We start from the raw sequence: 42,853 nt of genomic DNA, 5'->3' as shown, positions 1-42,853 counted from the left end.
CTCATCAATTATGATGAGCATTTTTTATGATGATTTTTCTCGTTTTTTTCGAAATGGTAACCACCAGTTCCAGTCTCCAAATAACTTCATTAAGCTTGGTACGAGCATAAGACGAATAATTGTTGCATCAAGAAATATTGCTAATGCAACGCCAAGACCCATCTGCTTTACTGGTAAAATATCAGTAAATGCGAATGCACCAGTTACAACAATCATTATTAAAGCAGCTGATGTAATGATTCTACTTGTTGAAACGAGCCCTTCTAACGTTGCTTGATCGTTATCTCCTGTTTCTTCATAGAGCTCATGAATACGTGAAATAAGAAATACTTCATAATCCATACTAAGCCCAAATACGAGGCCAAAAATGAAGATTGGTAAGACAAACAGAACCGGACTTGCTTCTAAACCGAAATGACCACCTTCAAATAACCAAACAACAATTCCAATGGTTGCACTTAAACTAAGTATATTCATAACAATTGCCTTAATTGGAATGAGTATAGATCGGAATGCAAATAATAATATAACAAAGGTCGATCCAAATATAACAGACATACCAATTACAACTTTATCTTTAATTTCATCTTCTAATTCTTGTTGAAACGTCGTCATTCCGCCTAGATAATACGTAACATCCGTTTCTTTATAGTTCTTTTTAAAGTCACGTACCCACTGTTTTGCAGTCTCTGTACGTGGTTTTGTTTTCAAAAAGATTTCTATCGTCGTCTTATTCCCTTGCGTGTATGCTTCAAATACAGGAGTTAGTTTCGCTGATTCTGGCGACTGCAATATTCCAACAACTTGATCTGCTTTCATTCCAGTTAACCCGTCGTATAAACTTCTTACTTCATGTACTTTCTTATCATCTTTTAACTTTTGAACGACTTCTTCTATCTTTTGTAGACTTTCTTTTTCTTTCATATCTTTTTTCGTCTCTACAACTAACGTAACATCAGCGTGTGTTTTGACAGTTTCATTAAATGCTTCTTCATACTTTTCATATGCAATCCTTGTATCACTCTTTTCAGGTAAAGCTTCAACACCAGGGAACTGCAAATTCGCTGTACGTAATGGTAATAAGCAAATAACAATAAATGTTGTAACAACAATAATCATTGCAATTGGATGTTTCATGACAAATTGTGCAAATTTACGCCATGCTTTTGCCGGCGTATGTGCTACTTGATTCTTTTTTAATATTCTTTTACCTATTAACGATAATAGTGCTGGAAGAAGTGTGAGTGAGAATAAAATGCTCATAATGACAACAATCATTCCGCTAATCGCGACAGATTGAATATAATCTATCTTAAAGAAAAACAAACCGGATAACCCAACAAATACGCATAATCCTGAAAATACAATCGCACGTCCTGCCGTTTGATATGTAATTGCTATCGCTTCTTTTACCGTTCGTTTAGCAACTTCCTCTCGAAAACGGTTCACAAATAATAGCGCAAAATCAATAGATAATGCAAGTCCAATCATCGGCGCAACGTTTAACACGAAAATAGATAGTTCTTTATCAACACCGATGAAATACAATATCCCCATCGTACTAATAACACTAAGCGCCCCATTCAAAATCGGTAAAATTGATGCCAAAAGACTACCAAACGAAAATAGTAATACAAGAAACGCAATTGGTAATCCAATCATTTCTGCTACTTTTAAATCATTTTGCGTTCTTTCATTAATCTCTTGATTAATTTTCGGGAATCCTGTAGGTGTTACTTTTAATGCTACATTACTTTCTTTCCCAATCTCATCAGCAAATTGTAATGTCTTTTCCATTCTTTCTTTATTTGTTTTCCCGGAAAATAAAATTGTCGCATAACCGATGTCATCTTGTAGCATTTCTTTATTTTGGATTGGGTGATGGAAAGATTCATAGCTCTCTTTCTCTTGAACATTCTTTACAATTTCATCTATTCGCTTTTTAAATTCCTCATGTGAAGCATCTTTATTTTTCTCAAAAACGAGCAGAAGCGTATCTTGAGACTTCTTAAAATCTTGATCTAAAATTTCTTTTGTTTTTTGATAGTCGCCTTCCGTTTGGAAACCGTCACCACCTAATACTCCCGGTAGCTTTGGAGCAAAAATCCCAAGTGCGATTGCGAGCAACAGTAACGCTACAATTACTGTATAACGAAACTGATACAAAAAGGCTCCTAACTTCCCCCACTTATCAACTTTATGTACGTTTGTCTTCACACATTTTCACCTACTTTAAATAATTCAATTGTCACTTATACTGTATCACATCTTGATATAAACAAAAAACGTCTGGAAAAACTATAATAATAGTTTTTCCAGACATTTTTCTACCTCTCTTTATTAAACCCTAATCTCTCAGTAAGTAAACGATGGTAGTAAATCGCGATAATTAACAAAATACCACCTACGCAGTAACCAGCTAAAATATCAGTTGGGTAATGTACATTTAAAATGACTCTACTTAATCCAATCGATAGAATTACTATACCCATCAAAATCGTTGTGACACATTTCCCAGCTACGCTTTTCAAATTAGCAGCAATGATATAAGTAAGAAATCCAAATGTCATAATCGATAGCATTGCATGTCCACTAGGAAAACTATATCCAAGTGCATCTAGCGCTTCATTTAATGACGGACGTTCTCTCTTTACAATCTCTTTTATCCCTTTATTCACAAGATGTGTTATTAAAATCCCCATTGGATATACAATCATCGCAGCATAATAACGCTTCTTCCAAAAAACAAGCAAGCTTATGACGAGCGTAGCGACTATCCCAATTGCTGATCCCAATTTTGTAAAGTACGAGAAAAATATAAGAGAACTTTCCGTTTGTAGCCCTCTTACTAATCCACGGACATATGTATCCATCACTGTAACGCCACCTGCATGTACGCGCCAAGCAACAATACCAAATACAGCAAATAACAAACCGATACACATTACCTCATACTGATGTAACTTCTTATTCAAACGATTTCCTCCTACTATGAAAAAATGCGATTTCTACTTTAGAAACCGCATTTCCTTACTTATTTACCTTTTGTTTTTAGCTCTGTCCAGTAACGATCATAGTCTTTTAACTTATCGTCTACATCAACAAGCCATTCTGTACGATCTAACTCTTCTTTCGTTAAGAAAATCATGTGATTATCACGGTATTCTTTACTATGAAGAGGATGAGCTTTTTCATTTGGATTACTGTAACCAATTGACTCGTAGTTTTTCACACTTACTTTTTCATCTAGTAAGTAGTTCATAAATTTCTCAGCAAGCTCTTTATGTTTTGCACCTTTTGGAATTGCTAACGTATCAGCCCAAATTGTGCCGCCTTCTTTCGGTACAACATATTCTACATCTTTATTATCTTTTGCGATAAATGCTGCATCTCCAGACCAAACTGTTCCGATCCAAGCATCTTCTGTAATGAATTTTTGTTTAATGTTATCTGTATCAAATGCTAATAAGTTTGGAAGCAGCTTCTTTAAATCATCTGCTGCTGTCTTTAATTGTGCATCGTCTTTCGTACTGTTTGAGAACCCGTGCTTCTTAAGACCCACTCCTAATACCTCACGAGAATCGTTCAGTAACGTTACATGTCCTTTATATTTCTCATTCCATAAGTCCGCCCAGCTTGTAGGTGCTTCTTTCACATACTTTTTATTGTATGCAATCCCTGTTACACCCCAAGTGTACACTAAAGAATATTTATTCTCTGGATCAAACGCAGGTGTTTTGAAATTAGAAACCATATTTTCGATATTCGGGATATTCTTTTTATCTAACGGCGCTAATAAGTCCATTTTCGCCATTGTTTTAACCATGTAATCAGACGGCTGGATTAAGTCGTACTTTGCGCCACCAGCTTGTAATTTCGCAAGCATTTCTTCATTACTTGCGTACTTGTCATAGTTAATTTTCACATTATATTTCTTTTCAAAATCTTTTAGCACTTGCTCATCAAAATTGTCAGCCCAGCTATAAATATTTAATTCTTCTTTCTTTTCACCACAACCAGCAAGCACACCAGCAACAAGGCTAAAACTAATTGCTGCGCCAGCTATTCTTTTCATTAATTTCATCGGTTTATTACCCCCTTGTACTTTCTATATCGTTCGTATTATAAAGGAAGGTGTCCTCCAGAGTTTTCTTCACCATCTGCACCTTTGTTCCGGAAGATTTCAGATAGAACCATTAATCCTACGATAGCAACAATTAAAATTGTAGAAAGAGCATTAATTTCTGGTGATACTCCGCGCTTAACCATACTGTAAATATATAATGGCAATGTTGTTGATCCTGGTCCTGATACGAAGAAACTAATTACAAAATCATCAATTGATAATGTGAATGTTAATAATGCTGCCGAAATAACTCCCGGTGCAATTGCTGGGAACGTTACATAACGAAACGTTTGCCAAGGCGTTGCTCCTAGATCATTTGCAGCTTCTTCTAAGTCACGTCCCATACTTGAAAGACGCGCAGCTAAAATAACAACAACAAACGAAATACTAAATGTAATATGTGCAATAATAATCGTTGTTTGTCCAAGTTCCATTCCTAACTGGCTGAAAAGAATTAGTAAAGATAATCCCATTAAAATATCAGGAATTAAAATTGGTAAATATACAAGGCCATTAATAGCCCCTTCGAAACGATATTTATAACGATGTAAAGCAATTGCAAAGAATACACCAAGTACCGTTGTCACAATCGTTGTTATAACTGCAATCGTAATACTATTTACAAATGCATCAATAACATCTTGTTTTTGAAATAAATCTGTATACCAATGGAATGTAAAACCTTCCCACTCCGCATTAATGCGAGAGTCGTTGAAAGAATAGACCATTAAAACCATCATTGGAAAATACAAGAATAACAAAATTAACCAAGAATAAGAAACTAAAAACTTCTTCATCTTTGCCTATTCCCCTCCGTTCTCATTATATTTATATACTTTCGTTGCACGATAATATAAGTAAATTAACAGAACAGAGAATAGAACAACGATAATCGATAACGCAGATCCAAATGGCCAGTCACGTGCACCTAAGAATTGATTTTGAATAACGTTTCCGATTAATGCTACTTTCGATCCGCCCATCACGTCTGATACAACAAACATTCCGATAGAAGAAACGAATACTAAAATAGAACCAGTCGCAATTCCTGACATAGTCATCGGCACTGTTATATTCCAAAATGCCTTTATTGGTGTTGCTCCTAAATCATAAGCCGCTTCTAGCTTACGCTTATCCAGCTGCTCAATTGCTGCATACACTGGTAAAATCATAAATGGTAATAAAGAATAGACCATTCCGAGTATTACAGAAGGAGTATTATATAATAAATTTAACGGTTCACTAATAATGCCAAGCTTTAATAACAACGTATTCACAAGACCTTGTGAACGTAAAATAACAATCCATGCGTATGAACGAACAAGAAAGTTAATCCAAAACGGGATCGTTGCCAATAATAAAAGAATAGAACGGTATTTGCGATCAACAATTGTAATTGTATACGCAAACGGATAACCAATTAATAAACATATTACTGTTGTAATAACTGCGATCTTAACAGTTTCCCATAACGTTCCTAAGTACAAAGGATCAAACACACGGGATATATTCTCCAGCGTAAATTGCATTTCTACTGTCCCGTAAGCTCCGCGCTGCATGAAGGCGAATCCTAATACGAATACGAGCGGGATTAGGAAGAAAATTAACAGCCACGCGACTGTAGGTAGTGCGAGTAATTTCCCTTTTTTCAATTTAAGGTCACCTCGTCCTCTTGCTCCCAGCCTACATATACATTATCTCCAATGCTCCACTGCGCTGCCTCTTCAGCAGTTTGATATGCCATTAGTAATTCTGATGTTTTCTCATCACGTACATAAAGCTTCTCCATATTTCCGACAAACTCGATATCTTCAATATGTCCAAGATGGTATTCTTTTAAAATTGACTCTTCAACCGAACGTACTTTTACATTTTCAGGGCGAATTGCTACATAGCCTTCCCCGTTTTTCACAATATTATTTTCACCGATGAATGTCGCAACGAACAATGTTTTCGGCTTATTATAAATTTCTTTCGGTGTTCCGATTTGTTCGATATGTCCTTTATTCATAACTACAATACGATCGCTCATGCTCATTGCTTCTTCTTGATCGTGCGTTACGTATATGAACGTAATTCCTAAATTACGTTGTAAGTTTTTCAATTCACGTTGCAAGTCTTTTCGTAACTTAAAGTCAAGCGCTCCAAGTGGCTCATCTAATAGTAATACACGCGGATTATTTACAATCGCTCTTGCAATTGCAACACGCTGCTGTTGTCCACCAGAAAGCTTCGCAGGTTTACGATTACGGAACTCAAGTAACTGCGTTAAACGCATTGCCTCTTCAGCACGCTCTTTCTGCTCTGCTGCTGATACTTTCTGCATTTTCATACCAAAACAAATATTCTTCTCTACTGTCATATGTGGGAATAGTGCGTAATGTTGGAACACTAGGTTCATATGACGCTTATATGGCGGCAAATCGTTAATTCTTTCAGCATCTAATAAAAGATTCCCTTTAGTTGGAGTTTCAAATCCTGCGATCATACGAAGTAAAGTCGTTTTCCCGCAGCCACTCGGTCCTAAAATTGTTAAAAACTCTCCCTCTTTAATATCTAAAGAAAGAGGTGGGATAATCACTTGATTTCCAAAATGTTTTTCAACTGCTTCAACTTTAATAATCTTTTTCATTTTCCCGTCCTATCTACCTTAAATTTTTAATTTTTATATTCATGAATAAATATTTATGTTCTATAGACTATTTTTTGTTTCGATCCAAACAAAAATGATTATTTAACAAGCGTTCGTTTCTATTCTTTATGTAGTATGTTGGATTCATTTTCGCATGATACATAACGTCGAACAGAAAAACCCCTTCCATTGCGAAGGGGCTATTATCATACGGCTACGCCTACTGATAAACACCATCATCATTTTAACAACTTTCGTATGAATTTTAAAGCACTTTTTGTAGAAGAGTAACGAATTTTCATGTCGAATGCTGTAGATTGGGCTAAAATGCTTTTATAATGTGAAAAAGTCCGAAAACTTTCTTTCCCATGATACCCCCCTAATCCACTACTTCCAACACCCCCAAAAGGTAAATATGGCGTGGCAAGATGATAGACAACATCATTAATACAGCCTCCACCATATGAAATATTACTCGTCACTTTCTTTTGTACTTCTTTATCTTCAGAAAATACATATAACGCTAACGGCTTCGGATGTTGCTGGATTGTGCCAATTACATCTTCTATGTTGTCGTACTCTATGATTGGTAAAATCGGACCAAAAATTTCATCTTCCATAACAGTATCTTTCCATGTAATATCCGCTAGTACTGTCGGTTCAATATGTAATGTATCTTTCTTATAGTTTCCACCAATTACGACTTGACCATCTTGTAAGAATCCACATAATCGTTCAAAATGACGCTCACTTACAATACGCACATAATTTTCATTTCGCAAAGGTTCTTTACTATACTGCTCTGTAATTTCATGTCGCAGTGCCTCAATTAGCTTTTCTTTCACGGAAGAATGCACATACATATAATCAGGCGCTACACACGTCTGCCCTGCATTTAAAAACTTACCCCAAACAATTCTTCTTGCTGTCATCTCTATCTTTGCATCTTTATGTACAATACATGGACTTTTCCCGCCAAGTTCTAAAGTGAGCGGTGTCAACTGTTTCGCTGCTGCTTCCATTACAACTTTTCCAACGCCAACACTACCAGTAAAGAAAATATAATCAAACGGTTCCCTCAGCAAAGATGTACTCTCTTCAACGCCACCTTCTACTACCGCTACAAGCTCTTCTGGGAATAATTCATCTAACATTCTCTTAAGCACTTTTGAAACGCTTGGCGTTAACTCTGACGGCTTTAAAACGATTGTATTTCCAGCTGCCAGTGCTCCTACAAGTGGTGCAATTGCTAATTGAAAAGGATAGTTCCACGGTGCAATAATAAGCGTCACACCATACGGTTCTGGCACTACTTTTCCTTTTGATCCAAAATGAGTGAGTGCTGTTCGAACTCGTTTCGGTTTACTCCACGATGACATATGTTTCAATTGAAAGGAAATTTCTTTTAATACATATCCAACTTCCGTTGTAAACGACTCGTGAACTGACTTATTTAAATCTAATTTCAATGCCTGAAATATTTCTTCTTCAAAACGCTGAATGCCTTCATAAAGCTTCTTCAAATTATTCTTTCTCATTTCGATGCTTCTCGTATGCCCTTTTAAAAAATATTCCTTTTGCCTACTTACAATAGAGGAAATACTCATTCACTCACCTTCTCCCACTATTTTTATCCAATTCTTTCATTATTTATATAGACTTCATATATAACAAATTTCTATTCTTAAGGTTACATTATATATGACTTTTTCAGCTATATAAAATTCATTGCTCACAAAAAAACTACCGAAAGAAAATCTCTCGGTAGTTTTACTGTATTAACGATATAAACGAACAGCACCTGCAGAATTATCATCAGCTTGTCCTACTACTTCAAATTTCAAACCAAGCTTCGGTAAAATACGTCCTGCATCTGGAATCTGTTGATTAATATACGTTTTAGAATCATCAAACTTTGGTACGCCTGCTAAACCATCATACGTAAATGTTCCACGCGTTGGAGATACAACTTTCCAAGCTGGCGTTTTGTCGAATGAGAACGCTGCATCAGCGATTTGGAATCGCGTACTACTCTTAACTGTTGGTTTACCATTTAAAGTACCAACAATTGCTTCTGGATGAGAATCAACTACACCAAGGAAACCGTGTCCTGGATGTACACCAACCCAGTTATCTGTATAAGCTGAATCTGCATACCATACAACCATACCAGTGTTAAATACTGGACCGCGAGCAAATTTCAACGCGTTATCTGCCCCAGCATAGTTTCTCCACTCAACATAGTAGTTATGTTTTTTCTTCTCTGTTCCGTTAGATACAACGAAACCATCTAATTTTAATTGTGGTGTACCTTCTGCGTCATCAGAGAATGCTACTTTACCATCTACTGTTAATGAAGCATTATCAAGAGCGAATCCATTTAATGCTAAACCACCATCAGTAATGTAATCAAATGTTAATTTTACTTTCTTGCCTTTGAATTGACTTAAATCATATGATTTGTCAATCCATTTTCCATTTGTCGAATCTGCATTTCCACTATTTGCTTTCTCACCAAGTCTTTCAATTAACGTTTGTTGACCATCTTCCGTTACAGCGTGTACTTCAAGGAAATCATACTCTGCTTCAATTTCATATAATGATTTGAAGTCAAATTTTGCAGTCGTTGCATTTGTTAAATCGAACAGTGGTGTTTCCATCTTCGTATGAAGATCATCACCTTTTGTGCTGTAGTAATACTGTTTTCCAAATGCCGGCTCAATTGTTTTTATATCTTTGTCTGGTAAGTTAACACGAATCATACCCGGACGGTTAGATTTCGTAACACTTTGATCCAAATATGTCGCTAGACCGATACCTTTATTTAATTTCTCGTAATCTACTTCTACGATATTTGCCCAGTTACCACCGATTGTTTTTTGGAAAAACTCTTTATTTTGTGGTGAGAAACTCGTTGGCGTCGTTCCAGCGATTTTACCAGCCCAGCTTCCGCCACTCATAATAGACCAAGCTTCAATCGGCTCACCTTGACCACTATATTGTGTATCGTACTCATCTGGAAGACCTAAATCGTGACCATATTCATGTGCGAATACACCAACCGCTCCATCTTCTGGTTCAATTGTGTAGTCGAATGCTGCCATCTTTCCACCCCAATATGGTACTTTCGCTTGTGTACCTTCAATTGGGAATGGCTTTGGTCCAACTGTCCAACGGTGCGACCAAATTGCATCATCGCCTAATTTACCACCGCCTGCTTCTTGTCCAACACCCGCATGAATAATCATTAAGTGATCGATTAAACCGTCTGGTTGATTTTTATTTCCATCACCATTTACATCGTATTGATCAAATTGGTCGAACTCTGATAAATCAATACCACTATCTACAGCTGCTTTTAATGCATCTTTTACTAAATCACGTGGCCCTTTTGGTCCTTTATTATCATGGCCGCCGCTAGCAGCATCTGCACCGTAATCAGCCGCCTTACCAGGAACTGTTAACCATTTTGTAACTGTTCCGTCCACTGTGTAACTACCACCAGATTGTTCTTCGTAATATTGTTTAAACGTTTCAATTTTACTTCCATCATCTAATGTAAATGGCTCGTTGCCGAATAACATTTTTTCATAATGTTCTTTATTAAAATCGTTAGAATACATATATCCAGGCTCTTTGTCGATATTATTATGTTTAAAGTCAGCGTACTCTACAAGTAAAACGAGTACTTTGTCTTTACGAACTTCACCGTTATAGTCTTTTTGTTTCGCTGGAGAAGTTGGTACTTTACCATTTAGACCGCCTTTAACTGGGCCTGTCGCTGCAGGTGTGCCTGTTGCTGGTTGATTTAATTTTTCTTTCGTGTCTGCTTTCGCATCTTTCACTTTCTTTAAAAAGTCGGATGCATCTTTCGTAAGTTGGTCCCCATTCGCTGCTTCTTTCCCAGGATTTTCACCCTTTTTGTTCTCTACATACTTTTCGACTGCTTTCTTTGTTTCTGTCTCTGAAGCCTTCGAATCAATTACCCCACGTTTTTTTAATGCATCTGCTAAACGTTCTTCCGGAATTAAATGATCATCAACTGGGCTCGTAGCTGTTTTATTCACAGGCGTTTCAGCATATGCAGATTGAGTGCCAACTCCGAATGAAAGGCCTAATACAGCTGTCAATGCGATTGATGACAAAACTTTGAACGGTTTCTTGTTCATCCCTTATTTCCTCCCCTAATAAATAATATGTATTACAAATTGAATTTTATTAAAAATTCAATATTTTTTCAATATTTAGTCATATTATGTAATGTTTTTAATATATTTGTAAAAATTTCATAGTTAGCATACGAATATATCACAATTCAACAATGTTTTCTGAAAATATTGAAAGTTTTTATCGAACAATTTATAATTTCCATAGAGGGAGTTTAATGGGGATTTTATCTTTGTTTCATCTACACAATATTTGATAATTCACTATATAAAACACAAAATCGGATTGCATTATCATGTATTCTGTAGCAGCAATTATGACCGATAATTAGGGAGGAATTACATTTGTACAAAGATAAGACAGACGCACTGGATCAAGAATGGATTGATTTAATACTTGAAGCTCTAGATGCTGGTATCGCCATGCAAGACATCGAGCAATTTTTCCAACGTATGAAGCCATCCAGTCAGGCTCAATAGGTTTGTTCTTTTTAACGAAGTTTATGTTATAATAATGACATCATAAGACAACTACATATTGATAGAAAGGTGCGCAAATATGATTGGAGAACGTATAAAACGCCTTCGTTTACAAAAAGGGATTTCATTAACTGAACTTGCCGAAAAAGCTGGCGTTGCTAAATCTTACATTAGTTCTATAGAACGCAATTTACAAAAAAACCCTTCCATTCAGTTTCTTGAAAAGATCGCAGCAGTTCTACAAATTCCAGTTGATACTTTACTTCATGATGAAACAACAAAGGAAACTAACCTAGACTCCGAATGGACACAACTCGTTAAAGATGCAATGAACTCTGGTGTCTCCAAAGAACAATTTCGTGAATTTCTTGAATTTACAAAGTGGAAGCAAAATCAAAAATAATAATAGAAAGAAGTGCTTACAACCAGCACTTCTTTTTCTTTATAAAAAAAGCGGGAATACCCGCTTTTTTATTATTTTTCTTCCCCAGCTTCTTGGTTAGCATTGAATGTCCATTCTAAATTCAATGTATCACCTTGGAAGATATTTTGGTCTTTTCCATCATCTACAAATTCAAATTGTACCCATAGATAATCCTCTGTACCAGCTGCTAATCCACCCTTTTCTCCCCACTCAGGAGCAAAGATATCTTTAGCTAAAAGATCTGGATCAACTTTTTGTAAGTCTGCTAAAGTTGTTTCGTATACAGGCTCACTTTGTTTATCCCAGTTCCAAAGGAATTTTACTTTAACGTGCTTACCAAAGTCTTCACCAGCATTATCACCTTTTGCATCTTTAACAGTATACTTTGTTGCTAATTTAACGTCTTTAATAGTTAACGAACCGCTGTTTTGTAATAAGAACTCTTTCTTAACAGAATCCCCTGGTTTTAAATCTTTAATATCTACAAGCGTCTTAGGGTTTAATGTAAGGTCTAACGTCCCAGCTGCAAATGTATTGTTTGATACTTCTTTATCGCTAAAGAATGCAAATGTTCCTCCACCAATTAAAGCTAACCCCAATGCTGCTGATGCAACTCCCATACCTAATTTCTTTTTCAGACTCACAATCAATTCCCCCTAGCTTTTTTTATATTTTTATCACTTATTTTTCAATAAGAGATGTAAAGAAAACTATATTAGCTTAGCTAATATGCGTTCTTTTTTAAAAACCTTATGTTCATTATAACGAACAACCCTATATAAACACAACACATATTTATTAATATTTTCAGTTATTTTTATTTCTCAATATCATTTAGACTTTTCAGAAAAAAACAATGATAATTTATAACTTTTTTCACACTCAAATCATTTAATACTATAAGAAAAAAGAAAAACAAAGAGGTGAGGGCTAACGTTCCCTCACACTCGTATAAATATTACTAGTCTTGCTTATTCGTTCACTCTCTCTTACACCACATTCTTGTTTTCCGGCTGTTTCACTAAAGCAGTTACTCCGCTTTCTTTTGCTCTTCTACTTTCTTCTGTTCTTCTGCTTTCTTCTGTTCTTCTACTTTCTTCTGTTCTTCTGCTTTCTTCTGTTCTTCTACTTTCTTCTGTTCTTCTGCTTTCTTCTGTTCTTCTGCTTTCTTCTGTTCTTCTACTTTCTTCTGTTCTTCTACTTTCTTCTGTTCTTCTACTTTCTTCTGTTCTTCTGCTTTCTTCTGTTCTTCTGCTTTCTTCTGTTCTTCTACTTTCTTCTGTTCTTCTGCTTTCTTCTGTTCTTCTGCTTTCTTCTGTTCTTCTACTTTCTTCTGTTCTTCTGCTTTCTTCTGTTCTTCTGCTTCAATTGCAACGTTTAATTGTTGCTGAAGAGCCTGAATTTGCTCATCAATAGCTTTCAAGCTAATTTCTTTCTCAATATAGTCACGCTTCTCTTTGATACTGCGGAAGCCTTCATTTACATATATGGACACTTGCTGCATCGATTCATCTTTATTTACCTTTAATTCTTCTTGTATTTGATTGTAAGGAGCTTCTATTTCAGTATATACATTTTGCAGGGCTTCCTTCTCAGCAACAATTTTCTCACGCCCTTGTTGCCATACAGAAATCGCCTGTTTTATTTCTTCAATAGAAGTTGCTTTCGATTTTCCCTTCATCGTTCCATACTCACGCTCAATAAATTGTTTATGTTTCTCAGATTGCTCTTTTAACGTATTAACTGTTTTCGGAAATATAATTGCTGTAGAAAGCGTCGCTTCTACTTTCGTTTCATGAATGAACGCCGCTTCTGTATGCGTCATAATTTGAGATCCTAAATAAAACGTAATAGAACACATACACGGCAATATAAGCATCTTTTTAAAATTACGCGGTCTTTTCAGCATCTTAATCTCTCCCATCGAACATCACGTTCTTTATACAGAACATTATCTATATTATAGTAAAGAACTATTAAAATTGATAGACAAATACTAGAAAAATAGAAAAAGGGCTATCCATGTGATAGCCCTTTTTCTTATTATCTTTCTTCACCTGCTGTTTGTTGTGCATCAAACGTCCAATTTAATTGTAACTTATCGCCTTGGAATTGATTTTGATCTTTTCCATTATCAACGAACTCGAATTTCACTTTGAATTTATCAGATTTACCTGCTGAAATACCTTTTTCATCCCAGAACCAAGCCGATAAATCATTATCTACAGCTGTAAGTGTGTCACCTTTTAATTTATCTAAAGTAGTTTGTTTCACAATTGTCTCATGCTTATCTACATTTTTTAAGAATGTTACTTTAATATGTTTACCAAAATCATCTTTATTGTCTTTCTTTACATCTTCTACATTATAATCTGTTTTCAGTAGAACCTTTTTAATATTTAAAGAGCCTTTATTTTCTAGTTTAAATTCTTTTTCAATTGTATCCCCAGGTTTTAAATTCGATACGTTAACAACTGTTGATGGATTTAATGCTAAATCCAGTGTTCCAGCCGCAAATGTATTATTTGACACTTCTTTATCACTGAAAAATGCAAATGTTCCTCCACCAACTAAAGCTGCTCCTAATACTGCTGATGTAATACCCATTCCTAATTTTTTCTTTAAAGTCATGTCCATATCCCCTTAATATATATTTGTTAACTTCCTAAACGGAAAGTATAACCAAACGAACTAGACGGATTGTTCTACTTTTTTATCTTTCTTTTCTCCGTCAATGCTACGAATAGCACCAAAAATAGAAATCGCGGAATACCCAAGTAAAAAGACCCCTGGAATAATAAGAAGCAATGCTGCTCCCGCTTTTGAATTCGCATAATTCAGTAAATAACCAACATACGGAACTGTAATATCTGCATACTTTCCAACTACATTTTCTGCAAGTACTGGCTCTAAATCTGGTCCGTTGTTGTTATCCCCTTTTGTTTCATACATTACTTTTCCATTTGTATCTTTCACACCGATAATACGGTGAGTGATAATTTTTTGATCTTTCTCTTTAAAGGTAATAACATCACCTTTTTGATATTTAGAACCATCTTTGTTTGGTTCTATTGCAATGATTGATCCTGTTAAAAACGTCGGCTCCATTGATCCTGAAAGAACGCTCTTAAATTGATATCCCATCACTGTCGGATCACCACCGCTTGCTTTTGAAGAAATAACTACAAAAGCTAAAAAAACCATCAATGCAAATAAAACAAATGAGATCGCGTTGCTAATTATCTTCCATATTAATTTCATCGTCTCTCTCCCTCTCCGTTGTTTTATATTATTTGAAGTATGCAATATCCACTTGCGTTCTTTAACAAGAACACAAGTAAATGATATAACGAACTTTAAGTTATTGCAATAAGAAAATTTACAATTATTAGTTATTTAAAATATAGAAAAAAGACTGTGCCAAAATTTTAAACAGCCTTTTTATTAGTAATTTATTTACCTTCTGATTTCATTCCTTTTGTATTTCGGCGCAACACTACATATAAAATTGCTCCAAATAATATAATCGCACCTATCCCAACACTTATTGCTTTCACATTTGAGTCTTTTACTTCAGGCATAGTTGTATCTTTTTTAGGCATCGTAAAAGTGACATCTTCTGTTGAAAGAACATTTACCGTCGCAATTGTTTGATTATTTTTCGTAATATCAACTGCACCAACTACCTCACCACGATGTATTCCTTTATGATATAAAGATTCTTTATCTAATGAAGCCGCCCGGAAAATAGTTTTCACATTTTTCCCTTCATCTTTCTTAAGCATAAGCTCCGCACTTTGTTCCAACTCAGAATTAACATCTTTATTTAAATATGTTGTTTTTTGATGCCAATTATGTTTATCAAGCACCATTTGCTTCGTAAATTGACCGAAAGAATATTCCGCCATCTGCTTCAAATCTTCATAAATTTCAGGTCTTTGAGAAGCCATTACTACGCTTATAATACGATTTCCATCTTTCTCATTTAATAAAACAAGTGTATTACGTGCTTCATTCGTAAACCCTGTCTTACCGCCAATGCTATATGGATTTTCAAAAAAATTAGATTTATTAAAAATAGACACCGTCTGCCTAGACGTCGTAACTGTCGTTCTTTTCGTATTCATCGCTTGTAAAATTTCAGGATACTTTTGCACACCCTTCGTAATCATAGCCATATCATACGGCGTCGTATAATGGTTCGGATCATGCAATCCATTCGGTGTTACAAAGTGGCTATCTTTCGCCCCTAATTGCTTCGCTTTCTCATTCATCATATTAGCGAAATTCTCAACACTCCCGCCAATCCGCTCCGCAATCGCATACGACACATCATTCGCACTCAGCACCATTAAAATCATAAGCGCAGTATTTCTATTAATTGTCTCTCCAGGTTGAAACTCAATTTGATAATTACTCTTCTCTTGATCTAATGCTAATTGTGAAAATGTAAATTGATCCTCTGGCTTTGTATGCTCCATGAGTAAAATCGCTGTTAACACCTTCGTCGTACTAGCAGGAAATGCGCGGTGATATGCGTTTTTGTCATACAAAACATCTCCTGTTTTTGCATCAATTGTCGTTGCAAACTGACTAAAAACATTCGGTCCTTCCGCAGGTGGTGGTGCAACTTGTTCTGGATTTACTCCAATATTCGTCTCAGCACGCAATGTTATGGGCGTCAAAAAAAACGAACAAATAACTGTAATAAAAACCAAAATTTTCTTAAAATTTACCATATGACTCTCCCTTTTCCATTTACTCCTTAACAAAATAATAAATCTACCAATCATATGTAATTTGTATTATATTGGAAGAATTTTCACTATTTTTTACTATATCATACTTTTACGATAAAGAACATAAATATACAATAAAAATAAGAAGGAATTACTCTTTCTTATCCTTCTCATCAATCAACGAATCTATTAACTTTTGACTAGCTTCCTCGGGCGTAATCTCATCTGTTATTCCCATAAACGACCAACCTTTAGAATCAACCCACTCAACAAACTCTTGTAAAAATTCATCATGTGTAACATCCACATCAAGAATCGATCCATTAATCGAAATCGTTCTATTTTTAGACACGCGCATCTTGAACGTTTTTCTTACCATTACAACTTTTCTCCCTCTACTTCTGAATATTTATAAAGTGAAACTTTCATCAACCCTCACGAATCGGACTTTTACGGGCATTCCGACCCGAACCTAACTTCTTTACTTTTGCTGAATTTCGAGGTAAGGGATCTTACTGCCCGCAAATAGCGAGATAAAATAATCATGTATCTCTGTTATACATGATTTTCAGTAAATTGTAAAAAGGATATATTGGCCAATTGGTATATTGAAACTGAAAATCTATCATTCTGCAAAAATATCAAATGATATGTAATTGTTCATAAATGACTGAATAGATTCACATAAAAATAAAACAACTTACATTTTACCACACCAAATACAAATGACTTTCTTACAATGGAATGGAGTATACTAGAAGAAAACTTAAAATGAGGAGGAACCTCATGACGCGTTGTACGTATTGTAAAACGAAGTGGACAATAAAAGATGTATGGGCAATACTCGTGACATTTGAAAAGGATTGTCCGTATTGTTTTATGAGACAATATCTATCAAAGAAAACAGTGAACGCTATGCCAGAACTTATAAGCTTACCTTTACATTTCTTACTCCCTTTTCTTGTTGATTTGAGTGCTGAAGGTCCTTTGGATTGGTATCGTAAATAATATAACCACTACATCCAAAGACTACTTTCTACTAAATTCGCTTCTCATCATTATTCCTTCATACATTACTAGCATAATCGCTTATACTTTCCCTTTTGAAGATTCTGTAGCTCAGCAGGAAGAGCGTCCCCTGAACAAGGTTTATCAATTATGACTTTAATAAACGATGATATATGCATACTGTTAAGCATAAAAAATTAGCATTAAGTTCCACTCAAATATTAATTGAAACCCCACACTCCATTTAATCTGTAATCTAGAATACAAGCAGTGTTTTTTATTATGCATTTTTGCATACAGTATTATTTTCTCTTGTAAATAGATAATAATGTTATATAATAAAACCAACGTTTTACCAATAAAAGGTAATAAGAAGTGGTGGAATAAGTAAATAACCAAAGCGTATTAACAGATTTGTTCTATGTAAATCATGATACATATATGGAATCAAAACTATGAAATTTTATGTAGTGATTAGATTACTACAAGATGAAAGATTCATAGCGAATACACTTAAGGAAAAAACGTTCCATTAGATTAATGTGATATCTATCGAACGAATTGAGAATATACTTAGGGGGGAATTTCAAGTGAAAACATTTGGTAAAGTATTATTAACTGGCGCATTAGCTTTAGGCGGTTTAACGGTTATGAACATTGAAACACCAAAAGCACATGCTGACGAATGGGATGGTTGTCATTACATTTGTGGTCCTGGTGAAACGGTGAACGGTGTTACAGTTCAGGTACACTCTACACAAGTTACTTTTGGTAACAGCGTAATTGCAAGAATTACAAATGACCGAGCTGAAGAAATTCATTACAATGTCAGCCTTGAAAAGAAATATGGCGATAGATGGGGAGAATTTGAAACCAACTTCCGTTGGCAAAATCAATGGGTCCCAGCTGGAAGCAATGATGAAATTGCAACTTTCACAGGATATGGCGATGATATTTATGAAGATGGAACATATCGTTATAAAGTCGAAATAAAAGGCGCTGACGGTTCTATTGATACAATTTACACAGCAGGAATGACAGTTACAGGACGATAGCTTATGAACAAGCTCCATTATTTATGATTGTATTTTTGAAAATATCATTGATAATTGCGTTGATATTATTATTAAAATAAGCTCTTCGGGGCTTATTTTTTTATACAAAAATTAGAATATGAACATTCAGAAAATTACATCTTTACACCATTAAAGTTTGTTGCTATTATAGGAATACATCAAATGTTACAATACTCAACAAATTGTACAAATTCTCCGATTACACGAATGAAATGAAAATACATTGCTGATGGTAACATTTATAGTTGGGATCCCGTAGCTCAGCAGGGAGAGCGCCACCTTGACAGGGTGGAGGTCGTGAGTTCAAGCCTCTCCGGGGTCATATAAAAAAGAGACACCATATCAACCTTCTACGTGATATGGTGTCTCTTTTTTATCTAATTCAATTACTTCCCACCAAACATCTTCTCCAAAGACTTTGCATTGGCAAACAATACTTCTTTCAAGTTATCGTCAGCAACGATTTTATAGTCGCCATCTTTGTCTTTCTTTAAGTTCAATGTAACTTCGCGAGTTGCCATTGCTGCATCTTTATCCGTTAAGTTTTTGATGATAGTTGAGGTCATTGTTTTTTCAATCGCTTTTTCAGATTGTTCTTTGTCTTCGCTAAATGCGCTAGCGAAGGCCATTGGCATAACTTCTCCCACTGCTTTTGTTACAGCAACGGATAGATCAGCAGATGTAATTTTCACTTTCACTTCTGCTTTGTCATCCTTTTTCGATACTTCTTCTAGCTTTTCAAATTTAAAGTTCTTTGTAATTGCACTTAGCATTGCTTTTGCCTCAGCATCATCTGTTTTTTCATTTAGTTTATTAAATTCCTTGTCACTCTCGACAAATGTACGAGCTTTTTCTACATCACCTTTTTGTATCGCTGTTAAAAATTCTTCTGTAGTATCTTTCGGATTTGCACACCCTGCTAAAACACCTGCTGTTAATCCTACTACCATCATTAATAGCAATAATCTCTTTACCTTTTGCACGCTCATTCTCCTCTTATCTTTTCTATTAAGTCAGCATCATACAATATTAAGAAACTGACATTACAAACATTTTTTAGTATAGCATTTATATGATTCATTTTCTATTAATTCCCAAAAGATAAAGGACCTTGCAGCATTCCTACAAGGTCCCTCTTCTATCAATCTGTATCCGTAGCACAAATGAACCACATTTTCCGCTCCCTACTACCCGCTACCATCCACACACTCCGATCAAAAATCATAAGTGACAGCCAAAGCCATATATTAATAGCAGCAAATAATAAATATAAAATGAAATCTCTCTTTTGTAGTGCCCCTCTATTCATTACAATGTAAATTCCACTGATAGGAGACAAAATAAAGTAAAGGAAAAAGTTTTTCTTAACACCCACGGATACGAAATTACTGTCTACAAAAGATTCTCCTTTTCATCACAATACCTGCTTCAACATCAGCCTCACTACCCTATATTCATCACTATAAGCTTCCTTTATGATTAAAGGCGGGTAATCACTTTTTTCTTCCTCAATCATTATGAATACTTCTGTTTTCTCTTGTAATGTATTAGATTCTCTATTTTTAGTAGGTTTTTTACTTGTTTTAATTTTCTTTGTTACTTCGCCAAGTTTTTGCCCAACTTCTTCTACTTTGGCAGGTTCATTCGTAACATAGTATTCTTGTTCGTCCCATACTAATATAGGTGGCACTTGTTCTCTTTTGTTACATATTATATAAGTAGTACTAGCTACCAGTAGTATACAAGTTAATAAATAGAAGATAGTTCTTTTATTCATATACTACACTCCTTCTCTATCATTTCATTGGATTATATAACACAAATTATTTACTGTAAATGGATTTAGTGGTAATTTTTAGGTTGAACAATAAAGAAAAACCTTACCGAAGTAAGGTTCCGTTTTTACATTCTATAGTGACTGATTAATTAATACGATCATTACAATAATTGCTATAAGCATAACAACTAAACAGCCGATTAATTTATAAAATCCTCGTTTCGTTAACGTCCCGCCTTGAACGTCTTTACGAATAAATAAGAATACGGCTAAAAATAATACAAGCCCAATGCCAAAAGCATACATCATTTGCATATGTTAATCTTCCTTTCTCTCCTCCATCTTAATATCTTTTTGCTAAAACAACAAATGAGATAAAGACGGTACTCATTGTAAGTGCCATAAGTATATTCAATAATTCAGTAGCTGATAGTGTAAGTATTTTTAAGTTTAAGCCGATAGAGAAAAGAAGATAATATGCCGTTAATGCAAAAAAGGTTACAAACATTCCTTTATAACGAATCAGTTTCATTCGCTCGTCTTTTTCTTTAAATTGTGGGTGCAAGTAACTAAGGCAGAAACACATAATCATCATTGCAAGTAACGTATAAGTAGGACTTGGCGGTGCAGAATGCGTCATTATACCTGTTAATATCATAAATCCACTCATAAATAGAAAAATAATCCCCATAATTACAAAGTACTTTTGTGAATAATTCATCCCTATTCCCCCTCTTCTTTTCCTTCATAAATAAATACATGTTCTATCGTTGTCTGAAATGTTTTAGCTATTTCAAATGCTAGCGGAAGTGATGGATCGTATTTCCCTTTTTCAATTGAGATAATGGTTTGTCTGGAAACTCCAAGTTTCTCAGCCAACTTTTCTTGAGATAGTCCAAATTTTTTTCGGTATTCGACCATTTTATTTTCCAAGGAAATTTCTCCCTCCTTCCATATACCGAGTATATATGTAAAGGAAACTTTACGTCAAGTTCCCTTTACATATATTTTAATTATTATTCACGCTATTTATATAGAAGAAACTTTTTTAAATTTCAGCACGTCTATTTTGAAGCGAAACACGGAACACTGTAAATAAATGTTACTATATCTCCTCACTTCTTTTTTTAAAATTTAATATCTCCATATTTGTTTTATCCTTTTAAAATATTTCATTTATTTCTTTATTTCACGAAATGCGTTATTTGTTTTACGGTGTTTTTCGTCATATTTATAGAAACTAACTGTTTATGGAGCATTTTTTATGTTTAGCAACTTTTTTTGTAGAAATCCTTCACTTTCCTTTTAATATTTAACACTATCTAAATAAAGTTTACGATAAATTCATAATTTTTTATTTTTTATACTATATTCCGTTATATTGTTGTATAATATCTATGAAAGCGCTTATTATTTCAATATACATAATTCAAACTATTTTTATCGAAACATTCTAACTATTTCACCTATATTTAAATGCAACAATTATAGCTATTAGTATAGGCATACCAAATATATCCACCCCATTTTTCTGTAAAATTACTTTATAACATGAAAGATTAACTTGGGTGATAAGTTATTGTGAATGTTTTTTTACAAAACAGATAAGTAATAGTGTTTGGTATTATGTAAATTATTGTAATAACATAAGGGTAAAGAAAACATTTACATTGATTACTGATTCATTACTTATTGAAAAAGAGCAAAATGCACCTTTGTATGGAAAAGGATTATATGCATTGGGAGGTTTAAACAAATGACGAGGAAGAATACAACGACAAACCCTTGGGCCAAGTTCCACGGTCCGAACCTTGGTTATGTTATTGAGCAGTATGATCTTTACGTAACTGGAGCAGGTTCTGTTGATCCGGAATTACAAGAGCTTTTTGAAATTTTTGGAGCTCCTTCGTTTCAAGATGATGTCGTAACAGGGGACAACACAGCAACACATTTTTCTCCTCAAAACACAGGTAACATTGAAAAAATTCTTAAAGTCGTTCAACTTGTTGAGCAGATTCGTTCTTTCGGGCACACGTTGGCTCACATCAACCCGATGGAAGATGCTGCAAATGGACAATCTCTTCTTGAGAAAGCAATGAACGAACTGAGCGATGCTGACTTGAAAGCGATTCCAGCGAAAACAGTATGGCCAGATGCACCAGAAGGTATTCACACTGCACTTGATGTAATTCATAGATTAAAAGACGTTTATACAAAATCTTTAGCTTATGAATTTTCTCATATACAAGATAGTGAAGAACGCGCGTGGTTGCATCAAATGGTGGAATCAAATTCATTGCGTCAACCACTATCAAATAAAAAACGAACTGCTCTTTTAAAACGTTTAACAGCTGTTGAAGGTTTCGAGCAATTCTTGCATAAAACATTCGTTGGGCAAAAACGTTTCTCTATCGAGGGCGTTGATATGCTTGTACCTGTTTTAGATGAAATTGTTCTAGAAGGTGCTAAGAACGGCGTAGAGGATGTCATGATTGGTATGGCTCACCGCGGTCGCCTAAGCGTACTTGCTCACGTATTAGAAAAACCATATAGCCACATGTTTGCTGAGTTCAAACATGCAAAAATAGAAGGCGCAGTGGCTAATTCTGGCTGGACTGGCGACGTGAAATACCACCTAGGTAGAGAACAAGTCGTTAGTAACGAAGAAGTTAGTACTCGCGTTACATTAGCAAATAACCCGAGTCATCTTGAGTTCGTGAATCCTGTAGTAGAAGGTTTCGCACGTGCAGCTCAAGAGAATCGTAAAAAATCTGGTCTTCCAGATCAAGATACTTCAAAATCATTCGTAATTTTAGTTCATGGTGATGCTGCATTCCCTGGTCAAGGTATTGTATCTGAGACACTCAACTTAAGCAGATTGAACGCGTACCAAACAGGCGGAACGATTCATGTTATCGCAAACAATGCAGTTGGTTTTACGACTGATAGCTATGATTCTCGTTCTACGAAATATTCAAGTGACCTTGCAAAAGGTTTCGATATTCCGATTGTTCACGTGAACGCTGATGATCCGGAAGCTTGTCTTGCAGCTGCTAACCTTGCGATTCAATATCGCATGTTGTTCAAAAAAGACTTCTTAATCGATTTAATCGGTTACCGCCGCTACGGTCATAACGAAATGGATGACCCGGCAGTTACGCAACCACAAGTGTACAAAAAAATTAAAAACCATCCAACTGTAAGAGCAATTTATGCAGATCAATTACAAGCTGCTGGTGTACTAAATGCAGATGAGGTTGAAACGATTACACAGTTTATACAAGAACAATTAAAGTCTGACTATGCACAAGTACCACCAGCTGATACGAGTGATGCAACAATTCACGTTAAAGTACCAGATGTTGTTGCAAAAGGTATTCAGTCAATTGATACTGGCGTTGAGATTGACTCACTTCGTGCAATTAATGAAGGTCTACTATCTTGGCCAGAAGGCTTTAACGTATATCCGAAAGTGAAGAAAATTCTTGAGCGCCGTAAAGATGCTCTTGAAGAGAACGGCAAAATTGAATGGGCACTTGCTGAATCATTAGCATTCGCTTCTATTTTACAAGAAGGTACGCCAATTCGTTTAACTGGTCAAGATTCACAGCGTGGTACATTCGCACACCGTCATATCGTATTACACGATACTGATACAAATGAAACATATTCACCATTACATCGCTTACCAAACATTAATGCTTCATTCTCTGTTCATAACAGTCCGTTATCAGAGGCTGCTGTTGTTGGTTACGAGTATGGTTATAACGTATTCGCTCCAGAAACTCTTGTTATGTGGGAAGCGCAATATGGTGACTTCTCAAATACTGCGCAAGCATTATTTGATCAATATGTTTCAGCAGGAAGAGCAAAATGGGGTCAAAAATCTGGCTTAGTTCTTCTATTACCACACGGTTATGAAGGTCAAGGACCAGAGCACTCTAGTGCACGTCCAGAGCGTTTCTTACAGTTAGCTGCTGAGAATAACTGGACAGTTGCAAACTTAACGAGTGCAGCTCAATACTTCCATATCCTGCGTCGTCAAGCATCTATCTTAGGAACGGAAGCTGTTCGACCATTAGTATTGATGACGCCGAAGAGTTTATTACGTCACCCACTTACGCTTTCAACTGCTAGTCAGTTAAGCGAAGGACGTTTCCAACCTGCTTTAGAACAAGAAAACCTTGGCATGAAACCAAATAAAGTAAAACGTCTTGTTTTAAGCACAGGTAAAATGGCGATTGACTTAGCAGCAGAAATCGAGTCTGGTAAACATGAGTACAACTTAGACGAAGTTCATGTCGTTCGTATTGAGCAATTGTACCCATTCCCTGCTGAGAAAGTTCAATCTATTATTAAACGCTTTAAAAACTTAGAAGAAATCATTTGGGTTCAAGAAGAACCTCGTAATATGGGCGCATGGCATTACATGGCTCCAATTCTGTTCGAACTTGCTGGAGATAAAGTGAAAACAGGCTACATTGGACGTCCTGATCGCTCTAGTCCATCTGGCGGCGATCCATTCGCTCACAAAGCTGAGCAAGAACTAATCGTTGCACATGCTTTAGATGTAAAGTATAACTTCCGTCAAGATAAACAAGAAATTGAAGTTTACAGCAACTAAAAAGTAACAATGAAGCTTTCTTGCTTGTTCCTTGGGCAGATATTCTGCCCAAGGCCAGGCTAACAAATGGAGATTACCGAAGACAAAAGAAGAAAAAACACACCGTTAGGCAAATAAGGGGAGGACATTTAAAATGATCGAAATTAAAGTACCTGAGCTTGCAGAATCTATTACTGAAGGAACTATTTCACAATGGCTTATCAACGTAGGCGACAAAGTTGAGAAAGGTGGCAGCGTTGTTGAGCTTGAAACTGATAAAGTCAATGTAGAAATCATTGCAGAAGATTCAGGTATTGTATCGAAGTTACTAGGCGAACCTGGGGATACAGTTGAAGTTGGCGCAACTATCGCAATTTTAGATGCTAATGGAGCACCAGTTGCAGTAAGTACACCTGCACCAGTGGCTGAGCAACCAAAACAAGAAACGACTGAAGCACCGAAAGCTGCGGCACCAAATGCTGAGCAAACTGCAACACTACAAGGTTTACCAAATACAAACCGTCCTATCGCATCACCAGCTGCTAGAAAAATGGCTCGTGAATTAGGAATCGACTTAAACGACGTACGTAGCACAGATCCACTTGGACGCGTGAGACCACATGATGTACAAGCTCATGCTGCAGCACCAAAAGAAGCACCAGCTGCTCCAAAGAGTCCAGCTCCTGCTCCAGTTGCAAAAACTGAATTCGAAAAACCAGTTGAGCGCGTGAAAATGTCCCGCCGCCGTCAAACAATTGCAAAACGCCTTGTAGAAGTTCAACAAACATCTGCAATGTTAACAACATTTAACGAAGTTGATATGAGTGCGATCATGGAATTACGTAAAGAACGCAAAGATGCTTTCGAGAAAAAACATGATGTACGTCTTGGCTTCATGTCATTCTTCACAAAAGCAGTTGTTGCAGCATTAAAACAATTCCCATTATTAAATGCTGAAATTCAAGGTGACGAGCTTATCATTAAAAAATTCTATGATATCGGTATTGCAGTAGCAGCTCCAGATGGATTAGTTGTTCCAGTTGTACGCGATGCTAACCAATTAAACTTCGCTGAAATTGAAAGTGAAATTCGTGAATTAGGTAAAAAAGCACGTGACAACAAACTTTCATTAAAAGAACTACAAGGTGGTACATTTACAATTACAAACGGTGGTGTGTTCGGTTCTCTAATGTCAACACCGATCCTAAATAGCCCACAAGTTGGTATTTTAGGAATGCATAAAATCCAAGTACGCCCAGTTGCAATTGATAACGAGCGTATGGAAAACCGCCCAATGATGTACATTGCTTTATCTTACGATCACCGTATTGTTGATGGTAAAGAAGCAGTTAGCTTCCTTGTTGCTGTTAAAGATATGCTTGAAGATCCAAAGTCATTATTATTAGAAGGTTGATAGATTAAAAATCTATTAAAGGCTGTAGAATGAATCATTCTACAGCCTTTTTTTATTGTGTTCATACGGGACAAATTTCATGACATAAGGTAATAATGTATGCCTAAACGTAAGGAGGATTAAAATGAATAACCTTCCAATTCATGCAAAACTTAAAGTAAATAAGGATACTTTCTTCCTCCCCGATTCAAACGGGGGTGTCTATTTTCGAAATAACGCCAGTTCATTTCGTATGGACGGTGATGGAATTTATGACTGGATTGAAAAATTAATGCCAATGTTTAACGGGAATTATTCTTTAGCCGAAATAACCGATGGCCTCCCTCTCCCCTATCAAAACCGTGTATTTGAAATTGGAGAGATTTTATATGAAAATGGTTTCGTTCGTGATGCAAATCAAGATGCACCTCATGAATTAAACAGTACATTACTCGACAGATATGCTTCACAAATTGAATTTTTAGAAGCTGATTCTCATTCAGGTGCTTTAAAATTCGAAACGTACCGCGGAGCAAATGTCCTTGTACTTGGTTCTGGGGATATGCTCACTTCCTTAGTTTCTTCTTTATTAGAATCTGGTTTACCTACATTTCATTACCTCGTTACAGATCGGGATGAAACAAACTATGACAGAATACATGAGCTAATAGAACGTGCATATGAAGTTGATAACAGTGTACTCCTTCAAGAAATCGATACTACAATTGACCGTCCCTTGCGTGAAGTATTCGAACCTTTTGATTGGATTTTATATGTTTCTCAAAACGGAGACATTGACGGTTTAAAAACAGTTCACACTATTTGTAGAGAAACGAAAAAGAATTTCATACCAGCTATTTGTTTATCAACACTCGGTATAGCTGGACCTGTCGTAACAGAAAATCGTGATGAATGCTGGGAATCCGCATGGCATCGGCTACATGAAACGACTTTACAAAATGAAAATTCATCGGATTCCTTCTCACCAATTACATCTGCCATGTTAGCAAATGTAATCGTTTTTGAATTGTTTAAACATGTCGCGGATGATTCATATCGTGAAAAAGAATCACAATTCTTTTTATTAAACTATGAAACACTTGAAGGAACGTGGCATCCTTTTATAAAACACCCTCTTGCAACTGATGAAAGTTTTACAATTGATACGATAGAAAATATTTCTGAAAAACTTGAGCATCGGTATGGCCAACATACTTCAACTGATGTATTCCGCTTTTTCGATTCATTAACTTCTAAAGAAGCCGGTATATTCCATGTATGGGATGAACAAGATTCATATCAATTACCATTATCACAATGCTATATTCAAGTAGCTACTCCACTATCAGATGGCCCAGCTCCCCTTCTGCCTCTTATGACTCGTAGTGGATTGACTCATAATGAAGCACGCCGAGAAGCTGGTTTAACAGGAATTGAAACATATGTAGCAGAAATCATTCACCGCCTTATTCCTGAACATAACAATATCGGTATCGGTGCTGGAGAAACGATGACAGAAGGATTTTACCGGGCACTACAACAACATTTAAACAATAAACTGTATGAGCGGCAGTCACATATTCTAGAGGAACTTACAACTGTTGATTTAATTGATATTCAAGATAAACATTGTAGATTTTATTACGATGCTCTCTCTACAATCCATGAAACACCTAAAATCGCAATGAGTGAAGAGATTCTCAGTTTTCCAGTCGTTTGGGTTGGTATAAATGATAGATGGTACGGTGCATCTAATATTAATATGACGTTAGCGTTACGAAACGCACTACAACTATCACTCTTTCACGTTCAAAATGAAGAAATTCCTTACAGAGCTAATATCTTGCCTGAATCCTCTATTATTTTATATGACACGGATTCTTTTAGAGTGGAAATACAAGCGGAAGAAGAAATTCCAAGTGTGCAATCTTTACAGCTTGCCTTACAGCATTTAGAAGAACATAATTTTTATCCCTTCGTGTTCGATTTAGCAATCGAACCATTTTTGAAAGAAAACCTAGACGGTGTGTATGGGGTATTAATTGCAAAGGAGGACGGTTTATGATTCAAAATATATTGCTTATAGGAGATGGCCTTCTTGCAGACTATGTACATGATCAATTATGCGAACAATATTCCATCATTCGTCAACATACCCTCACAGAAGAACTTCCTGAAAATATTCATCTCGCTCTCGTATTACATGATGGATCTCCTTCTACTATTCATCATGATGCCGAACTTATTTTTCGCTCAAATCATATTCCATGGCTTCGTGGTTTTACTTCATTTGGCGAAGGTATTATCGGTCCTTACATTCATCCTCTTACGCCTGGATGTTCCCATTGTTCTGATGGACGCCGTTTTATCGCTGGCTTTGATCAAAAAGAAATGTGGGAACTACAGCGGAAATATGCCTTTAAAGCAGATAATGTAACGAGACGTGACGTACGTGCCACCCAAAATGGAATGTTGCAAATGTGCCATCTTATTTGCGCAGAAACAGGAAAAATATTAACTCATAACCATTCTTCTTTAGAAAATGAACTTATTTTACTAAACTTACAAACATTACAATGTACGCGGCATTCTTTTCTTCCAGATCCTCTCTGTCCTGTATGTAGTAATTTACCTGATGATACTGCGGATGCGGCGGAAGTTTCTTTACAACCAAGTTTAAAAGTAAGCACCGAAACGTATCGCTGCCGTTCCATTCATGAGCTAAACACATTTTTAACGAGAGACTATTTAGATTATCGGGTCGGTATGTTGAACGGAAAAATGCAGCATTCTGTATTACCATTCGCTGACGTCATTATAAACATGCCATTAATGTTCGGAAATGAAGGTGTTGCGGGACGAACTCATTCATTTGCAGTGAGTGAAGCAACTGCTATTTTAGAAGGTTTAGAACGATATTGCGGTATGTCTCCTCGTGGGAAAAAGACAAATGTGCATGGTAGTTTTCATGATTTAGAGGAACATGCACTAAATCCCCTCACACTCGGTGTCCATACAAATGAACATTACAATCGTGATAACTTTCCATTCAAGCCGTTTGATCCTGATTATGAGCAAAACTGGGTATGGGGATATTCTTTATCACAAAACAGACCGCTTTTAGTTCCTGAATCAATTGCTTATTATAGCCTTGGTCATCGAGATGCTTTCGTGTATGAAACATCAAATGGATGTGCAATTGGCGGTAGTTTAGAAGAAGCGATTTTTCACGGCATTTTAGAAATAGTAGAGCGTGATGCCTTCTTACTCACTTGGTATGCCGAATTACCTCTTCCCCGCCTTGATCTTAGTTCAGCAAATGATACAGAATTACAATTAATGATTCAGCGGTTACGTACGATTACCGGATATGAATTACACGCTTTTAACGCGACGATGGAACACGGCATTCCTAGCTTATGGGTAATTGCAAAAAATACGCGTGAAAATGGAATGAACGTTGTTTGTGCAGGAGGCGCTCATTTAGATCCTATTCGAGCCTTAAAAAGCGCCATTCAAGAAATAGCAGGCATGTTACTTATAACAGACGATGAGCTCGAGCACAAAAGAGAATACTACGAAAAATGCTTACAAGATCCTTATTTCGTTAATAAAATGGAAGACCATAGTATGCTGTATGGATTGAAAGAAACAGAAGAACGTCTTCACTTCCTTTTACGGGAAGATGCACCGGTGCAAACGTTCCAAGAAATGAATGTATCACAATCGTTTGATATGGATTTAACATCCGATCTCCACCAACTTTTAAATCGTTTGCATCAATCTAATCTTGAAATAATCGTTGTAGATCAAACCGTTCCCCTCATAGAAAAGAATGGATTACATTGTGTAAAAGTTATTATTCCAGGCATGCTACCGATGACGTTTGGTCACCATCTTACTCGAGTTACAGGACTGGACCGGGTATATACCGTACCGATGACACTTGGATATACAGACGAACCTTTAACGAATGAAAGATTAAATCCACATCCACATCCGTTTCCATAGTAAAGGAGGGATTTCATGCAGCTAGATACTTTTTTACATCATCTCCATTTCTCTATCGATGAAATTATGCCGAATCATGAGGTGGACTGGAAAGACGCACCGCTTCCTTATAAATTATATCGAAATTTACCTACCATCCCGCTCTCCTTAGAAATCCCATTATCTTTACCGAACTCTTCTACTACACCTACTTTAGATGAGATTGGTCACTACCTTTGGTATTCATTTGGTGTAACACAATTATGTCAGCTAAATAGCGAGAGAAATGTATTACGAAGATCTATTCCTTCGGGTGGTGCTTTATATCCGAATGAATTGTATATCTATTTAAAGATTGACGATTACCCAGACGGCATTTACCATTATGACGCCGCGCATCACCGAGTTATTTTACTTCGCGAAGGAAATTTCGATTCTTATTTGGCAGACGCACTCGGTAATCGCTGTAATATACATGATTGTTTCGGTGCTGCATTCGTATCCACTATGTTTTGGAAAAATTTCTTTAAATACAATAATTTTTCATATCGTCTTCAAGGATTAGATAGCGGGGTCCTCATTGGACAATTGCTAGAATGTGCAAAGCAATTCGGTTATACAAACGGCGTATACTTTCAATTTCTAGACCGTGCACTGAACCATTTACTCGGATTGTCAGAAGGTGAAGAAAGTGTGTATGCCGTTATTCCTTTAAGTACAGAGCCAGAAACTAATTGGTTTCACAATAATTACCGTGAAAATAAAACAGTTACTTCTCATGAGTTGTTGCAACAAATTCCGCCGCTCGCACATGAACATTTCGTTCGCTCAAAACATGTAGGTGAATATCCGATGATAACAAAAATAAATGAAGCTTCTATGATCGAATCGACAGCACACTTCCAAACGCTACATCATGAAGAGCACTATCAACATAATACGTACGCTGTACAGCTACCGAAAGTAGAACGGTTATCGTATGATTTCCTACAACTTTGTAAAAAACGATATTCTCCTGATGCGGACTTTATTTTAACGAAATGGGATGCAGCTGAGCTCGCTACTTTACTACAAGAAGCGAGTCTCTCCTTCCCCTATTACAACGACCTTGACGGTAAGTATACAAATGAAAATACACGCGTCTCCTTATACGGATGTTTTTATAGCGTGAAAAATATTGAAAACGGGGCTTACGCTTATAACAGTAAAACACATTCCATACAACCAATTCGATATGGAGACCTTCGCTACCCACTTCAGTCTAGTATGACGATGGATAACGTAAACCTTTTTCAAGTACCACTTTGCTTACATGTAGTCGGACAGAAAGATTACTATACACGTGCATTAGGCTATAGAGGATATCGCATTCACCAAATGGAAGCTGGTATCCTCGTTCATAAACTCGTTTTTGCAGCGACCGCTATGGGGATGGGCGGGCATCCTTTACTTAGTTTTGATACAAATGCATGTGATCAATTGTACGGAATAGATGCTGGGAATGAAACATCCCTTATTCAAGTTCCAGTTGGGGCATATCGGGCGCGGAATTGGTTAAAAGGGGCTTTGCATAGTTAAAAGCACGCCGATGGACGGCGTGCTTTTTTACTAGATTAATTTAAAGATACTCTTAATTTGTCTAGCAAATAACCAATTTTTCGTACCGTAGTTATCATTTAAACTATCTAAATTGATAGATTGTCCGTTAGCAAACTTTAATTCTAACGTTGTATTTTTGTCATTTGTTTTTAAATTACTATTTGTAATGGCATCATACTTTAATTTTTCAATCTCAATATATTCGTCTTTTTCTTGTCCGATCACGACATGGTCTTGGAAGAAGAAAAATACTTCTACTTTTTTACCGAAACAAAATACATTTTTCGTATAAATTAATGTCGCGTTATCAAGTCCGACACATACTTCTTTCATTTCTTCCACAACGTGTCCAAAGTCTTCTTCATGTCTTGTATTTGATTCAACAATCCATTCTTCAATTGTTTTCATATTAATTGCCATACTGCGCCCCCTGGTTCGTTCATTGCTTCGTTTAAAAAATAAATACTATATGAAAATATAAGCGATACGTACTATGTTTTCAAGGGGGAACGGTATATTCAAAATAAAGTGAAACTTTATTTACTCCCTCATTGTAAAAAAATAGCACTTTAAAAAGTGCTATTCTGCTCTCCTTGCCGCTTGCTGAATTGGATCCCAAACGCTGTTATATGGTGGTGCGTAACTTAAGTCGACGTCTTCTAAATCATGAATGCTCATTTTATTGAAAAGCGCCATCGCAATCACATCAATACGTTTATCTACACCTTCTTCTCCAATTACTTGCCCGCCCAATAATTGTTTCGTGTCAGAACGGTATAGTAATTTCAAATAAAGTGGTTTTGCATTTGGATAATAGCCCGCCATATTTGTAGAATCTACTTTAACTGTTTTATACGGGATATGTAGTCCTTTTGCTTCTTTTTCATTTAACCCTGTTCTTGCGAGTGTCAAATCCATAAATTTAATAATGCCTGTGCCTAACGTACCTTTAAAAGCTCTTCGTTTATCAAGCATATTCAGTCCAGCAAGTCGCCCTTGCTTATTAGCAGTCGTTCCGAGCGGGATATGATCATGAATTTCCTTTATAACATGGTAATGTGTTGCGCAATCACCGGCTGCATATACGTCTTGCACATTCGTTTGCATATATGCATTTACTTCGATTGCTCCTTTATGATTCTTACGTATATTTGTCCCTTCAAGAAAATCAGTATTTGGCTTCACTCCAACCGACACTAAAACAAGATCTGCTTTATACGTACCTTTATCCGTTTCGATTGCTTCTACTCGTTCATTCCCTTTAAACGCTTTTACATTTTCATTCGTTAAAATTTCAATATGATGCTTATCTGCTTCTTTATGTATGTACTCTGCCATATCTGCATCATAAATCGTACCGATATGATCATTTCGCTCAATCATTCTTACTTTCTTACCAAGTTCGACGAATGTTTCTGCCATTTCCAGTCCGATTGCACCACCGCCAATAATGGTTACATCTTCAACTTTATTCGTTTCTAGCGTTTTTAATATACGCTCAGCATCCGGAATTGTTTTTAAAAGATGAACGCCTTGTAATTCCCGTCCTTCCCATTCCGGCATAACAGGACGTACACCAGTCGCAATTAATAATCGATCGTACGAAAATTCAAAGACATCTTTCGTCTTCGTATGCTCTGCGTACACCATTTTCTTTTCCGTATCTATTTTCGTTACTTCATGACGCACTTTCGCATCAATTCCATATTTCTCACGAAACGTCTTCACATTGCGCGCGATTAACTTTTCAGTTGAAGCGATAGCACCACTAATGACATACGGTAATCCACACTGAGCGTATGAATAAATCTCACCTTTTTCTAAAGTTACAACATTTGCATTTTCATCGTTTCTAACAATTTGCATCGCTGCACTCATACCAGCTGCATCTCCGCCAATAATGACATAGTTCACTTTACCACTCCTTCTTTTTTACATACTCTTTACGTTTTCCATATTTTATAGAAATAACACCTACTTCCATTGTAAAGAAAGAGAATTTCATCTTCAAATTTGGTGCACAAACTTATGTATGAATAGGTAACTGTCGTGTCTTATAAACAACATGTTTAATATGCTATAACAGTAACTATTGAAAGTAGGTGAAACATACATGTGCGCTGGTCTTCTCGCTCAGTTTCCAGAGGAACCGAAAGAACCGAAAGCCGCCCTCCCGCTTGAACAAGAATTTACCATTAATGCAACATTATACAGTGCTCGCGCTTGGTTATCAGACAATGACACTTTCTCTCAAACTATTTGGAAAGCTACCCGCTTCGCTTCTGCATCACATGCTAGCAAGGCCATCTTTCCAGTCGGTACTGTTAAAATTGTAAATGTTTCTGATGATACAATAACGGTTACTATATCATCAGAATCAAAAGATGCTCTTAAAATAATCGTCCCTCCACATTCTGAAGCTGCTTTAACGTCTAGTTCTTTATCTGATGTGCAAGCCAGTACATCAGGAGGGGCAAGTAAAGTCACATTTCTCTTTCATATCTTTTTCTCTAGGGAACCTGCTCCAGCCAAATAACGATAGAAAAGGTACAGCAATATACACTGTACCTTTTTCAAGCGCTCTATTCTCTTGATTTGATTAGTTCAATATTATAAGTTTCGATATCTGTTAACGTTCCTTTAAAATAAGGATTTTCTCTATACCAAGGCTGTTTTGCAAAATATGCTTGCATATCTTTCGTTTGAAAAATATGTCCATGCCTTGCATATATTTCATTTCTAGCAATTTTCAACTGCTCTTTCGATAAATATGTTAAATCTGCGCTCGTTAATTTTCGAATATCACTATCAGGAAAGATGAAACCATTATATACATACCCAGTCGCGGGCGTTGGAGTAACATTATAAACAACTGTTTTTTCTGTACTTTTCTTTTGAAATGGAAGATTATAAGACGAAAGTGCCGTTACCGTCTCTACTTTTGTCGTTTCTCGTCCACTTTCTCCATTTCGTTCTAAATAAACCGTCGCACTTCCATCAGTCGCTACAGGCCCCCATGTAATTTCTTCTCCTGCCAGCGCTGTAACCGGTTTTTGATTTACATACAATGTTGCACCAGGCGCGTTCGTTTGAACTGTAATATATTGACCTTGCAACGTTAAATCTATCGTTACGTTATTTTGGCTTTGTTTCATAAGTACAACCTTTTCCTCACGAGATAATTTTACGTAGTCATTTTTATACTCTGATTGAAACACTTGATTTCCCGGAAGAAATGGCCCATATTGCTTCTCAAACTTTTTGTCATCTGTCTTATCAATTTCTTTTCCGTTCATTTTTAACGATACGTCTTTTTCATTTGTAAGCAAAGTTGTATAGTACGTCTTTGCTTTCAATTTATATCGATCAAATATAAAGAAATACTTTCCGTCTTTCGTTAATGAAAAATCAGCTTTTTCTATTCCGTCCCGTTGTTTTTCACCTTGTCTCAAATATTGTTTTAATTCATTTACGTAAGATGGATTTTCTTTTATATATGAAAATAGAGGCGTTACACTCTCTCTCGTTATCATAACCGATGGATCATCTGCCGTAACGATCTCAGCTAATTTCTCTCCGTCCCTCTCTTGTAAAATCGTAATTATCCGGTCTACTTGTGCCACCTGCGTATAATACGACGATCCGTACAAATACAATCCAATAATTGCTATAACAAATAGCGCTAACAGTGTAATGCCAACTTTTGCACCACCGCTCATGTTCTTCTTTACTACAGAACGTCCCCTCTTCGTCCCGCAGTTTTGACAAAATTGCACACCATCTTCAAACTGAATTCCGCACTTTGTACATACATTCATCCAGTCAACCACCTTTTCATTAGAAGCCAGTTATTCCCTGTGTTAAGGCTTGAATTATCGTGCTAATGTAAGACCAAAGTACAATGAATGTTGCAATTCCAATTAAAACATTTGCAATAATAAGTGTGTAAACAAGATCTAATCCGCCATTGTCTAGCTTTAATACGGCTACAGTTATACTAATCCCTATATAAGTTGCAGCTACCGATAATAATATCGGTAAGAAAAAAATTAATAAGAAACTAAAAAGAAAAGAAAGGACTAATATGACAATAGCCGGCGTCGCTATCGTTCCCCATATACCGAATACTTCAAGAAATGAAAAAGATGATTTCATCATCTTACCACTTACAAAAATAATAAATCCGACAAATAAAGTTAAAATTAATAAAAAGAAAAAGACCGTTATAGATTCTCCAAAAAACGTGGGAGTAGATATATCTGGTGCAAATGTTCTCGTAACTGCTGATGCTGCACTCATCATTCTATAAAAAATACATGCTCCTAAAAAACAAATAAGAACAAGACTTACAATTCCATTTCGCACTTCAATAGCGCCACTTTTCATAATCGCTGTCGGTGCTTGTAATGCATGTTTAAAAAATTGAAAATAGCCGCTCGCAAACCGCTTCGCTTGCTCTACCGTTTCATTTGGCCGAGCTTCCTTTGCTTGTGCCGCACGTGCTTGTTCCGGCCCTTCTTCTTGGCCACTACTTGCCACTACTTCTTCCGTTAACGAATGTCCACAATTCCCGCAAAACTTTGCCTCTGATGCATTTTCTGTATGACATGACGGACATTTCATTCTCTTATCCCTCCTTAAGGATATACCGTATAGGGTGTTACAAATTCAATATATGAATTTGTACATAAAACATGACTACAAGAAAAAGATTCTGAAATCCTTCTTTCGAAAGAAATATATGTGCTAGCAATCTTGAAAAAAAATGCTATTATGAAACAGAATAAATAATATTTTTAACAGATTGGATGACTGGCAATGGAATTGGTAAACTCAATTTTTCAAATACTCCTTACAAGCGTAATCCAATTATTATCTTTAATTGGCGTTATCATTGTAATTGGATTTCTATTAGGCTATTTAGAATCTCTCACACGCATGTATTGGTCGAGAGCTTTTGGAAGAAAAGGATTCCTATTAACGGCTTGGATTGGTGTTCCTATTCACGAACTTGGACATGCCATTATGTGCGTGCTGTTCCGTCATAAGATTGTAGCAACACAGTTCTTCCCGACAGATACAAGTCAAGGGGCTTTAGGTTACGTACAACATCAATACAATCAAAAAAGTGTGTATCAACGGATTGGGAATTTCTTCATCGGCATTGGGCCTATTATTTCTGGTATTACTGCACTAATCCTTTTAATGCGCTATTTCGTACCAGAATCATATTTTTTATTTAATACAACTCTCGAAAAAACGATTGCTTCTACTTCTATTAATGTAGAAATGATCCAAAACATGCTCTTGTCGACGTTTGTATTATTGAAAAGCTTATTTACAATCGGCAATTTATTGAATCCTTCCTTTTGGTTATTTTTATTTATCGCCATTTGCATTTCCGCACATATCGCTTTAAGTAAACCAGACATTAAAGGATCAATAGACGGAGTTATCGTCATGTTTATCGTTTTATTTTTATTCAACATCATCGCGGGACTGTTTCAATACGACAGTAACCAGCTAATTGGACAGGTTATGAAATATAATATGTATCTCATTGCGTTTTCTAGTGTAGCACTGCTTTTCTCTTGTATTTCTACACTTGTTAGTTTTTCGTTTTATAAAATAAGAAGAGGGCGTTCTTTTTAAACGCCCTCTTCTTATTAATTATTCCCCTTATAATCACAATGCTCAACCGGAACGCGAGCATGCCCTTCTTCATCGGTACACCATGACTGTGATTGGAATGCAAGAAAGATACCAATCCATTCTTCTTCCTTTTCAAAGTGAATGAGTATTCCTCCGTCTTGCCATATGCCATCATCACCTTGCCATTTTTCTACATTCCCTTGATTCATATGAATATCATGTATACCGTTTCCTGGTTTGAAATGAAAATAGGAATCTGGTGTATTTTCTTCTGGTCCCCATCTTTCACCAAACGCGTAAATAATTGCTTTTTCTTCTATTGCTCGTTTTATATAACGTTCTATTTTTTCATTTAAATCATTATCTGTTCCTGCTTTTTCGGGAGGTAAAGGAATCATTTGATTTGAGTCAAATAGATTTCCTCTTACATAATCTAAAGCTACTTTCGGTTCATTGTTTTTTATTTCTGTAAAACCGAATGGTAATGTCGGTAAAATATGAATCGCCTCTGACTTAATATTGTTACTCGCAAAATATAAAACTTCTGATGGATAACTTTGCGACTTTACGTTAATTGCAATACGATAATCTACTCCTGTCTCGCCCTGTAAATGAACTTGATAATGAGGTGTTTTCCCTTTTCCAATCTTTGATTGTATAACTGTACCTTTTAACACACCGTAGTTTTTTAGGGGCATACATTTCATCTCCTATTCATTTAGTAGAAGCTATTCATATTTAAATCATTATCCACTCATAAAAAAAATCCTCCTATGTTAGGAGGATTTTTAATTTCTCAACATATACCAAACAATAACTTCTACCACTACAAGCAAAACCGCACCAAAGATCATTAACGTCGTCTTCTTTAATAGTTCATTTTCACGGTAAGGGATATTACATAAGTAAGCACCTAGTGTAATCCGTGATGGACAAGCGATTGTAGCTACTGATGATGCAGTGTTTTGAAGTGTTGTGACATATTGCCACGGGAGTGCTACGTTTTGTGCGGTTTGCATTTGTAGTTTTATAAACATTGCATTTGATCCTGCGTTACTACCTGTTAAAAATCCACCAATAGCGCCAATAAACGGAGCAACGAAAACGAAAAAGGTTCCAAATGTTTCACCAGCTGTCTTTGCGAGTAATGAATGCATGCCTGATGCACCCATTAGTTCTGAAATGGCGATAAACATTGTCGTCGTAATAGCAAATGGAATCCATTGTTTTATCGTTTGTGAGAGTGATTGTTTAATAATATTAGGCGGGATGCGGAAGAAAATAATAGTAAATAAGCAAGTCATACCGAGCCAAAATCCTGGTGAATATAGTAACTCTAGTTTGTAAGAGTATGATTTCAAATCAAGAACCGCATATGATCTGAACAAATCATGTAATGCTGGAACGAGGCGAGAAAGTAAAATACAAACTGTTAGAAATATATAAGGGCTAATAATTTTTATAATGGATACTTCTCTCTCCGTTGCAGCCGCATGTTCTGTTATAAGATTTTGCCCACTTTTTCCTTTTAATTTAATGATAAAAAAGCCAAAGGTAATCGTAACGATAGAACTTAATATCCCGGCTAGTTCAACACTTACGTACGCATTAGAAAGATAGATTCCGAGAGAAAATAATAGAAAGAACCCTACTCCTTCTTTCCACTTTTCTATAACCGCTTGCCAGCCGCCAACAACGTGTAAAGAAAGAATAACGAAGTAAGCAAACATCGGAATACTTAATAGCGCTGTATTTGTGCCAAGTGTTGTAAGAGGCATATTTATTAGCTGCGAACCGATAATCGTACCAGTTGCCATTGCGCCCCATGAACTAGCTAGTAAGCCGATGAATGAGAGTAGTACAGCTTGAAATGGTTTATATCCTAGTGAAAGAAAAATAGGTGCTGCAACCATGAAGCCAATACCGAATCCACTTACTGATTCAATAAGCGGGCAAATGCCAAAACACATAAGCAGCATTTGTAATAAGCGATCCTGAGTAACTGCTTCTAGAAAACGTGCTACTTGATCGATGTACCCCATTTTGTTCATGAGGTGAAATAAAAAAATACCGAAAAATAAAACGTACCCGACAATAAAACAAATTAACCATCCTTTAATCGTTGCGTGCACAGTTTCACTTATCCCTAATTGAAACATTGGCGAGAGTAAAACAATTCCAACAGACACAGCATAAGAAATTAACGAGGACCTTAATGACGTTTGTTTAAATAAAAATAAACAAATGAAAATCATCATAATTGGGATAAGTGCCAACAATATGGCCATGTTATCATCTCTTTTCATTAAAAATACAATTTTTAACTATTATATAACAGATGTCATAATTTTCAATTGTTTTTACAACAGATTCAAAAAAGGAACCAAACGGCTCCTTTTTATTCACTCCCATTTTCTATTATCCTGAAAAACTGTCTGCTTTCCGACTATTTCTTTCAACACAACAAACACAATGTAAGTACATATTGCTTGCAATATAATATTCCAAAATTTCATTAATGCAAATGAATGAATCCGTAGAAATAATTCGTTTAATAATACAATCGAAACGATACTAAATAATTCTATACTAATCGAAAATAGACATATTTCTAAAATAGACTGTTCTTGAATGCGATTTAAATTGGAAAAGATGAATACATACCCTAAAAATAGAGCCATTAACTCTATTTTCGTCATGCTAATAAGCCAAGCGTATAGCGGTACAGTTAAAAATAGATATAGTAGTTTACGTCTTAGCATGCCTTCTCACCCTCTAAATTATATGTATTTTCTGTATATTTTAACATTTATTACGCAAAACAAAAAGAAGAGACTACGCCTCTTCTTTTTGTTTTGTTGCATATATTAATTCACATATTTCTTCTTGCTTTTCATTTTCTAAAAGCTCAATGATCTTACTTCCAACGACAACTCCGTCGCATATTGTAATCATTTCTTCTACATGTTCCTTTGTTGAAATACCAAATCCTGCGACTACTGGTAAGTTGACGTGTGATTTTACTTTTTCTAAGTAACTATGAATCTCCTCTTTAAAGTTTTGACGTACTCCCGTTACGCCCGCTACTGTAACAGCATAAACGAACCCTTCTGATTCACTCGTAATTTTTTCAATTCTTTCAATAGGACTCGTTACGGTAACGAGTGGAATGAGCGCAATGTTTGCCTCTCGAAGTAACGGCGTAATAATATTTTGTTCTTCATACGGTAAGTCTGGAACGATGATGCCGTCTACACCTGCTTCTATACAGTTCTCGATGAATCTCTCTTTTCCGAATGCAAGTACAGGATTTAAATATGTCATAAGAACAAAGGGCATTTGTACTTCTTTCCTTACCTCTGCTAACGCTTGAAAAATGCCTTTTAATGTTACGCCGCTATCTAGCGCTCGCTTTCCTGCTCTTTGAATCGTTGGCCCATCTGCAACTGGATCCGAAAACGGAATACCAATTTCAACGATGCTTGCTCCAGCTTCATCTAGAAAACGAATTCTTTCTTTTAATTTTTCAAGGCCGCCATCTCCGCCCATTACATACGGAATAAATGCTTTCTTGCCATTTTCAAACGCTGCTTTAATTTTTTCTACTCCCATTTTTTACACCTCTTCCATATAACGTTTTATACTCTCTACATCTTTATCCCCGCGGCCTGATAAACAAATGACAAGCCCTTCGTCTGTCTTCATTTGCGGCGCTAATTTTAATGCGTATGCGACAGCATGTGAACTTTCTAACGCCGGGATAATGCCTTCTTTTTTCGTTAATAATTGAAATGCTTCTAATGCTTCTTCGTCTGTTATCGACTGATAAGAAACGCGGCCAATATCTTTTAGCAAACTATGTTCTGGACCAACACCTGGATAATCAAGTCCTGCTGAAATAGAGTGTGCTTCTTGAATTTGCCCTTCTTCATTTTGCAGAAGATACATCATTGATCCGTGCAGGACACCGACGCTTCCTTTCGTTAAAGTTGCTGCATGCTTTTCTGTATGAACGCCTTTTCCAGCTGCTTCTACGCCGTAAAGAGCAACTTCTTCATCATGTACAAATGGATAAAATATTCCCATCGCGTTACTCCCACCACCAATGCAAGCAACAACTGCTTCTGGTAATTTCCCCTCTAATTCTTCATATTGTTTCTTCGTCTCATTCCCAATTACACTTTGGAAATCACGTACAATTTGCGGGAATGGATGTGGTCCGAGAACAGATCCCATAATGTAGTGCGTATCATGCACATGTGAAACCCAGTAACGAAGCGCCTCGTTTACCGCATCTTTTAATGTACCGCTACCTGCCGCTACACTTTCTACTTTCGCTCCGAGTAATTCCATTCGGAACACATTTAATTTTTGACGTCTTACATCTTCTTCTCCCATAAAAATGACGCATTCTAATCCGAGAAGAGCACATACAGTAGCTGTTGCAACTCCGTGTTGTCCAGCTCCTGTTTCAGCGACAACTTTTTTCTTGCCCATTCGCACTGCAAGTAGTGCCTGACCGATTGTATTGTTAATTTTATGAGCTCCTGTATGGTTCAAATCTTCACGTTTTAAATAAATCTTTGCACCACCGCAATACTTCGTCATATTTTCAGCATAATATAGCGGTGTTTCTCTTCCGACGTACGTTTTTAAATAATGATTTAATTCCTTTTGAAATGCTTCATCTTGCATCGCTTCTTTATATGCTTCTTCTAGTTCTAGTACAGATTGCATTAACGTTTCTGGAACGTATCGTCCTCCGTATATACCGTAATGTCCTTTTTCATCTGGATATGCATAGTTCATTTGGAACACTCCTTCGCTTTTATAATAAATTGTTTTATTTTCTCTACATCTTTCTTTCCTTCTGTCTCTACTCCGCTGCTCACATCAACCATATAAGGCCGAACAGTTCGAATTGCTTCTTCTATATTAAGAGCGTTTAATCCACCAGCTAATATCGTTTTCTTTCGCAATTCTTTTGGCATATGCCCAAGTAGTTCCCATGAAAATGTCTTTCCATTTCCTCCATGAAACTTTTCTTTCGGGCTATCAAATAATATATAATCCGTTTCATACCTTTGAGCGTTTTTCATATCACTCTCTGAAGTTACTCCTAGCGATTTTATAGACGGAATATTCAATCTTCTAATTTGATGATTGTCTTCATCCCCATGTAGTTGTA

40 protein-coding genes, 1 tRNA gene and 1 pseudogene (1 of these 42 cut by a window edge) are annotated in these 42,853 nt (G+C 36.2%); 12 read left to right on the top strand and 30 right to left on the bottom strand.

Annotation, left to right across the window (positions count from 1 at the left end):
- Window positions 1-24: 24 nt before the first annotated feature.
- The 8 genes from HMPREF1014_RS18390 to inhA1 form a co-directional block, all read right to left on the bottom strand.
- Window positions 25-2,217 carry an MMPL family transporter gene (locus HMPREF1014_RS18390; protein WP_000856422.1) on the bottom strand — a complete coding sequence of 731 codons (2,193 nt, stop codon included), beginning with the start codon at window positions 2,215-2,217 and terminating at the stop codon, window positions 25-27.
- Between the two features lie 110 nt (window positions 2,218-2,327).
- Window positions 2,328-2,975: a phosphatase PAP2 family protein gene (locus tag HMPREF1014_RS18385; RefSeq protein ID WP_001035520.1), complete on the bottom strand. Its 648-nt coding sequence runs from the start codon at window positions 2,973-2,975 to the stop codon at window positions 2,328-2,330.
- Between the two features lie 59 nt (window positions 2,976-3,034).
- Complete coding sequence (gene potD / locus HMPREF1014_RS18380) at window positions 3,035-4,084, bottom strand: spermidine/putrescine ABC transporter substrate-binding protein PotD (RefSeq protein ID WP_000772485.1); 1,050 nt, start codon at window positions 4,082-4,084, stop codon at window positions 3,035-3,037.
- Between the two features lie 38 nt (window positions 4,085-4,122).
- On the bottom strand, window positions 4,123-4,923 hold the full coding sequence (potC, locus tag HMPREF1014_RS18375; protein WP_000714192.1) for a spermidine/putrescine ABC transporter permease PotC: 801 nt from the start codon (window positions 4,921-4,923) through the stop codon (window positions 4,123-4,125).
- A gap of 6 nt (window positions 4,924-4,929) precedes the next feature.
- Entirely contained in the window at window positions 4,930-5,778 is an 849-nt protein-coding gene (gene potB / locus HMPREF1014_RS18370) for a spermidine/putrescine ABC transporter permease PotB (protein WP_000715500.1), read from the bottom strand.
- On the bottom strand, window positions 5,775-6,758 hold the full coding sequence (potA, locus tag HMPREF1014_RS18365) for a spermidine/putrescine ABC transporter ATP-binding protein PotA (protein WP_000720318.1): 984 nt from the start codon (window positions 6,756-6,758) through the stop codon (window positions 5,775-5,777). The genes potB and potA overlap by 4 nt, the downstream gene beginning before the upstream one ends.
- Before the next feature lie 239 nt (window positions 6,759-6,997).
- Complete coding sequence (locus HMPREF1014_RS18360) at window positions 6,998-8,365, bottom strand: aldehyde dehydrogenase (protein ID WP_000028383.1); 1,368 nt, start codon at window positions 8,363-8,365, stop codon at window positions 6,998-7,000.
- A gap of 171 nt (window positions 8,366-8,536) precedes the next feature.
- Entirely contained in the window at window positions 8,537-10,927 is a 2,391-nt protein-coding gene (gene inhA1, locus HMPREF1014_RS18355; RefSeq protein WP_001035951.1) for a M6 family metalloprotease immune inhibitor InhA1, read from the bottom strand.
- A 342-nt stretch (window positions 10,928-11,269) separates the two neighbouring features.
- On the opposite strand from inhA1, the gene HMPREF1014_RS18350 reads away from it, so the two are divergent.
- Window positions 11,270-11,404, top strand: coding sequence for an anti-repressor SinI family protein (locus HMPREF1014_RS18350; RefSeq protein ID WP_000276219.1), 135 nt, complete (start codon window positions 11,270-11,272; stop codon window positions 11,402-11,404).
- A 79-nt stretch (window positions 11,405-11,483) separates the two neighbouring features.
- Window positions 11,484-11,807: a helix-turn-helix domain-containing protein gene (locus HMPREF1014_RS18345; protein ID WP_000578885.1), complete on the top strand. Its 324-nt coding sequence runs from the start codon at window positions 11,484-11,486 to the stop codon at window positions 11,805-11,807.
- A 71-nt stretch (window positions 11,808-11,878) separates the two neighbouring features.
- Here the strand turns inward: HMPREF1014_RS18345 and calY are convergent, their stop codons facing one another.
- From calY to HMPREF1014_RS18315, 6 genes are all read right to left on the bottom strand, one after another.
- Entirely contained in the window at window positions 11,879-12,472 is a 594-nt protein-coding gene (gene calY / locus HMPREF1014_RS18340) for a biofilm matrix protein CalY (RefSeq protein WP_000053713.1), read from the bottom strand.
- A gap of 386 nt (window positions 12,473-12,858) precedes the next feature.
- Entirely contained in the window at window positions 12,859-13,737 is an 879-nt protein-coding gene (locus HMPREF1014_RS18335) for a DUF4047 domain-containing protein (RefSeq protein WP_000919957.1), read from the bottom strand.
- A gap of 134 nt (window positions 13,738-13,871) precedes the next feature.
- Window positions 13,872-14,459 carry a CalY family protein gene (locus tag HMPREF1014_RS18330; protein ID WP_000172854.1) on the bottom strand — a complete coding sequence of 196 codons (588 nt, stop codon included), beginning with the start codon at window positions 14,457-14,459 and terminating at the stop codon, window positions 13,872-13,874.
- 60 nt (window positions 14,460-14,519) lie between these two features.
- Window positions 14,520-15,089: a signal peptidase I SipW gene (gene sipW / locus HMPREF1014_RS18325; protein WP_000767792.1), complete on the bottom strand. Its 570-nt coding sequence runs from the start codon at window positions 15,087-15,089 to the stop codon at window positions 14,520-14,522.
- A 191-nt stretch (window positions 15,090-15,280) separates the two neighbouring features.
- A complete protein-coding gene (locus tag HMPREF1014_RS18320) occupies window positions 15,281-16,567 on the bottom strand; it encodes a D-alanyl-D-alanine carboxypeptidase family protein (RefSeq protein WP_000247028.1) in 1,287 nt (428 codons plus the stop codon).
- Window positions 16,568-16,718: 151 nt separating this feature from the next.
- Window positions 16,719-16,946: a hypothetical protein gene (locus HMPREF1014_RS18315; protein ID WP_000251856.1), complete on the bottom strand. Its 228-nt coding sequence runs from the start codon at window positions 16,944-16,946 to the stop codon at window positions 16,719-16,721.
- Between the two features lie 407 nt (window positions 16,947-17,353).
- Here HMPREF1014_RS18315 and HMPREF1014_RS18310 point away from each other — a divergent pair, with 407 nt between their 5' ends.
- From HMPREF1014_RS18310 to HMPREF1014_RS18300, 3 genes are all read left to right on the top strand, one after another.
- Complete coding sequence (locus HMPREF1014_RS18310; protein WP_000196288.1) at window positions 17,354-17,575, top strand: hypothetical protein; 222 nt, start codon at window positions 17,354-17,356, stop codon at window positions 17,573-17,575.
- A gap of 590 nt (window positions 17,576-18,165) precedes the next feature.
- Window positions 18,166-18,630, top strand: a complete 465-nt coding sequence (locus HMPREF1014_RS18305; protein WP_000846655.1) for a hypothetical protein — start codon at window positions 18,166-18,168, stop codon at window positions 18,628-18,630.
- Between the two features lie 270 nt (window positions 18,631-18,900).
- Window positions 18,901-18,973: transfer RNA gene (locus tag HMPREF1014_RS18300), tRNA-Val, on the top strand.
- A 64-nt stretch (window positions 18,974-19,037) separates the two neighbouring features.
- Here HMPREF1014_RS18300 and HMPREF1014_RS18295 read toward each other — a convergent pair.
- The 6 genes and pseudogenes from HMPREF1014_RS18295 to HMPREF1014_RS18270 form a co-directional block, all read right to left on the bottom strand.
- Window positions 19,038-19,640 carry a DUF4878 domain-containing protein gene (locus tag HMPREF1014_RS18295; protein WP_074626120.1) on the bottom strand — a complete coding sequence of 201 codons (603 nt, stop codon included), beginning with the start codon at window positions 19,638-19,640 and terminating at the stop codon, window positions 19,038-19,040.
- Between the two features lie 152 nt (window positions 19,641-19,792).
- A pseudogene (locus tag HMPREF1014_RS31905) lies at window positions 19,793-20,037 on the bottom strand (hypothetical protein).
- A gap of 28 nt (window positions 20,038-20,065) precedes the next feature.
- Window positions 20,066-20,428, bottom strand: a complete 363-nt coding sequence (locus HMPREF1014_RS18285) for a hypothetical protein (protein ID WP_001042762.1) — start codon at window positions 20,426-20,428, stop codon at window positions 20,066-20,068.
- A gap of 132 nt (window positions 20,429-20,560) precedes the next feature.
- A complete protein-coding gene (locus HMPREF1014_RS18280) occupies window positions 20,561-20,743 on the bottom strand; it encodes a DUF3976 domain-containing protein (RefSeq protein ID WP_001178294.1) in 183 nt (60 codons plus the stop codon).
- 28 nt (window positions 20,744-20,771) lie between these two features.
- Complete coding sequence (locus tag HMPREF1014_RS18275) at window positions 20,772-21,149, bottom strand: hypothetical protein (RefSeq protein ID WP_001109911.1); 378 nt, start codon at window positions 21,147-21,149, stop codon at window positions 20,772-20,774.
- Window positions 21,150-21,151: 2 nt separating this feature from the next.
- Complete coding sequence (locus tag HMPREF1014_RS18270) at window positions 21,152-21,361, bottom strand: helix-turn-helix transcriptional regulator (RefSeq protein WP_000428506.1); 210 nt, start codon at window positions 21,359-21,361, stop codon at window positions 21,152-21,154.
- An 823-nt stretch (window positions 21,362-22,184) separates the two neighbouring features.
- Here HMPREF1014_RS18270 and odhA point away from each other — a divergent pair.
- The 5 genes from odhA to HMPREF1014_RS18245 all read left to right on the top strand — a co-directional run bounded on the left by odhA (window position 22,185) and on the right by HMPREF1014_RS18245 (window position 31,992).
- Complete coding sequence (gene odhA / locus HMPREF1014_RS18265; RefSeq protein WP_000197124.1) at window positions 22,185-25,052, top strand: 2-oxoglutarate dehydrogenase E1 component; 2,868 nt, start codon at window positions 22,185-22,187, stop codon at window positions 25,050-25,052.
- Window positions 25,053-25,185: 133 nt separating this feature from the next.
- On the top strand, window positions 25,186-26,445 hold the full coding sequence (gene odhB, locus HMPREF1014_RS18260) for a 2-oxoglutarate dehydrogenase complex dihydrolipoyllysine-residue succinyltransferase (protein WP_000569926.1): 1,260 nt from the start codon (window positions 25,186-25,188) through the stop codon (window positions 26,443-26,445).
- Window positions 26,446-26,569: 124 nt separating this feature from the next.
- On the top strand, window positions 26,570-28,489 hold the full coding sequence (locus HMPREF1014_RS18255; RefSeq protein WP_001061563.1) for a putative thiazole-containing bacteriocin maturation protein: 1,920 nt from the start codon (window positions 26,570-26,572) through the stop codon (window positions 28,487-28,489).
- Window positions 28,486-30,435, top strand: coding sequence for a TOMM precursor leader peptide-binding protein (locus HMPREF1014_RS18250; RefSeq protein WP_000615601.1), 1,950 nt, complete (start codon window positions 28,486-28,488; stop codon window positions 30,433-30,435). Before HMPREF1014_RS18255 ends, HMPREF1014_RS18250 begins: the two co-directional genes overlap by 4 nt.
- Window positions 30,436-30,450: 15 nt before the next feature.
- Window positions 30,451-31,992, top strand: a complete 1,542-nt coding sequence (locus tag HMPREF1014_RS18245) for a SagB family peptide dehydrogenase (RefSeq protein ID WP_001175534.1) — start codon at window positions 30,451-30,453, stop codon at window positions 31,990-31,992.
- Between the two features lie 30 nt (window positions 31,993-32,022).
- On the opposite strand, the gene HMPREF1014_RS18240 is transcribed toward HMPREF1014_RS18245, so the two are convergent.
- Together HMPREF1014_RS18240 and HMPREF1014_RS18235 are read right to left on the bottom strand one after the other, a co-directional pair.
- On the bottom strand, window positions 32,023-32,433 hold the full coding sequence (locus HMPREF1014_RS18240; protein ID WP_000996806.1) for a DUF3908 family protein: 411 nt from the start codon (window positions 32,431-32,433) through the stop codon (window positions 32,023-32,025).
- A 159-nt stretch (window positions 32,434-32,592) separates the two neighbouring features.
- On the bottom strand, window positions 32,593-33,927 hold the full coding sequence (locus HMPREF1014_RS18235; protein ID WP_001110227.1) for a CoA-disulfide reductase: 1,335 nt from the start codon (window positions 33,925-33,927) through the stop codon (window positions 32,593-32,595).
- Between the two features lie 199 nt (window positions 33,928-34,126).
- On the opposite strand from HMPREF1014_RS18235, the gene HMPREF1014_RS18230 reads away from it, so the two are divergent.
- Entirely contained in the window at window positions 34,127-34,549 is a 423-nt protein-coding gene (locus HMPREF1014_RS18230) for a hypothetical protein (RefSeq protein ID WP_000332394.1), read from the top strand.
- 46 nt (window positions 34,550-34,595) lie between these two features.
- Here HMPREF1014_RS18230 and HMPREF1014_RS18225 read toward each other — a convergent pair whose 3' ends face one another.
- Window positions 34,596-35,831 (bottom strand): TcaA 3rd/4th domain-containing protein, encoded by a 1,236-nt coding sequence (locus tag HMPREF1014_RS18225; RefSeq protein ID WP_001099912.1) that lies wholly within the window; start codon window positions 35,829-35,831, stop codon window positions 34,596-34,598.
- A gap of 19 nt (window positions 35,832-35,850) precedes the next feature.
- Window positions 35,851-36,636: a zinc ribbon domain-containing protein gene (locus HMPREF1014_RS18220; protein WP_000650101.1), complete on the bottom strand. Its 786-nt coding sequence runs from the start codon at window positions 36,634-36,636 to the stop codon at window positions 35,851-35,853.
- A gap of 195 nt (window positions 36,637-36,831) precedes the next feature.
- On the opposite strand from HMPREF1014_RS18220, the gene HMPREF1014_RS18215 reads away from it, so the two are divergent.
- A complete protein-coding gene (locus tag HMPREF1014_RS18215; protein ID WP_000424529.1) occupies window positions 36,832-37,665 on the top strand; it encodes a hypothetical protein in 834 nt (277 codons plus the stop codon).
- A gap of 14 nt (window positions 37,666-37,679) precedes the next feature.
- Here the strand turns inward: HMPREF1014_RS18215 and HMPREF1014_RS18210 are convergent, their stop codons facing one another.
- From HMPREF1014_RS18210 to HMPREF1014_RS18185, 6 genes are all read right to left on the bottom strand, one after another.
- Window positions 37,680-38,363 carry a DUF2278 family protein gene (locus HMPREF1014_RS18210; protein ID WP_001128606.1) on the bottom strand — a complete coding sequence of 228 codons (684 nt, stop codon included), beginning with the start codon at window positions 38,361-38,363 and terminating at the stop codon, window positions 37,680-37,682.
- A 90-nt stretch (window positions 38,364-38,453) separates the two neighbouring features.
- Entirely contained in the window at window positions 38,454-39,953 is a 1,500-nt protein-coding gene (locus HMPREF1014_RS18205; protein ID WP_000996242.1) for an L-lactate permease, read from the bottom strand.
- 114 nt (window positions 39,954-40,067) lie between these two features.
- A complete protein-coding gene (locus HMPREF1014_RS18200; protein ID WP_000946130.1) occupies window positions 40,068-40,427 on the bottom strand; it encodes a DUF4029 domain-containing protein in 360 nt (119 codons plus the stop codon).
- Between the two features lie 73 nt (window positions 40,428-40,500).
- The gene (gene trpA / locus HMPREF1014_RS18195; RefSeq protein ID WP_000537826.1) at window positions 40,501-41,277 is read right to left on the bottom strand and encodes a tryptophan synthase subunit alpha; all 777 of its coding nucleotides are present in this window, start codon (window positions 41,275-41,277) and stop codon (window positions 40,501-40,503) included.
- Window positions 41,278-41,280: 3 nt separating this feature from the next.
- Window positions 41,281-42,474 carry a tryptophan synthase subunit beta gene (gene trpB, locus HMPREF1014_RS18190; protein ID WP_001105037.1) on the bottom strand — a complete coding sequence of 398 codons (1,194 nt, stop codon included), beginning with the start codon at window positions 42,472-42,474 and terminating at the stop codon, window positions 41,281-41,283.
- On the bottom strand, window positions 42,471-42,853 hold the 3' portion of the coding sequence (locus HMPREF1014_RS18185; RefSeq protein ID WP_000865114.1) for a phosphoribosylanthranilate isomerase. The gene runs 232 nt beyond the window's last position; only the last 383 of its 615 coding nucleotides appear in the window; its start codon lies beyond the right edge, outside the window; the stop codon is at window positions 42,471-42,473. The genes trpB and HMPREF1014_RS18185 overlap by 4 nt, the downstream gene beginning before the upstream one ends.

Source organism: Bacillus sp. 7_6_55CFAA_CT2 (genome assembly GCF_000238655.1).
GTDB lineage: Bacteria > Bacillota > Bacilli > Bacillales > Bacillaceae_G > Bacillus_A > Bacillus_A cereus.
The sequence above is the reverse complement of the archived record's forward strand: the minus strand, read 5'-3'. Positions and strand labels throughout refer to the sequence as shown.

Coding starts and splice junctions, on each gene's coding strand:
- potA (WP_000720318.1), bottom strand. CDS start 6,758: ATGAAAAAGATTATTAAAGTTGAAGCAGTTGAAAAACATTTTGGAAAT.
- odhA (WP_000197124.1), top strand. CDS start 22,185: ATGACGAGGAAGAATACAACGACAAACCCTTGGGCCAAGTTCCACGGT.
- HMPREF1014_RS18255 (WP_001061563.1), top strand. CDS start 26,570: ATGAATAACCTTCCAATTCATGCAAAACTTAAAGTAAATAAGGATACT.
- sipW (WP_000767792.1), bottom strand. CDS start 15,089: ATGAAATTAATATGGAAGATAATTAGCAACGCGATCTCATTTGTTTTA.
- HMPREF1014_RS18335 (WP_000919957.1), bottom strand. CDS start 13,737: ATGCTGAAAAGACCGCGTAATTTTAAAAAGATGCTTATATTGCCGTGT.
- potD (WP_000772485.1), bottom strand. CDS start 4,084: ATGAAATTAATGAAAAGAATAGCTGGCGCAGCAATTAGTTTTAGCCTT.
- HMPREF1014_RS18295 (WP_074626120.1), bottom strand. CDS start 19,640: ATGAGCGTGCAAAAGGTAAAGAGATTATTGCTATTAATGATGGTAGTA.
- HMPREF1014_RS18210 (WP_001128606.1), bottom strand. CDS start 38,363: ATGCCCCTAAAAAACTACGGTGTGTTAAAAGGTACAGTTATACAATCA.
- trpB (WP_001105037.1), bottom strand. CDS start 42,474: ATGAACTATGCATATCCAGATGAAAAAGGACATTACGGTATATACGGA.
- HMPREF1014_RS18245 (WP_001175534.1), top strand. CDS start 30,451: ATGCAGCTAGATACTTTTTTACATCATCTCCATTTCTCTATCGATGAA.
- odhB (WP_000569926.1), top strand. CDS start 25,186: ATGATCGAAATTAAAGTACCTGAGCTTGCAGAATCTATTACTGAAGGA.
- HMPREF1014_RS18220 (WP_000650101.1), bottom strand. CDS start 36,636: ATGAAATGTCCGTCATGTCATACAGAAAATGCATCAGAGGCAAAGTTT.
- trpA (WP_000537826.1), bottom strand. CDS start 41,277: ATGGGAGTAGAAAAAATTAAAGCAGCGTTTGAAAATGGCAAGAAAGCA.
- HMPREF1014_RS18315 (WP_000251856.1), bottom strand. CDS start 16,946: ATGGTAAGAAAAACGTTCAAGATGCGCGTGTCTAAAAATAGAACGATT.
- HMPREF1014_RS18310 (WP_000196288.1), top strand. CDS start 17,354: ATGACGCGTTGTACGTATTGTAAAACGAAGTGGACAATAAAAGATGTA.
- HMPREF1014_RS18215 (WP_000424529.1), top strand. CDS start 36,832: ATGGAATTGGTAAACTCAATTTTTCAAATACTCCTTACAAGCGTAATC.
- inhA1 (WP_001035951.1), bottom strand. CDS start 10,927: ATGAACAAGAAACCGTTCAAAGTTTTGTCATCAATCGCATTGACAGCT.
- HMPREF1014_RS18345 (WP_000578885.1), top strand. CDS start 11,484: ATGATTGGAGAACGTATAAAACGCCTTCGTTTACAAAAAGGGATTTCA.
- HMPREF1014_RS18230 (WP_000332394.1), top strand. CDS start 34,127: ATGTGCGCTGGTCTTCTCGCTCAGTTTCCAGAGGAACCGAAAGAACCG.
- HMPREF1014_RS18200 (WP_000946130.1), bottom strand. CDS start 40,427: ATGCTAAGACGTAAACTACTATATCTATTTTTAACTGTACCGCTATAC.
- HMPREF1014_RS18250 (WP_000615601.1), top strand. CDS start 28,486: ATGATTCAAAATATATTGCTTATAGGAGATGGCCTTCTTGCAGACTAT.
- HMPREF1014_RS18205 (WP_000996242.1), bottom strand. CDS start 39,953: ATGGCCATATTGTTGGCACTTATCCCAATTATGATGATTTTCATTTGT.
- HMPREF1014_RS18225 (WP_001099912.1), bottom strand. CDS start 35,831: ATGAATGTATGTACAAAGTGCGGAATTCAGTTTGAAGATGGTGTGCAA.
- HMPREF1014_RS18275 (WP_001109911.1), bottom strand. CDS start 21,149: ATGAATTATTCACAAAAGTACTTTGTAATTATGGGGATTATTTTTCTA.
- HMPREF1014_RS18280 (WP_001178294.1), bottom strand. CDS start 20,743: ATGCAAATGATGTATGCTTTTGGCATTGGGCTTGTATTATTTTTAGCC.
- HMPREF1014_RS18240 (WP_000996806.1), bottom strand. CDS start 32,433: ATGGCAATTAATATGAAAACAATTGAAGAATGGATTGTTGAATCAAAT.
- HMPREF1014_RS18330 (WP_000172854.1), bottom strand. CDS start 14,459: ATGACTTTAAAGAAAAAATTAGGAATGGGTATTACATCAGCAGTATTA.
- HMPREF1014_RS18285 (WP_001042762.1), bottom strand. CDS start 20,428: ATGAATAAAAGAACTATCTTCTATTTATTAACTTGTATACTACTGGTA.
- HMPREF1014_RS18360 (WP_000028383.1), bottom strand. CDS start 8,365: ATGAGTATTTCCTCTATTGTAAGTAGGCAAAAGGAATATTTTTTAAAA.
- HMPREF1014_RS18320 (WP_000247028.1), bottom strand. CDS start 16,567: ATGGTAAATTTTAAGAAAATTTTGGTTTTTATTACAGTTATTTGTTCG.
- potC (WP_000714192.1), bottom strand. CDS start 4,923: ATGAAGAAGTTTTTAGTTTCTTATTCTTGGTTAATTTTGTTATTCTTG.